The organism is Pseudomonas sp. CAN1, from assembly GCF_030462585.1.
In the GTDB taxonomy this organism is placed as follows: Bacteria; Pseudomonadota; Gammaproteobacteria; order Pseudomonadales; family Pseudomonadaceae; genus Pseudomonas.
Map to the genome: position 1 here is coordinate 57,672 of NZ_JASMRU010000020.1, position 57,187 is coordinate 114,858.

At 66.6% G+C, this 57,187-nt stretch carries 49 protein-coding genes (2 of these 49 only partly in view); 14 read left to right on the forward strand and 35 right to left on the reverse strand.

From position 1 onward, the window contains the following. Positions 1-434, forward strand: partial view of an SDR family NAD(P)-dependent oxidoreductase gene (locus QO207_RS22210; RefSeq protein WP_301534458.1) — the 3' portion only. The gene continues 340 nt to the left of window position 1, outside the view; 434 of the gene's 774 nt are visible here — the last part of the coding sequence; the start codon falls outside the window, past its left edge; its stop codon occupies positions 432-434. Between the two features lie 237 nt (positions 435-671). Here QO207_RS22210 and QO207_RS22215 read toward each other — a convergent pair whose 3' ends face one another. The 20 genes from QO207_RS22215 to QO207_RS22310 all read right to left on the reverse strand — a co-directional run bounded on the left by QO207_RS22215 (position 672) and on the right by QO207_RS22310 (position 29,344). Next, positions 672-1,925, reverse strand: a complete 1,254-nt coding sequence (locus tag QO207_RS22215) for an RNA polymerase sigma factor (RefSeq protein WP_301534459.1) — start codon at positions 1,923-1,925, stop codon at positions 672-674. 237 nt (positions 1,926-2,162) lie between these two features. Beyond that, complete coding sequence (locus QO207_RS22220) at positions 2,163-2,603, reverse strand: nuclear transport factor 2 family protein (RefSeq protein ID WP_301534460.1); 441 nt, start codon at positions 2,601-2,603, stop codon at positions 2,163-2,165. A 27-nt stretch (positions 2,604-2,630) separates the two neighbouring features. Continuing rightward, entirely contained in the window at positions 2,631-3,413 is a 783-nt protein-coding gene (locus QO207_RS22225; protein ID WP_301534461.1) for a DUF899 domain-containing protein, read from the reverse strand. Then, positions 3,410-3,562, reverse strand: coding sequence for a hypothetical protein (locus QO207_RS22230; RefSeq protein WP_167523265.1), 153 nt, complete (start codon positions 3,560-3,562; stop codon positions 3,410-3,412). Before QO207_RS22230 ends, QO207_RS22225 begins: the two co-directional genes overlap by 4 nt. Before the next feature lie 29 nt (positions 3,563-3,591). Continuing rightward, the gene (locus tag QO207_RS22235) at positions 3,592-4,122 is read right to left on the reverse strand and encodes an SRPBCC family protein (RefSeq protein ID WP_301534462.1); all 531 of its coding nucleotides are present in this window, start codon (positions 4,120-4,122) and stop codon (positions 3,592-3,594) included. Between the two features lie 87 nt (positions 4,123-4,209). Continuing rightward, entirely contained in the window at positions 4,210-4,578 is a 369-nt protein-coding gene (locus tag QO207_RS22240) for a YciI family protein (protein WP_301534463.1), read from the reverse strand. A 206-nt stretch (positions 4,579-4,784) separates the two neighbouring features. Further along, a complete protein-coding gene (locus QO207_RS22245; protein WP_301534464.1) occupies positions 4,785-5,798 on the reverse strand; it encodes a fimbrial protein in 1,014 nt (337 codons plus the stop codon). Positions 5,799-5,813: 15 nt separating this feature from the next. After that, a complete protein-coding gene (locus tag QO207_RS22250) occupies positions 5,814-8,396 on the reverse strand; it encodes a fimbria/pilus outer membrane usher protein (RefSeq protein WP_301534465.1) in 2,583 nt (860 codons plus the stop codon). 55 nt (positions 8,397-8,451) lie between these two features. Then, a complete protein-coding gene (locus QO207_RS22255) occupies positions 8,452-9,198 on the reverse strand; it encodes a molecular chaperone (protein WP_301534466.1) in 747 nt (248 codons plus the stop codon). Between the two features lie 48 nt (positions 9,199-9,246). Next, positions 9,247-9,792 carry a fimbrial protein gene (locus QO207_RS22260; protein WP_301534467.1) on the reverse strand — a complete coding sequence of 182 codons (546 nt, stop codon included), beginning with the start codon at positions 9,790-9,792 and terminating at the stop codon, positions 9,247-9,249. A 617-nt stretch (positions 9,793-10,409) separates the two neighbouring features. Next, the gene (locus QO207_RS22265) at positions 10,410-11,060 is read right to left on the reverse strand and encodes a response regulator (RefSeq protein WP_301534468.1); all 651 of its coding nucleotides are present in this window, start codon (positions 11,058-11,060) and stop codon (positions 10,410-10,412) included. A gap of 93 nt (positions 11,061-11,153) precedes the next feature. Continuing rightward, complete coding sequence (locus tag QO207_RS22270) at positions 11,154-14,390, reverse strand: hybrid sensor histidine kinase/response regulator (RefSeq protein ID WP_301534469.1); 3,237 nt, start codon at positions 14,388-14,390, stop codon at positions 11,154-11,156. 123 nt (positions 14,391-14,513) lie between these two features. Next, positions 14,514-15,710 (reverse strand): EAL domain-containing protein, encoded by a 1,197-nt coding sequence (locus tag QO207_RS22275; RefSeq protein ID WP_301534470.1) that lies wholly within the window; start codon positions 15,708-15,710, stop codon positions 14,514-14,516. Continuing rightward, the gene (locus QO207_RS22280) at positions 15,689-18,532 is read right to left on the reverse strand and encodes an ATP-binding protein (RefSeq protein ID WP_301534471.1); all 2,844 of its coding nucleotides are present in this window, start codon (positions 18,530-18,532) and stop codon (positions 15,689-15,691) included. The genes QO207_RS22275 and QO207_RS22280 overlap by 22 nt, the downstream gene beginning before the upstream one ends. A gap of 98 nt (positions 18,533-18,630) precedes the next feature. After that, a complete protein-coding gene (locus QO207_RS22285; protein WP_301534472.1) occupies positions 18,631-18,933 on the reverse strand; it encodes a type II toxin-antitoxin system RelE/ParE family toxin in 303 nt (100 codons plus the stop codon). Continuing rightward, on the reverse strand, positions 18,914-19,171 hold the full coding sequence (locus QO207_RS22290) for a type II toxin-antitoxin system Phd/YefM family antitoxin (protein WP_301534473.1): 258 nt from the start codon (positions 19,169-19,171) through the stop codon (positions 18,914-18,916). The genes QO207_RS22285 and QO207_RS22290 overlap by 20 nt, the downstream gene beginning before the upstream one ends. 73 nt (positions 19,172-19,244) lie before the next feature. Continuing rightward, positions 19,245-21,272: an exodeoxyribonuclease V subunit alpha gene (gene recD, locus QO207_RS22295; RefSeq protein WP_301534474.1), complete on the reverse strand. Its 2,028-nt coding sequence runs from the start codon at positions 21,270-21,272 to the stop codon at positions 19,245-19,247. Further along, positions 21,269-24,943: an exodeoxyribonuclease V subunit beta gene (recB, locus tag QO207_RS22300; RefSeq protein WP_301534475.1), complete on the reverse strand. Its 3,675-nt coding sequence runs from the start codon at positions 24,941-24,943 to the stop codon at positions 21,269-21,271. The genes recD and recB overlap by 4 nt, the downstream gene beginning before the upstream one ends. Then, on the reverse strand, positions 24,940-28,407 hold the full coding sequence (gene recC, locus QO207_RS22305; RefSeq protein ID WP_301534476.1) for an exodeoxyribonuclease V subunit gamma: 3,468 nt from the start codon (positions 28,405-28,407) through the stop codon (positions 24,940-24,942). Before recC ends, recB begins: the two co-directional genes overlap by 4 nt. 100 nt (positions 28,408-28,507) lie before the next feature. Next, positions 28,508-29,344, reverse strand: coding sequence for a DUF535 family protein (locus tag QO207_RS22310; RefSeq protein WP_301534477.1), 837 nt, complete (start codon positions 29,342-29,344; stop codon positions 28,508-28,510). 230 nt (positions 29,345-29,574) lie between these two features. Between QO207_RS22310 and ppk2 the strand changes: the two genes are divergently transcribed. Beyond that, entirely contained in the window at positions 29,575-30,393 is an 819-nt protein-coding gene (gene ppk2 / locus QO207_RS22315) for a polyphosphate kinase 2 (RefSeq protein WP_301534478.1), read from the forward strand. Positions 30,394-30,518: 125 nt separating this feature from the next. Here ppk2 and QO207_RS22320 read toward each other — a convergent pair whose 3' ends face one another. After that, positions 30,519-31,409: a LysR substrate-binding domain-containing protein gene (locus QO207_RS22320; RefSeq protein WP_301534479.1), complete on the reverse strand. Its 891-nt coding sequence runs from the start codon at positions 31,407-31,409 to the stop codon at positions 30,519-30,521. Between the two features lie 128 nt (positions 31,410-31,537). On the opposite strand from QO207_RS22320, the gene QO207_RS22325 reads away from it, so the two are divergent. Beyond that, positions 31,538-32,155, forward strand: coding sequence for a glutathione S-transferase family protein (locus QO207_RS22325; RefSeq protein ID WP_301534480.1), 618 nt, complete (start codon positions 31,538-31,540; stop codon positions 32,153-32,155). Between the two features lie 93 nt (positions 32,156-32,248). Here QO207_RS22325 and QO207_RS22330 read toward each other — a convergent pair whose 3' ends face one another. Then, positions 32,249-33,451, reverse strand: a complete 1,203-nt coding sequence (locus QO207_RS22330; protein WP_301534481.1) for an MFS transporter — start codon at positions 33,449-33,451, stop codon at positions 32,249-32,251. Between the two features lie 168 nt (positions 33,452-33,619). Between QO207_RS22330 and QO207_RS22335 the strand changes: the two genes are divergently transcribed. After that, on the forward strand, positions 33,620-33,850 hold the full coding sequence (locus QO207_RS22335; RefSeq protein WP_301534482.1) for a DUF2789 domain-containing protein: 231 nt from the start codon (positions 33,620-33,622) through the stop codon (positions 33,848-33,850). A 31-nt stretch (positions 33,851-33,881) separates the two neighbouring features. On the opposite strand, the gene QO207_RS22340 is transcribed toward QO207_RS22335, so the two are convergent. Next, on the reverse strand, positions 33,882-34,157 hold the full coding sequence (locus QO207_RS22340; RefSeq protein WP_253452670.1) for a metal/formaldehyde-sensitive transcriptional repressor: 276 nt from the start codon (positions 34,155-34,157) through the stop codon (positions 33,882-33,884). Between the two features lie 60 nt (positions 34,158-34,217). Here QO207_RS22340 and dmeF point away from each other — a divergent pair, with 60 nt between their 5' ends. From dmeF to QO207_RS22355, 3 genes are all read left to right on the forward strand, one after another. After that, positions 34,218-35,171, forward strand: a complete 954-nt coding sequence (gene dmeF / locus QO207_RS22345; RefSeq protein WP_301534483.1) for a CDF family Co(II)/Ni(II) efflux transporter DmeF — start codon at positions 34,218-34,220, stop codon at positions 35,169-35,171. Between the two features lie 81 nt (positions 35,172-35,252). Further along, on the forward strand, positions 35,253-36,182 hold the full coding sequence (locus tag QO207_RS22350; RefSeq protein ID WP_301534484.1) for a pseudouridine synthase: 930 nt from the start codon (positions 35,253-35,255) through the stop codon (positions 36,180-36,182). A 78-nt stretch (positions 36,183-36,260) separates the two neighbouring features. Beyond that, positions 36,261-36,395: a hypothetical protein gene (locus QO207_RS22355; protein ID WP_017519380.1), complete on the forward strand. Its 135-nt coding sequence runs from the start codon at positions 36,261-36,263 to the stop codon at positions 36,393-36,395. Positions 36,396-36,690: 295 nt separating this feature from the next. Here the strand turns inward: QO207_RS22355 and QO207_RS22360 are convergent, their stop codons facing one another. Next, positions 36,691-36,999: a PsiF family protein gene (locus QO207_RS22360; RefSeq protein WP_301534485.1), complete on the reverse strand. Its 309-nt coding sequence runs from the start codon at positions 36,997-36,999 to the stop codon at positions 36,691-36,693. A gap of 224 nt (positions 37,000-37,223) precedes the next feature. On the opposite strand from QO207_RS22360, the gene QO207_RS22365 reads away from it, so the two are divergent. The 3 genes from QO207_RS22365 to QO207_RS22375 all read left to right on the forward strand — a co-directional run bounded on the left by QO207_RS22365 (position 37,224) and on the right by QO207_RS22375 (position 40,477). Then, on the forward strand, positions 37,224-38,300 hold the full coding sequence (locus tag QO207_RS22365; RefSeq protein WP_301534486.1) for a sigma-54-dependent Fis family transcriptional regulator: 1,077 nt from the start codon (positions 37,224-37,226) through the stop codon (positions 38,298-38,300). A 204-nt stretch (positions 38,301-38,504) separates the two neighbouring features. After that, positions 38,505-38,720 carry a hypothetical protein gene (locus tag QO207_RS22370; RefSeq protein WP_301534487.1) on the forward strand — a complete coding sequence of 72 codons (216 nt, stop codon included), beginning with the start codon at positions 38,505-38,507 and terminating at the stop codon, positions 38,718-38,720. A 284-nt stretch (positions 38,721-39,004) separates the two neighbouring features. After that, positions 39,005-40,477, forward strand: a complete 1,473-nt coding sequence (locus QO207_RS22375) for an inorganic phosphate transporter (RefSeq protein WP_301534488.1) — start codon at positions 39,005-39,007, stop codon at positions 40,475-40,477. Positions 40,478-40,541: 64 nt separating this feature from the next. On the opposite strand, the gene QO207_RS22380 is transcribed toward QO207_RS22375, so the two are convergent. Continuing rightward, positions 40,542-43,331, reverse strand: coding sequence for a PAS domain-containing sensor histidine kinase (locus QO207_RS22380; protein ID WP_301534489.1), 2,790 nt, complete (start codon positions 43,329-43,331; stop codon positions 40,542-40,544). A gap of 8 nt (positions 43,332-43,339) precedes the next feature. Further along, positions 43,340-43,807 (reverse strand): TadE/TadG family type IV pilus assembly protein, encoded by a 468-nt coding sequence (locus QO207_RS22385; RefSeq protein ID WP_301534490.1) that lies wholly within the window; start codon positions 43,805-43,807, stop codon positions 43,340-43,342. A gap of 179 nt (positions 43,808-43,986) precedes the next feature. Here QO207_RS22385 and QO207_RS22390 point away from each other — a divergent pair, with 179 nt between their 5' ends. After that, on the forward strand, positions 43,987-44,466 hold the full coding sequence (locus QO207_RS22390) for a prepilin peptidase (protein WP_301534491.1): 480 nt from the start codon (positions 43,987-43,989) through the stop codon (positions 44,464-44,466). A gap of 150 nt (positions 44,467-44,616) precedes the next feature. Continuing rightward, the gene (locus QO207_RS22395; RefSeq protein WP_301534492.1) at positions 44,617-45,441 is read left to right on the forward strand and encodes a response regulator transcription factor; all 825 of its coding nucleotides are present in this window, start codon (positions 44,617-44,619) and stop codon (positions 45,439-45,441) included. Positions 45,442-45,460: 19 nt separating this feature from the next. Here QO207_RS22395 and QO207_RS22400 read toward each other — a convergent pair whose 3' ends face one another. From QO207_RS22400 to cpaB, 9 genes are all read right to left on the reverse strand, one after another. Beyond that, entirely contained in the window at positions 45,461-47,227 is a 1,767-nt protein-coding gene (locus QO207_RS22400) for a pilus assembly protein TadG-related protein (protein WP_301534493.1), read from the reverse strand. Positions 47,228-47,245: 18 nt separating this feature from the next. Then, a complete protein-coding gene (locus tag QO207_RS22405; protein ID WP_301534494.1) occupies positions 47,246-47,524 on the reverse strand; it encodes a DUF3613 domain-containing protein in 279 nt (92 codons plus the stop codon). A 19-nt stretch (positions 47,525-47,543) separates the two neighbouring features. Beyond that, the gene (locus QO207_RS22410; protein WP_301534495.1) at positions 47,544-48,341 is read right to left on the reverse strand and encodes a hypothetical protein; all 798 of its coding nucleotides are present in this window, start codon (positions 48,339-48,341) and stop codon (positions 47,544-47,546) included. Continuing rightward, positions 48,338-49,246, reverse strand: a complete 909-nt coding sequence (locus tag QO207_RS22415) for a type II secretion system F family protein (RefSeq protein WP_301534496.1) — start codon at positions 49,244-49,246, stop codon at positions 48,338-48,340. The genes QO207_RS22410 and QO207_RS22415 overlap by 4 nt, the downstream gene beginning before the upstream one ends. A gap of 10 nt (positions 49,247-49,256) precedes the next feature. Next, the gene (locus QO207_RS22420; RefSeq protein ID WP_301534497.1) at positions 49,257-50,144 is read right to left on the reverse strand and encodes a type II secretion system F family protein; all 888 of its coding nucleotides are present in this window, start codon (positions 50,142-50,144) and stop codon (positions 49,257-49,259) included. Then, complete coding sequence (gene tadA, locus QO207_RS22425) at positions 50,141-51,388, reverse strand: type 4b pilus Flp biogenesis ATPase TadA (RefSeq protein ID WP_301534498.1); 1,248 nt, start codon at positions 51,386-51,388, stop codon at positions 50,141-50,143. The genes QO207_RS22420 and tadA overlap by 4 nt, the downstream gene beginning before the upstream one ends. Beyond that, positions 51,385-52,569, reverse strand: a complete 1,185-nt coding sequence (gene tadZ, locus QO207_RS22430; protein WP_301534499.1) for a type 4b pilus Flp biogenesis protein TadZ — start codon at positions 52,567-52,569, stop codon at positions 51,385-51,387. The genes tadA and tadZ overlap by 4 nt, the downstream gene beginning before the upstream one ends. Before the next feature lie 65 nt (positions 52,570-52,634). Then, on the reverse strand, positions 52,635-53,867 hold the full coding sequence (locus QO207_RS22435; protein ID WP_301534500.1) for a type II and III secretion system protein family protein: 1,233 nt from the start codon (positions 53,865-53,867) through the stop codon (positions 52,635-52,637). Positions 53,868-53,882: 15 nt separating this feature from the next. Next, positions 53,883-54,803, reverse strand: coding sequence for a Flp pilus assembly protein CpaB (gene cpaB / locus QO207_RS22440; RefSeq protein WP_301534501.1), 921 nt, complete (start codon positions 54,801-54,803; stop codon positions 53,883-53,885). A 360-nt stretch (positions 54,804-55,163) separates the two neighbouring features. Here cpaB and QO207_RS22445 point away from each other — a divergent pair, with 360 nt between their 5' ends. Both QO207_RS22445 and QO207_RS22450 read left to right on the forward strand, forming a co-directional pair. Beyond that, the gene (locus QO207_RS22445; protein WP_301534502.1) at positions 55,164-55,361 is read left to right on the forward strand and encodes a Flp family type IVb pilin; all 198 of its coding nucleotides are present in this window, start codon (positions 55,164-55,166) and stop codon (positions 55,359-55,361) included. 158 nt (positions 55,362-55,519) lie between these two features. Beyond that, positions 55,520-57,187, forward strand: the 5' portion of a protein-coding gene (locus QO207_RS22450) for a methyl-accepting chemotaxis protein (RefSeq protein WP_301534503.1). Its footprint extends 228 nt past the window's final position; 1,668 of the gene's 1,896 nt are visible here — the first part of the coding sequence; it begins with the start codon at positions 55,520-55,522; its stop codon lies beyond the right edge, outside the window.

A 57,187-nucleotide genomic window follows, 5' to 3' on the forward strand; every position in this document is an offset into this window, starting at 1 on the left:
TGCTTTCCACCAACCTCGACGGCGTCTGGCGCGTTGCCCAGTGCGCGGCGCAGCGGCTGGCCAAGGCCCGGCTCGGTGGCAGCATCGTCAACATCGCCTCGATCCTCGGCCTACGCGTGGGCGGCGGTTACAGCCATTACTGCGCGGCGAAGGCCGGCGTGGTGCAGCTGAGCAAGTCCCTGGCGCTGGAACTGGCGCGCTTCAATGTGCGAGTCAACGCCATCGCGCCGGGCTACTTCAAGACCGAAATGAACGACGCCTACTTCGACAGTGACAAGGGCCAGGCGTACATCCGCGACACCGTGCCGATGCGTCGCCTGGGCCAACTGACGGAACTGGAAGGCCCGTTCCTGCTGCTGGCCAGCGATGCCGGCGCCTTCATGACCGGCGCGGTGCTCGCGGTGGACGGCGGGCACCTGGTGAGCAGCCTCTAGAACGAACCGGCCAGGCCTCCACCCAGCGCGCCAAGCAGAACCAACGCCCAGGGCGGCAGGCGGCCGCTGAGCAGCGGCTGGAAGGCCTGCGCCGCCGGCCCGCCAAAGGAAGCCGGGCCCAAGCGCAGGAAGATCAGGAAGGCAGCCCAGAGAGAATCGCGCGACCTCGGTTCGGTCCTGGGCGGTTATCAGAGGAAGCGGATCGAACAGCCCGGCAGCTCGATGTTGCCGGGTAACTTACTCCCCCAGCTCACGAAGCCGCTGTTCGAGGAAGCGCCGTTCCGGCTCCAGCTTTGCCAGTTCCAGGGCACGTTCATAGGCTTCGCGGGCGTCCTCGCGCAGCCCCAGGCGGCGGCAGAAGTCGGCGCGGGCGGCGTGGGCGAGGTGGTAGTCGCTCAGCTCGCCGCGGGCGAGGATGGCGTCCACCTGGGCGAGCCCTGCTTCCGGGCCGTCGCGCATGGCCAGGGCCACGGCGCGGTTGAGCTCGATCACCGGCGAGGGCTGCATGGCCAGCAGCAGGTCGTAGAGGCCGACGATCTCCGCCCAGTCGGTGCTGGCCATGTCGGCAGCCGCGGCATGCACGGCGGAGATCGCCGCCTGCAGGGTGTAGGGACCGACGCGGCGGGTGGCGAGTGCGGCAGTGATCAGTTGCTGGCCCTCGTCGATCAGCGCGCGGTTCCAGCGCGAGCGGTCCTGGTTTTCCAGCAGCACCAGTTCGCCGTCTTCGGCGGTGCGCGCCTCGCGCCGAGACTCGTGCAGCAGCATCAGCGCCAGCAGGCCCATCACTTCGGATTCGGGTAGCAGTTCGAGCAGTTGCCGGCCCAGGCGGATGGCTTCGGCGGACAGGTCGGTGCGGGTCAGCGAGTCGCCGGCCGAAGCCGAATAGCCCTCGTTGAACACCAGGTAGATGACCCGCAGCACGCTGGCCAGGCGCTCGGGCAGCTCGGCGGCTTCGGGCACCTGGTAGGGAATCTGCGCGTCGCGGATCTTCGCCTTGGCGCGGACGATGCGCTGGGCGATGGTCGAGGGCGTGGCCAGGTAGGCGCGGGCGATCTCCTCGGTCTTCAGGTCGCAGACTTCGCGCAGGGTCAGCGGTACCTGCGAGTCTGCCGGCAACGCCGGGTGACAGCAGGTGAAGATCAGTCGCAGGCGGTCGTCCTCGACGCTTTCGTCGGCCAACTCCTCCACCGATTGCGCGTCGATCTCCAGCTGCTCGGCGATCTGCGTCAGCGAGGCATCGAAGCGCGAACGCCGGCGCAGGCCGTCGATGGCCTTGAAGCGCCCGGCGGAGACCAGCCAGGCGCGCGGGCTGGTCGGCACGCCGTCGCGCCGCCACTGGTCCACGGCGGCGGCAAAGGCTTCGTGCAGGGCTTCCTCGGCCAGGTCGAAATCGCCCAGCAGGCGGATCAGCGTGGCCAGCACACGGCGCGATTCGCGGCGGTAGATGGCGTCCACCACGTCACGCAGGGGCTGGTCGGCGTACTCGTGCATGGGGCCGGTGATCCTTGGCGAGGAATGGGTCTGCCTATCCTGCACGGATTCGCGCCGGGGTGGGAGGTGGTCGGACGGATGCGACGGGGGATCGTTGCGGGGTATTTCATTGGGCAGGGCCCTTGTAGGAGCGAGCTTGCTCGCGAACCTCGCCGGGTCCCATGGCATCAGGCGGTTCGCGAGCAAGCTCGCTCCTACAAGTCGAGGCCCCGGCCAGGTTTCGTGCAGAGGTCGAGGTTAGGGCTTGGCATCGAACAGAAGCTGCCCCGTCGCCGGATCGAAGGGAATCGAGAAGTGCTCGTGGGCGATCTTCCACTGCTCCGCCTCACGGCGCAGGCCGACGCTGACGCGCACCCAGGAAGCATTGTGCTGGCCCTGGTCGTCGGTGCCGCCGCAGTAGGCGAGGTAATGCCCGAAGGCGGTCTCGCCGCCGCCCTCGAAGCTCAGCTCGTGCATCTCGAAGGTGGGCTCCTTGCACATCTGCGTGCAGTCACGCCAGTGGCTGGCGTAGGCCTCGACGCCCTTGAACTGCAGTTGCTTCACCGCATCGAAGGCGAGGATGTCACGGGTGTAGTGGCGGGTGATGCCATCCACGTCGGAGGCGCGCACGGACTTCAGCCAGCTTTCCAGCAGCGCGTGCAGTTCGCTGTGGGTGGCGTTGTTCTGGGCAGCAGTCATCGGGATTTTCTCCTTGAGAGGGTCGGATCAGGAGCCGCAGCAGCTGTGCGGCTTGGCGGCGTCGTGGTAGTCGTCGTGGAAGCGCGTCCAGTTCATGCCCTTGCCCTGGTAATCGGGCATGCCGCCCCAGCCTTCGCCGCGCCCCAGAGGAGTGAGGTCCAGCAGATGGTAGGTGAACAGCGGCGCCTCCAACCCGCGACCGTAGGTCGAGTAGCTGTGGAAGATCTGGTCGCCGTCGCGCAGGAATACGCTCATGCCCGGCTGCTCGCCGCGCACGTGGTAGTCCTGGCCAAGGCGTTCCAGCTCTGCCTGGTCACGATAGTTGTATTCCACCGGGGCAACAGTCTCGTCGACGCTGACGTGGAAGTCGTAGTTGAAGTCGCTGCCGAACGACGAGTACCAGGGGAACTGCCAGCCCATGCGCGCGCGGAATGGCGCGATCTCCTCCAGCGGCGCGCGGGACACCATGGCAAAGCTGGTGCCGCGCGCATGCAGGTGCTCCAGCCGGCCGAGGTTGTCGATCAGGTAGGAGCAGCCCTCGCAGCCCAGCCCGGTGTCGCGGTGGAACATGAAGTGGTAGACGATCAACTGCGGCCGGCCCTCGAACAGATCGAGCAGGCGCAGCGGGCCGTGCGGGCCTTCGAAGCGGTAGTCCTTGTCGATGCGCACCACCGGCAGCTCGCGGCGTTGGGCGTTGAGTGCGTCGCGGGCCTTGGTGGCGGCCTTCTCCTGTTCCAGCAGGCGGATGCGTGCCTGCCGCCAGGCGGCCTGGGAGACCACTCGAGGAAAGTCCTGGTTAGCCAGTTTCATGTCGCACGCTCCTGGGGGCGTTCCCGTTGCTCGTTGGGCCGGGCGCGGCGCTTGCCGCGCAGGCGGGTGACGGCGAAGGCACTGACGCCGCCGGCGGAAAGGACGCTGGTAACCGCCAGCGTCAGGGTCGATACGCACAGAGGGCACATGGCTCACCTCCTTCGGGTTGCAGGTTGCATCAGCCCTTTTCGGCGAGTGCCTTGAGGTTGGCCAGGCCCGCCTCGAAGTCCTTGCCGACCATGCTGTCCACGTCGATGAACAGGTGCATGATCTTCGCCACGAAGGGCACCGGGCCGAACATCGCCCAGGTCACCTCGGTGCCGCCGTCGCGCGGCACCAGGGTGAACTCGGCGGTGTTGCTGGCCTTGAACGGCTTGAGGAAGTCCAGGGCGATGGTCACCCGGCTGCCGGGGTCGCTTTCGAGGATTTCCATGTGCCCGGCCCCGGCCTTGCCGTTGCCTTCCCAGGCGTACTGCGCGCCGCGGCCCTTCTCGGCACCGGAGAAGGTGCGCTGCATGGCTGGGTCGAGCTTCTCGAAGGGCGACCATTGCGGCCACAGGTGGAAGTCCTCGATGTAGCCCTGGACCTTCTCCGGCGGCGCCTGGATGCGCAGCGTGCGCTCCACGCGGAAGGTGCCCGGGCGGTTCGCCGCCAGCACCAGAACGATCACTACGGCCACTACCACCACCAAGCCAATCCACTTCAGCATCACATCCTCCTGACGTTGCTCTCTCTTGAAAAAAGAGCTCTTGAAATAAAGAGCTCTTGAAATAAAGAGCTCTTGAAGACTCGGGCCTCAGCGCCCGGCGAAGTAACGGTCCCAGTCGCGCACCGGGCGGACTTCCACGGCACCCAGGCGGCCACTGGGAATCCGCTGGGCGATCTGCAAGGCCTCGTTGAGGTCGCGGGCGTCGATCAGCACGAAGCCGCCCAGGTACTCACGGGTCTCGGCGAAGGGCCCGTCGGTGATCGACAGGCCCGCCGGGCCATGACGCAGGGTGGTGGCGGTTTCCACCGTCTCCAGCGCCTCGGACGCCAACACCCGGCCGGCGCGGCGCTGGTGCTCGTCGTTGGCGAAGCACTCGTCCATCAGGCGCCGGTATTCGGCCCCGGTCAGGCTCGACAGACGCTGGTCATCCACATAGATCAGACAGAGGTACTTCATGGCCTTCTCCCCACGCAGTGCGCTTGCAGTTACCTCATAGTCGAAGCGGCTGCGGGGAAATCGACAGGACGGGGCGAAATTTTTCGCAGAGTGCGGAGAGAGTGCGGAGAAAGACTGCTCCAGCGTATGGCCGGAGCGTCTGGCAAGCGGCTGTCAGCCGCTCGTCGGGGAGGTAGCGGCAGCAGGGGCCATTGCGGCCCCGCGGCTCATTCGTAGGTCAGCGTGAAGGTCGCCGTGGTGGAGACCAGCCCCGCGGTCATCGCTGCCGGTGTGGCGGCGGTGCGGTAATAACGCGCGGTCAGCGGGATGCTCACCGCCTGGTTGCCGCTGGTGGTGGTGGTGTGGAGGAACTTGCTCGCCAGTGGCAGGCGCGTGACGCTGCTCAGGTCGCCCATGAACAGGGTGACGCCGACGCCGGTCGCCATGCCGGTTCCGCTGGCGTTGGCGAGCACGTTGGAGGCCCCGGAGGCCAGCGTGCCATCGACCTGGTAGTTGACCTTCACCCCGCTGTCGCACAGCAGGTTGATCTTGAACGCCTTGGCCTTGTCGTTGCGCTGCGGGATGGGCGAGTCCTCGAAATCGCTTGTGTAGATGGTCGGCAGCTGCACATCGATGTTGCGGCTATCGGCATTCACCTCGCAGCCCAGGCCCGACACCTGCGAGGAGCCGGTGATCATCAGCGTGCTGATGCCCAGGTCCGCATAGGAGACGTACGACAGGCCGGGAAGGCTCACCGCGCCCGCGCTGGCATCGATGTCGTCAGTCTTCACCAGGATCACCCGCCAGTTGGTGGCCAGTGCGTAGCGCACGGGCTGGACATCCCAGTTCAGGCTGGGTAGCGGAGTGATCAGGGTGCGGTTCGGGTTGCAGTTGGCGGTGGTCTGGTTGCACCAGAACACCGACACACCGATACCCGGCACGTTGGTCTTGAACACCGAGGAGAAGCCGTTGCTGCTGTGCCCCGGCACGGCCTCGCCAATGCTGGCGGCGAGGCCGCCCTTGACGTTGCCCGTGGCGGTGCAATTGACCGTGGCACCGGTGAAGTTCTTCCAGCCGCTGTCCCACAGGACCGAGCCATTGCTGGCGTTGCGCGGGATGCTCACGCTCGCCGGCAAGGCGATGGTGCCCATCACGCTGGCGCTGCCGGCCTGGAAGGTGCAGATCGCCGCCAGCGCCGAGGGCGCGCAGAACAGGGCGAGGAGAAGGATCAGGATTCGCATGGGAGCCTCTTGGGATCAGCGCGCAGCGACCTGGGTCGGCGCAGGCGGCCGGGTGCACGCAGCCTCGGCCTTGATGAACGGGGATTCGCGCTTGCCCTCCAGCGACGGCAGGCTGTAGCGCACACGGCACTGGCGGTCGACACTGTCGCCCCAGCGCACGGTGAGTTCGCCCTGGGTTTCGGCGGCACGGAAGAACACCCGGCTGCCCTGCCCCACCAGCGTCAGGCTGTTGCCCTTGGCATCGAGCACTTCCGCACCGACGGGCAGTGCCTCGCCCTTCTCGTCGCGCAGGGTCAGCAGCACCGGCTCGCCGGTCGTCGTCGGGTACTTGAGCATCACCACCGCGCCATAACGCGGCGCGACGTTCTGCGAGGTCAGCTGCAGCTCGACGTCCTCGGCGATGCCCTTGGGGTCGAGCGCCACTTCGTTCTGCCGGTACGGCATCAGGCTCGACACCACGCCATAGCCGCGGCCATCGACTTCGGCGCCGCTGCTGTTGAACAGGCGTGCGCCCTCGGCACCCTTGGCCTCCACGATGGCGCGAGTTTCGCCCTGGGACTGGCTGAAGGTGATGCCGCCCGGATGCGCCACGACGCTGCCTGACAGCCCCAGGCCGACCTGGCGGAAGCCGTCGCCTTCGCTGTAGCTGCCCGAGACGTTGGTGCTGGCCGCGCGGTACTGGGCATTGGCGCCGCCGGCGCTGCTGGTGTCGCCATCGATACGCGAGCGCGAGCCATAGACGCCGTAGTTGAACTGGTTCTCTTCACCTGCCGCGCCGGAGAGGCTGAGCTGGCTGTTGACGTCGCCCTTGTCCGACCAGGTCGTCGAGCTGCTCAGGTACGGCGCATGGCTGGAGCGGCCCAGCGGCAGCGACAGGCTGAGCATGTACTGGGTATCGGTATCGCCACGGTCCATCTGCGTGCGCGCCGCGGACAGGCTCAGGCTGCCCCAGCGGTAGCTGTTGGAATAGCCGGCCTGGTAGCTGGTGTCGCTGGACTTGCCGGTCTGCCAGTAGTTCTGCGACGAGCCGCTGAAGAACAGGCTGCCGTAGCCATCGGCCAGCGGCTGGTTGACGTTGAGCTGCAGGCGGTTGCGCTGGCGATACGGAGCGTTGGCACTGGAATCCTGCGCCTGGGCGTAGTCGCCGAAGCTCAGGTAGCCGTCGCTGGAGAAGCGATAGGCCGCCACCACGAAGTTGGTGCGGGTGGATTCCAGCAGCTTGCTGTAGCTCAACCGATAGCTCTGGCCGCTGGCCGAGCTGCCCAGGCCGTCGCGCGCCTCCAGGCCCGAGGCACTGGAATGCGTGCCGTCGAGGGCGAAGGCGCCCACCGGAGTGCTCAGCGCCAGGCCGCCCTGCACCGCCAGGTACTGGTCGGCGATGATGCCGCCGGTGTAGGCGGTCCATTGGTTGGAGATGCCGCGTTGGTAAGTGCCCTGGACGAAGTTCGGCTCATCGGCGAGGCGATCGTCGCGGTACTTGCCGGCGGTGACGCTGTAGCGTGAAGTGCCGGGGCGCAGCAGCTGCGCCACCGAGGCGAAGGGCACGGTGAAGCTGCGGGCACGGCCGTCGGCTTCGGTCACCGTCACTTCCAGATCGCCGGAGTAGCCGGTGTTGTAGAGGTCGTCGATGACGAACGGCCCCGGCGCCACGGTGGTTTCGTAGAGCAGGTTGCCGCCCTGGCGCACGCTGACCCGCGCGTTGCTTTCCGCGGTGCCACGGATGGCCGGGGCGAAGCCGCGCTGGGAGTCCGGCAGCATGCGGTCGTCGGAAGCGAGCTGGACACCGGTGTAGGGCACGCTGTCGAACAGCTCCGACGGGGTGTAATACTCGCCCAGGGTCAGCTGCGACTTGAGGCCGGTGAGGTCGCGCTGGGCGTAGCTGCTCACCGAGTCGTACTTGCTGGTGCTCGGGCCGCTGCCGCTGCTGCGGCTGTAGCTGCCGTTGTGGCGCAGGCGCCAGTCGCCCAGGTTCACGCCGCCGCTGAGGCCCACGTAGTACTGGGTGCTGTCCTGCCCGCCATTGTCGTTACGGAAGGCGTTGGCGTTGTAGTCGATGAACGCCGCGTTGACGCCGCGATCCCAGTCGCGCGGATCGACATAGCCGCGCGCGGTGCGGTTGAGGTACGCCTGGGGCACGCTGAGGTCCAGGCGTAGGCCGGCCAGGTCGAGGTCGGCACGGGCGTCGGGTACCTGGCGGGCGATATCGATGCAGTCTTCGTCCAGCGCTGCCGGCGACAGGCGCGCAATGTCCAGTCCGAGGCTGGCCAGCTGGTTGCGCTGGAAGCAGTAACTCGGTGCCTGCCCGGCGTTGTCCTTGACGCGGACATCCTGGCGGCCGATCCAGTTCTGGTTGACGTAGACGTCCAGCCGGTAGCTGCCCGGAGTCACCGGGTTGCCGCGCTCGAAGCGCGAGATATCCACCTGGCGGCCAGCGCCGCCCTGGATGAAGTCGGGGTTGAACGACGCCTGCAGCGCATCGGTCTGCGCGGCCTGGCTCACACCGCCGGCCAGGGTGGCACCCACGGTGCCGGCCAGCAGAAGGCGAAAGGCATGCGGCGGCCCACCAGCACTGGGCCGGGGCGAACGGATCGAAGTCATGGAGAGTCCTGGAGCGGTGGGGGATCGGGCGCGCGTCCTGCGCGCCTTGGGCGGGTCAGCGCAGGTTGACGGTCTGTTCCGGAGCGGCGCCGAAGTCGCTCATCCAGCGAAAGCGCACCTGGCCATCGCTGCCGCCGCTGTAGCCGGGCAGCGGAAAATCACGCTGGGCGAACGGCGCGATCATCCCGCCGCCGGTGTCGGTGCTGCGCGCGCCGTGCTCGACGGCCAGCGAACTGAACGACAGGTGATAGGGGCTCGGGTTCTCGCCGCGCAGCACGTAGCCTGCGCCCTGGCGCTCGACCTTCCACTTCACCTGGCCGATGGCCGTGGGCAGGTCGCCGGGCAGGCCGCTGGGGCGGTAGAACAGTTTCAGCCGCGAGCGCACGGCAATCTGCATCAGGTTGCCGTCGGCGTTCTGCGGCAGCGGGGGAATTTCCAGGGCGTTGAACCAGAACAGGCTTTCGCGATCCTGCGGCAGCGTCTCGCCGGTGAAGGCCAGGCGTACGCTCTGCCCCTTCTGCGGGTCGAGGCGGAAGATCGGCGGGGTCGCCAGGAACGGCGCATCGGCGTCCTGGGGCTTGCTCTGGGCATCACCGCGGTCGACCCAGATCTGCATCAGGACCGGGGCGTCGCCCTTGTTGGTGAGCTTTACGGTGACTTCGCGTTCCTTCGCGGGGTAGACGATTCGCGTCCCGTCGATCAGCACGCCAGCCTGGACGGCGGATGCAGCGGTGGACAGGGCGAAGGCGCCGAGCAGCACGGCAAACAGCTTGTGCAGCCTGGGAGTGGGAACGGCCAGCATCACAATTACCTCATCGTGGCCCGGAGCTTGCGCCCCGGGCCTGGTGGATCACTCGTAGGTCAGCTGGTAGTTCGCCATGGCGGCGACATCACCGGCGCCAGCGCTGCCGGCCTGGGAGTAGTACTGGGCGTAGTACTGCAGGGTGACCGGGTTGCTGCCGCTGACGGTCACGGCACGGGCCTGCTGGCTGGTGGCGTCGTCGGTGTTGACGTTGATGACGGCCTGGTTCTGGTCGAGCAGCTGCACCTGCACGTTGCTGGCGCCACCGGAGACGGAGTTCTTCAGGTTGCCGTAGGTGTCGACGTTGCTGTCCGGAACGAAGGCCGCGGAGACCTTCACGCCATCGGCGCAACCGGTCACCTGCATGGTGAAACCGGTACGGCCGGCGGTGGCCTGTGCGGCAGCCAGGCTGTCCTTGTCGACGGTCGGCAGGCGCACGTCGATGTTGGTGGCGGAGGAGTCGAGCACGCAGCTGGTTTCGGTGACCTTGCCGGTGATGTTGATCACGCCGGTCTGCGGGGCAGCGGCGAAGGCGTGAGAGGAGATGGCGGCGCCTGCCAGGCAGATCACAGCGGCATGCAGTTTGGCTTTCATCGGTAGTACTCCAGAGTTCGAGGTTCGTGGGGCTCGCGGTCTTGCGACCAATCCCTTGCCCATCGCCGAAGGGCCGACGCCAACAGGGCGGCGGTGGTGGATTCAGCGGGGCGAACTTTGACCTGGATCACACAAAGGCTGAATGAGACAAATCCTAAAGCGGAGCGCGGTTAAGGGGCTGGATGTCGCAGGCGGCGGGCGATGCGTGGATGTCGCACCCTCTGAGCCGCGGGGCGCATGGTTCGAAATGAGGGGGCCGCCGGGTGCCATTCGGCGGATAACGCTGTGGCGTTATCCGCCCTACCCGAGCCTGTCAGGGGGCGCGCCGCAGGATGGCGTGGAGCGCAGCGATACCCATCGATACGCGGGCACCGATAGCATGGGTATCGCAAGCTCCAGCCATCCTTCCCAGAGGCTTCCCTGCCACTGCAGCAGGGGGCGGTTCGCGAGCAAGCTCGCTCCTACAGCCCAGCCCAGGCACCGGAGCGCTTTTCGTAGGAGCGGACCTTGTCCGCGATCCGGCCGCCAGGCCGGGGCCTTGCCTCGCCCATTGTCCCGGCTGCGCCGGGATTTCGCGGAGAAGCTCCGCTCCTACAGGGGAGACCTCGGCCGAAGCGTTACTGGAACAGGTTCGCCTTCACGCAGAACGTCAGCAGCGCCTGATCGGTGTCCACGTCCAGCTTGCGCATGGCAGAGATTTTCTGCGCACTGACGGTCTTCACGCTGCGATTGAGCTGCAAGGCGATATCCCGCACGCTCAGCCCCGAGACGAAGTGGCGCAGCACCTCGTATTCCTTCACCGACAGGCTGGAAATACGCCCTTCCACGTCGTCGCGGCTGGCCAGCACGCTGTTTCCCGACTGCATGCCGGGGCCGCGGTAGATGCGGTCCTGGGACAGCGCCTTGAGCGCCACCAGGATCTCGTTGAGGTCGCCGTTCTTCAGGATCACCCCCGACACGCCCAGGTCGTAGAGGCTGGAGAGGATCAGCGGATTGGACAGCATGGTAAGGATCAGGATGCGCGTGTCGGGAAAGTTGCGCAGCAAGTACTCGATCAGCTTGATGCCGTCGCCGTAGGTCTGGTCGCCGGGCATGTTGTAGTCGGTGATGACGATGGCCGGGCGCTGCTCGCGATACAGCGCGACCAGTTCGCTGGAGTTGTGCGCCTCGCCGACTACCTCGAAGCGCTCGTCCCTTTCGATCATTTCACGGACGCCCATCAGCACGATGGGGTGATCGTCCGCTACTACCACTCTGACTTTTTCCATGAGTTCTTCTTGAGTCCCAACAATTGCCATCGTTGGCCGGCCCGGTGGGCACGGCCATCCCCTGTAGCGTAGCTGCTGATCGTCCGGCGGCGCTCAGAGGCCGGCCAGGGCGCCTTCGATGCGTTCCAGCAGGGCATGCACCGCGCCGCTCAGCTCAGGCCCGGCCGGCTGTGCGATCAGGGCCTCCTCCACCGCGCCGCAAGCGTCGCTCAGGCCGTGGGCCTGGACGACCGCGAGGGCGCCGCGCAGGCGATGCACCTGCTGGCGAACGGTGGCCAGGTCGTTCTCGGCGAGGGCGTCGCGCACTCCCTGCATGTCCTGCTGCATGGTGCGCACGAACAGCTCACGCATCTTCTCCGAGACCACTATGCGCTCCTCGGCCTGAACCTGGCTTGGTTCATCGGCCTGTGGCGCGAGGCTATCCAGGTGCCCGCAGACCTTGCGCAGGCCGTCGTGCAGGGTGCGCAGGCTCATCGGCTTGACCAGCCAGGCATTCATGCCGACCGCCATGCAGCGCTCGCCTTCCTCGCGCAGGGCATTGGCGGTGACACCGATGATCGGCAGCCAGCTGTCGTGCCGACGCAGTTCGCCGACCAGTTCGTAGCCGTTCATTACCGGCATGTTCACATCGGTGAGCAGCGCGTCGAAGGCGCCTGGTGCCCAGCGTTGCAGCGCCTCGCGGCCGTTGCCGGTAAGGGTGACGCGACAGCCGAGCTCCTCCAGCTGTTCCTTGAGCAGGGCCTGGTTGATCGGGTTGTCCTCGGCCACCAGCACCCGCAGGCCGAGCTTGCCCAGGCGCGCGACCTGCGCCGGCTGACGGCTGTCGCCGCTGTCGCCGCGCTGCGCCAGGCGCAAGGCCTGGGCGATGCCATCCAGGTGGTACAGGCTGACTTGCCAACCGTTGGGCGCCACCTGCGGTTGCAGCCCGGACTTGGCCAGGGCGCAGACGCGCGGGCCGTTCCACAACGGCTCGGCGCCGCCCGCATCGAGCAGGTCGAGCAGTACCGCACCGGCCGGCGCCTGGGGCGGCAGTTCATCCTGTACCAGGGCCTCGCCGCCCCAGCTTTCGACCCAGGCCGCCAGGCTCTGCGCCAGCTCGCGCACCGGCGCGCGGACATACACAGGGTCGTGACGCAGCGCGGTGCCAGGAGTCTCGCCGCGGGCCTTCTCCAGCACCGGCAACGCCAGGGTGAAGGTGAAGCTGCTGCCCAGGCCGGTCTCGCTGACCACCCGCAGCTGGCCACCCATCAGCTCGCTCAGGCGTGCACAGATCGACAGCCCCAGGCCGGTGCCACTGATCGTGTGCTCATGGCCATGGGCCTGGTAGAAGGGTTCGAACAGGCGCGCCTGCTGCGCGTCGGACATGCCGATCCCGGTATCGGTGACCTGCCATTGCAGGGCCATTTCCCCCGCCTCGCTGGCCACCACGCGCAGGCGCAGCACCACGCGGCCGATATCGGTGAACTTCAGGGCGTTGCTCAGCAAATTGTTGAGAATCTGCCGGATGCGCACCGCATCGCCACGCACCAGGGCCGGCACGTCGGCATCGATGCAGGCGTAGAGCTGCAGCTCCTTGCCCTCGGCCACCCCGGCATAACCGGCCACGGCGTTCTCGGCCAGCTCCAGCGGGTCGAACTCGCTCACCTCCAGGGCCATCTGCCCGGCCTCGATCTTCGACACGTCGAGGATGTCGCTGATCAATTGCAGCAAGGTCGATGAGGAGCGCTGGATGGTGTCCAGGTAGTCACGCTGGTGCTGGGTCAGCTCGGTCAGGCCGAGCAGTTCCAGGGTGCCCAGCACACCATACAGCGGCGTGCGGATTTCATGGCTCATGGTGGCAAGGAACACCGACTTGGCCTCGCTGGCGGCGTCCGCCGAGAGCTTGGCCTCGGCCAGCATCTGCTGTGCCTGGCGGTGCGCGCTGATGTCGTTGAAGGCACAGAGCACCACGTTCTCACCGTGGTAGCGGGTGGGAGCGAAACTGGCGTGCAGGGCGCGCCCTTCCACCTCGAACACCAGTTCGCCGCTGAACTGGTCCAGGCGCTTGCCCAGATCCCAGTCGCGGCTGATACGGGTGATCGCCTCGGCATCGCCCAGCCATTGCTCGGCCAGGCGGTTCTGCATCACCACCTGGTGGCTGCCATGGCGCAGTACGCATAGCGCCACTGGCGCGGTCTGGATCACCGCGCGGCTGAAGGCGTCGCTCTCGACGATCTCCAGGTGCGCCTGTCGTGCCGGCAGGATCACCCGCCGCGAGTACCAGCGGATCGCCAGCCAACCGCCGGCCAGGCTGCCGAGGATCAGTGCCAGGCCACCGAGGAACTGCCATTTGGCGTAGCGGAAGAAACTTGCGTAGCTCAGGCGATAGAGCGCGGTCCAGCCACCGGCGAACTCGCTGCGCACCTTGAACACCAGGCCGTCGCTGCTGATGTTCAGACCGTCTGCGAAGTCCTTCGAGGCACCCAGCGTATCGATCAGTACGTTGCCCCGTGGCGAGATCAATTCCAGCTCGTCGAACACCGGGCGTTCGAGCACCTGTTCCAGGTCATTGATGCGCTCCAGGTCCAGCAGCGATACGGCGATCACCCGGCGGTCGAGGTCGGACTCCCACCACAACGCATCGGGCAGGTCGAGGCTGATGTAGGCCAGCAGCTGGCGACCGCTGTTGCCGGTGAAGTGCTGCGCCTGCGCCCAGTGCACCTGCGCGTCGCTACGCTGCGGCGCACGCGCCTCCAGGGCCTGGCGTACTTCCTCGACCACCGGCAGGTAGCTGCGCCGGGTCAGCGGACGCTGTTCGCGGAAGTTGCCGATCGCCGGGACCGCCAGGCTGGTGCTGCCGTGCAGGTCGAGGACCATGACCTGCGGCGACGGGTAGGACGAGGTGCTCCAGTAGCTGCTGTAGAAGTTGGCCAGCATCACTCCGAAGGAAAAGGTGCCGGGCCGTTTCTGCTGGTCGATGGAGCGCACCTGCTGGGCCAGGGTGAAGGGCAAGGCGAAGGAGAACTCGCGGCCTTCGTGGATCTCCATGCCGCCCTCGCGCATCACCAGGCGCCGCTGCAGGGGAATCACATTGAGGTCCTGGCGCTGGGTGGATTCGTCGCTCTGCAGGGCGATGCGATTGAGGAACGCCTCGTGCTCGTGGATATCGCCCACCAGCCGGCTGAAGTGGAAGTGCACCTTGTCGCGCTCCTCCTGCACCAGCCGGCCCAGCGCCCACCAGCAGGCGCCCACCAGCATCAGGGCGAGGGCAACCGCGCACAGCAGCACGACGTTCAGGCGCAGCGAGGTGCTGGCCAGTTTGCGGATCGAGCCGTTTTCAGCTTCCTTCATGCAGGACTTCCGGAGTCGCGAAACAAGCGCGCTGCAGAGCGCCGGATACCAGCGAACTGTAGATGCGAGGCGCAGATTAGGCGACTGGTACGCCTGCTGAAAATTCATGCTGGCTGCGACAGGTCAATGGGCCATGGCGGTGCGCTCCTGGCGCAACAGGCCGGCGAATACCGCCGGCGGAACCGCCTCGGAAAACAGGAAGCCCTGGGCGCAGTCGCAGCGCAGGCGGCGCAGCAGCGCCAGCTCGTCCGGGTGCTCGACGCCTTCGGCGACCACCTCCAGGCCCAGTTGCCGGCCGAGCTTGACGATGCTCTCCAGTGCGGCAGCCAGGCCGTCATCGTCAACACAGCCGTGCACCAGCGCGCGGTCGATCTTCAGCTCGGTGAAAGGCGTGGACACCAGGTTGTACAGCGAGCTGTAGCCCTGGCCAAAATCGTCCTGGGCCAGGCCAAAGCCCTTCATGCGCAGACGGCAGGTGCCGGCGTAGTAGTTCGCCGGGGTCGCCGTGCGACTGCATTCGAGCAGCTCGAAGACGATGTGCGCCGGCACGCCGCCACGGGCGGCGACAAAGTCGGCCAGGCGGTCCGGCAGCTCGGCATCATCCAGCAGGTGGGTCGGCAGGTTCACCGCCACCGCCAGGCGAAAGCCCATCCGCGCCCACTCGGCCTGGGCCTGCAGGGCCTGGTCGAGCACCGTCCACAGCAGCCGGTCGTCCAGCCCGGCGGCGCTCAGGGCGTCCATGAAACAACCGGGGAACAGCACCCCATGCGCCGGATGCTCCCAGCGCACCAGCGCCTCGGCGGCAACGATGCGGCCGTCGATCAGCGAGGTCTTGGGCTGGAACCAGGCGCGCAGCTGCCCCTGTTCCAGGGCCTGCTCCAGCTCGGCGCCACTGGGCGGGGTGATGCGCGGCAGCCGGCACCTTTCGGAGTGTTCCAGGCGCGTGACCAGTTTCTCCAGCAGACGGCGAATGGCCGGCGCGCGGGCCGGCTTGGCGATCTGTTCGAGCACCGTGATGCCATGGGCGCGCGCCACCATGGTGGCGCTGCCCATCAGGCTGCGCTGGGCCGAGGTCATGATCGCCAGTAGCGGCGGTTCGGGCAGTTCGGCCAAGCGCTGGATCAGCTGCACGCCATCCAGGCCGGGCATCAGCAGGTCGCTGATGACCAGGTCGAAGCGCTCGCGGGCCAGCCATTGCAGGGCGTCGGCACCATCCTCTGCGGCGCGCAGGTGCTGTACACCCTGTTCGCGGAACAGGTTGAGCAGGTACTCGCGCTGGAACGGCTGGTCCTCGACGATCAGGATTCGCTGGTTTCGCATGGCAGCACCTCCGCAGGCAGGCTGGTCAGGCAGTGGCGCAAGGTGCGCAGGTCCACCGGCTTGTGCAGGCAGAGGTTCATGCCGGCGGCGATACAGCGGTCGCTTTCCTCCGGCATGGCGTTGGCGGTGGCGCCGATGATCGGCCCGCGGTAGCCGCGCTGGCGCAGCGCACGGGCCAGCTCGTAGCCATTGAGGTGCGGCATGTTCACGTCGGTGAGCACCACGTGGAAGGCCTCGGGCTGCCAGCGCGCCAGGGCCTGGCGGCCATCGGCAGCGAGCTCGACCTGGCAGCCGAGGGTCTCCAGCTGGTCGCGCAGGATCAGCTGGTTGATCGGGTTGTCCTCCACCACCAGCACCCGCAGGCCCAGGCCGATGTCCGGCAGAGTCTCGGCCAGCCGCGCAGCCTCGTTGCCGGAGCCTTGCGCTGCCGCCAGGGCGCGGCGCAGGCCGTCGAGGTTGTAGCGGCCGACGTGCCAGTCGCAGCCTTCCTGGCGCGGCAGGTCGCCCCCCAGGTCGGTCACCAGCACCCGGCAGCCCTTCCAGGCCGGCAGCGGACGGCGATCGCCGGGGTTGAAGCGCAGGTCCACCAGCACGCCGCTGTCAGCGTCATCGAATACCTGGTCGGCGCTGGCCACCTGCGCCTGCGCGCCCCAGCGACTGATCCAGCCGCAGAGGCTATCGGACAGCTCGCGGGTCGGCGCGTGGACCCAGACCAGGCTGTCCGCCAAAGGCTCATCCAGCGGCGGCGGCGCATCGAGGCACTGCAACGGCAGGCTGACGGAGAAGCTGCTGCCCAGCCCGACCTCGCTGACCACTCGCAGCTGGCCGTGCATCAATTCGGTGAGGCGCTGGCAGATCGACAGGCCCAGCCCGGTGCCGCCGGCCAGGCGCACATGGCCGGTGACCTGGTAGAAGGCGTCGAACAGGTGGCCCTGCTGATCGGCCGGAATGCCGATGCCGGTGTCGGTCACCTGCCAGTGCAGCGTGGCCTCGCCATTCTCTCCGAACTGGGCGCGCACCCGCAGGACGATGCGCCCGCTGTCGGTGAACTTCACCGCGTTGCTCAGCAGGTTGTTGAGGATCTGCTGGATGCGCGTGGCGTCGCCGAGCATCCGCGCCGGCAGCGCCGGGTCGCAGCAGGCGTAGAGCTGCAGGCCCTTGGCGCGGGCGGTGGCGGCGTAGGACTGGGCGGTATCCAGGGTCAGGTCCAGCGGCGAGAACGCCGCCGGCTCCAGGCCCAGCTGGCCGACCTCGATCTTCGAGACGTCGAGCACGTCGCTGATCAGTTGCAGCAACGTCGAGGAGGAGCGCTGGATCGCCCGCAGGTAGCCCGACTGCTGGTGATCCAGGGCGGTGCGCCCGAGCAGTTCGAGGGTGCCGAGCACGCCATAGAGCGGTGTGCGAATCTCGTGGCTCATGGTCGCCAGGAACAGCGTCTTGGCTTCGTTGGCGGCATCCGAATGTTGCTTGGCCTCGGCCAGCGCCGCCTCGGTCTGCTTGCGCGCGCTGATGTCGCTGAAGGCGCAGCAGAGCACTTCCTCGCCCTTGTAGCGGGTCGGTGTGTAGCTCAGGTAGAGGTGACGCCCGGTATGGGTGTCCACCTCTTCGGAGCCGCCCTCCTCGCCACTGCTGAAGCCGCGCTCCAGCCAGCCGTGGCTCCAGTAGCGACGCTCCTCGCCGCTGCCCAGCCATTGCTGGGCGAGGCGGTTTTCCAGCACCACTTCGGCATCGCTGCGGCGCAGCAGGCAGAGCGCCACCGGGGCAGTCTGGATCACCGCGCGGGAGAAGCTCTCGTTCTCCACCAGCGCGTCCAGGCGATGCTGCGCCGGGCCGATCAGGCGGTGGTTGATCCGCCGGCAGGTGGCCCACACCAGCACGCAGCCGAGCAGCAGCAAAGCCAGCGAGAACAGCAGCTTCGGCCACATCGGCAGCAGCAGGTCGTAGAGGTTGAAGTAGTAGATCAGCGACCAGTCGGAACTGCCCAGGTGCTTGAGCAGCGCCAGGTGGCTGGGCAGCAGGCCGGGGCCGCTGAAGGCGAAGTGATCGCCCTCCCACAGGTCGACGAACTGCAGGCCGAGCTGCGGCGTCACCGCGCTGCCGAGGATCGCCCGGTGCTCACGATCCAGCAGCAGGAAGCGCCCGGCATCGGGTACGCCGAAGGCAGCGGCGAGGTCGGCGCCGAACAGCTCCAGGCCCAGCCAGCCGTTGTCCTGCTCGCCGGTCACACGGGTGAACAGGTACTGCCGCGACTGCGGGTCGGTCGGGTCGGCCAGCCAGCGCACGCCGCGCTCCTCCTTCTGCGTACCGCGCCGCCCCAGTGCCTCCAGCACCGAGGGCGGCACCACGGCGTTCAGCGCTGGCGCGCCATACAGCCGGGTGACCGAGCGATCCGGGCCGGGCGAGACGTAGATCAGGTTCAGCCGGCGCGACTCCATCTCCGACAGGTCGCGCCCGGACAGCGCCAGGCTCCAGTGCGACCCCGGCTCGCCGAGGTTGACGAACACCTGCTCATGGGGCGGCACCGGCACGTTCAACTGACGCCACTGCACCAGCGGCTCGCGAGCCTTCCAGGTCACGCCACGGCTGATGTGCTCCAGCAGCGACTCGCGCTGGCCGACATAGCTCTGGGCGTCGTACATGGCAGCATTCATCTGCCGGCGCAGTTGCGACACCTCGCTGTTGAAGCTGGCAGCAAGGAACAGGCTGAGGGTGAAGAACACGCACGCGATCACCACCCAGGCCAGCAGACGCAGGAGTTTGCGGGCGGCCTTCGGGGTGGAAAAGGACGAATCCTGGCGGCGCAGGAACTGCTTCAATTTCATGCCCGCCAGCCTGGGGAAAAGCTGACCGGCGGGACATAAGACAAATCTAAAAAGCGTGGAAGTGCGGGGCTCGTCGCGCAGCGCCTGGGAAAAAGGGGTCAGCGCTTCTGGGCAGCCGTGTAGACCTCGCCACGCTCACGCTTGCCCACCGCGATGACCAGTACCACCACCTTGTCATCGAAGACTTCGTAGACCAGGCGATAACCGGCCGCAGCGAGCTTGATCTTGTAGCGACTGGCCGCACCCTGCAGGCGTGCCGAGGGGACGTGGGGATTACGCAAGCGTTCGTCGAGCTTGCGGATGAACTGCTCCTTCACCGGCCCCTTGAGCTTCTTCCACTCCTTGAGCGCGGACTGATTGAAGGCCAGACGGTAGATCGAGTCAGAGCTGGCGGAGGTCATCGAGAGTGACTTCCACTATTGGCTCATCCTTGCGCTGCTCGGCGATTCTGCCCAGTTGCAGGTCATCCAGCAGCTCCATCATGCGCTCGTACTCATCCGCCGGAACGGCATAGAACACCGGTTCGTTGCGATTGAGGATAGCCACCGCATGGCCCATGCCGGCAGCGACAGTGCCCATGGGGTCTTTCTTCAGTTCAGTGATGGAAGCGGTGACATCCGCCAGCATGGAATGGGGCACAGGACTCTCCCAGAGCAAGAAGACACTCGATTAAGTGCTTTTAAAGACACTTAATCAAGTGCGCTTCGTCACATCAGGAAAGCTCCAGCAACCCGCTTGCCCGCTGCACCCGGCGCTCCGTCGCCGCCTCCAGCACCTGCCAGCCGCGCCCGGCGCTGGCCAGGGTGAACCACTTCCGTGCGCGGGTGATGCCGGTGTAGACGAGCTCGCGGGTGAGGATGGGGTTGAGGCTGTCGGGCAGCAGCAGGGCAGCGTGGGTAAATTCCGAGCCCTGGGATTTGTGCACGGTCATGGCGAACACCGTCTCCACCGCCTGCAGGCGGCTGGGCAGGATCCAGCGGATGGCGTCGGTGCCATCCCCTGCCGGGAAGGCCACGCGGGCGACCCAGCGCACCGAGCCGTCGTCGGCCGGCTGCGGCAGCGCCAGGGTGATGCCGATGTCGCCGTTCATCAGGCCCAGGCCATAGTCGTTGCGGGTGACCAGCACCGGGCGCCCGGCGAACCAGCCGTTTGCCGAGGGAATCAATCCTTCGCGTTGCAGCAGGTCGCCGATCAGCACGTTCAACCCTTCGACGCCCCAGGGCCCGCGACGCAGTGCGCAGAGCAGCTGGAACTGGCCGTGGGCTTCCAGCACCTTTCTCGCCCAGGTATCCAGTGCGGCCTGATCGGCGTTGTCCGCCGGGCGCGAACCGCTGACCACGCGCAGGTAATGGGCGTAACCGACCGGGCCGAACAGGTCGCCGCCGCGTCCGCCGTCGATCACCAGGTCGCGCAGGCTGCGGGTTTCCTGGGCATCCACGGCGATGCGGGCGAGGTCTTCGTGCTGCGCCTTCCACACCTGGCGCAGCGCCGGGATATCACCGGCGTTAACCGCCTCGGCCAACTGGCCGATGCCGCTATCGGCACTGAATCGATGGCTGTGCCGGAGCATGGCCACGGCCTGGTCGAGTTCGCTGCCGGAGGTATCCAGCAGCGTGGCGTCAATCGATTCGCCAGTCACCGCCTCCAGCCAGTCGCGGGTGGCCGGGCGGTAATGACCTTCGCGGGCGCGGCTGCACAGCTCGCCGAGCACCGCGCCGGCTTCCACCGAGGCCAGCTGGTCCTTGTCACCGAGCAGGATCAGCCGCGCGCGCGGCGGCAGTGCGGCGAGCAGCGAGGCCATCATTTCCAGGTCGACCATTGAGGCCTCGTCCACCACCAGCAGCTCCAGCGCCAGCGGATTGCCGGCGTGGTGGCGGAACTGGCGGCTATCCGGCCGGCTGCCGAGCAGGCGGTGCAGAGTGGTGACCTCGGTGGGGATTTCCCTGCGCACGGCTTCGCCATCGGGCAGGCCGGTGAGGTCGAGGCGCTGCACGGCGCCAGCGATGGATTCGTTCAGGCGTGCGGCGGCCTTGCCGGTGGGCGCGGCGAGGCGGATGCGCAGCGGGCGCCCGCCCTCCCCCAGCGCCAGGCTTTGCAGCAAGGCGAGCAGCTTGACCACGGTGGTGGTCTTGCCGGTGCCGGGGCCGCCGGTGACGATGCCGAAGGCGTTGCCGGCAACCAGCGCACAGGCGAGTTTCTGCCAGTCGGCCGGCGCACCGGCTTTTTTCGGGAACAGCGCATCCAGCGCCTGGCGCAGCTGGGCCGCAGGCAGCGCGGCGCGTAGCGCGTCGCCCTGTTGCAGGCGCTGGTCGATGCCGGCGCGCACTTCGCGTTCGTACTGCCAGTAGCGGCGCAGATACAGACGACGGCCGGACAGCACCAGCGGCGTCTCACCGGGGCCATCGCCGACCAGGCGCGGATCGTTCAGCACAGCACGCCACGCGTCCAGATCAAAACCCTCCAGCAGCACGCTGGGCAGCTCCGGTACGTCCTTGGCCGAGTCGCCCTCGGGCGGCAGCGACAGTGCAAAACGGCTGTCCGCTAGCGTCGCTTCCAGGTCGAGGCAGACGTGCCCGCGGCCGAGCTGGTGGCTGGCCAGAGCGGCGGCAAGGATCAGCAGCGGGTTGGCGTCCGGCGCGCGCTCGACGAGGAAGATCGCGAAGGCGCGGTCCAGCTCACGCAGCCAGCCGCGCTCGGCCCAGCGACCGATCAGTTCAAGCATTTGCGCGGTGCTCTTCATGCCGGCACCTCCGCGCGGAACAGGCGGTCCAGCTCGTCCATCAGCACCTTCGGCGGACGCTCCAGGTACATGCCCTGGGTTGCCGAGGAGCTGCCGCGCAGGAACAGGTACATCGCGCCTCCGATGTGGCGGTCGTAGTCATAGTCGGGCAGGCGCGCCTGCAGCAGCCGGTGCAGGGCGAACAGGTAGAGCGCGTACTGCAGGTCGTAGCGGTGCTCCAGCAGCGCCTCGCGCAATGCCGCGTCGGTGTAGGCCTCGTCGTCGGCGCCGAGCCAGTTGGATTTGTAGTCGGCCACGTAGTAACGGCCCTCGTGCTCGAACACCAGGTCGATGAAGCCCTTGAGCATGCCGTTGAGCAGGTTGCCCTGCAGCGTCGGCCGCGCCACGCCGCCAAGGGTATGGCGGATCACGGCGGCGTCCAGACGCTGGGTATCGACGTGGCGGGTGGAGAACCAGAACTCCATTTCCTTCTGGAAGGTGGTCAGCCCGGCGAGGCTGACCGGCGCCGCATCGGGCACACGGAACGCCGTACGCAGGTACTGGCCGAGCCAACCGGTGAGCGGATCGATCCACTCTTCCCAGCCGCGCACGGTGCAGCGCCGGGCGATCTGGTCGCGCAGCGGCTCTTCGTCGGGGTTGAAGCCTTCGTCGGCAGCCCACTCCAGCAGCCCGTGGAGGAAGCTGCCGGGGTTCGCGCCACGCGGGAAGGCGTGCAGGCTGAAGGGTGCCGGCACGGCTTCCAGCTCGCGGTGCTCTTCCAGGCTGCTTTCACGCAGCAGGTCTTCGCCGGCGCTGATGGGTTCGTCGGCGGCCGGCGCGGGGGCGATTTCGCTGTCGTCTTCGGTAGCCAGCGATGCCAGCGCGGAGTAGCTGGCGATCCACCATTTCTCCGCCACCCGGCGGCGCGGTTCGCGGGCCGCGCCCAGCTCGCCGACCTGGACGCCGACGAAGACTTCCGTACCGACTTCCGGCGCCGGCTCCAGGGCGATTTCCGTGTGGCCGGCCTGCAAGTCGCCCAGCCGCGCAGTCACGTCCTCGACGCTCAGCGTGTTGCCGCCGCCGAGCAGGTAGCCCATGGCGCCCTTGTGCAGTTCGGGGCTCTTGCTGTTGCTCATCACCAGCGGCGCCATGCCCAGCCACACAGCGTGGCGCGCGCGGGTCAGGGCCACGTAGAGCAGGCGCATGTCCTCGCTCAGGCGCTCGTCGTTGGCCAGCTGGAAGGCGGCCTTGGCCAGCTCCTTGTCGCGGGACAGCTCGACCACCCGCGCATCGCCGGACTGGAAGCTCGGCGGCGTGCCGCTCTTGCCGTCCAGCTCGCGCCAGGTGCAGATGAAGGGCAGCAGCACCAGCGGGTACTCCAGGCCCTTGGACTTGTGGATGGTCACCACCTTGATCAGGTCGGCGTCGCTTTCCAGGCGGAGGATTTCCTCGCTGGACGGGCTCTCCAGCTGCTCGGCAAGCACCCGCAGCAGGGCGTGTTCGCCGTCCAGCTCCACGGCTTCGCGCTGCAGCCACTCGGCCAGGTGCAGCAGGTTGGTCAGGCTGCGTTCGCCGTCGGTTTCGCGCAGCAGGCGCGCCGGCAAGGCGAAGTCGGCGAGCAGGCGGCGCAGCATCGGCAGCACGCCCTGCTGTTGCCAGAGCACGCGGTAGTCGCGGAAGCGCAGCACCATGTCTTCCCAGAAGCGCTCGTCCTGGTTCAGCCGCTCCAGGGTCGCCCAGTCCAGCGCCAGGCTGCGAGTCGCCAGGGCGATACGCAGCGCACCGTCGTCGCCGGGGTCGGCGCAGGCGCGCAGCCAGTGCAGCAGGTCGACGGCTTCGGGGCTGTCGAACACCGAGTCGCGGTCGGACAGGTAGACGCTGGCCAGCCGGCGTTTCGCCAATTCGCCACGCACGGCTTCGGCTTCGCTGCGACCGCGCACGAGGATGGCAATATCCGCCGGGCGCAGTGCGCGCCACTGGCCATCGGCCTCGCGGAAGCCGCTCTGGGCGGAGCTGAGCCAGCGCTGGATGGCACTGGCGCTACTCGCCGCCATCGCCTCGCGGTACTCACCGGAGCGGCAGACTTCGCCGTCCTTCTCCAGCTGCCAGAAGGTCATGGCCGGCGCTTCGCTGCCTTCCAGCAGCAGCGTTTCGTCACGGCCACGCGCTTCGACGTTGAGGAACGGCACCGGATTTTCCTGCCCCTCCACCGCGAAGCGGAAGGCACCGCGCGGATGGCCTTCGGCAAACAGGAAGCAGCGGTTGGCCGCCTTCACCATCGCCAGCGTGGAGCGGTAGTTGGTGCCCAGCGTGTAGTGCCGCCCGGCCGTCGCGGCGCGGGCGCGCAGATAGGTGTGAATGTCGGCGCCACGGAAGGCGTAGATCGCCTGCTTGGGGTCGCCGATCATGAACAGACCGAGGTTCCTCGGGTTCTCCGAGATGCGATAGACACGCTCGAAGATGCGGTACTGCAGCGGGTCGGTGTCCTGGAATTCGTCGATCAGCGCGATGGGGAACTGCTCGCGGATGCGCTCGGCCAGACGCTCGCCGCCGCTACCGGCCAGGGCCCGGTCGAGGCGCACCAACAGGTCGTCGAAGCCCAGCTCGGCACGCTTCTGCTTTTCCACTTCGAGGTTGTGCCGCACTTCGCCCAGGGCATGCAGCAGCAGTTGCGGGGCAATCTCCGGGCGCCCCTCGGCGCGCTCGACCCAGGCGTCGATGGCCAGCAGCGCAGGATGCTCCGGCACCACCGCCTTGGCTTTCACCTTGATCCGCGTCTGACCGAACTTGGCGAGGTTGTCCGGCGCGTCGGCACCTTCGCTCCAGGCATCCAGCGCTTCGATCCAGCCGGCGAACACCGCATCGTCATCCTTGCCGCGGTAGCTGTTGCCGTTGAGGTCGCCGCGCAGGTTGCGCAGCAGTTCGGCGACACCCTCGCGATCCGCCGCCCAGGCTTCACAGGCGCGGGTTTCAGCGGCGGCGAGTTCGTCGTAGAACTCGCCGGTAGCTTCGAGCAGATCGGCCAGCGAGTCGGGCGCCGTCAGCGGCTGATCGGCGTAGCGGAAGCCGGCCTCCTGGGCCGCCAGCAGCGGTTGCAGGGCGCGGGCCAGCGCCTCGGGGCCGGCGTAGCWATGGCGCACGGCGTTGGCCGCCGCCACGCCCAGCGGGTAGAAGTTGCGCCGCCAGTAGTCACGCACGGCTTCGGCGAGCAGTTCGCTCTGGTCGGCGGCGAGGTCCTGGGTGAACAGGCTGCCGCTGTCGAAGGCGTGCTCGCGCAGCATGCGGTAGCACCAGCTGTGGATGGTGGAGACGGCGGCCTCGTCCATCCATTCGGCGGCCAGCCGCAGCAGGCGCGCACAGCCGGGCCAGCGCTCGGCGGCGTAGCTGTCGCGCAGTTTCACCAGCAGGCCGTCGTGTTTCTGTTCAGGCTCGGCGAAGCAGCGCGCGGCTTCGCCAAGACGCGCCCGGATACGCTCGCGTAGCTCCTGGGTCGCGGCTTCGGTGAAGGTCACCACGAGGATTTCCGGCGGGCTCAGCGGCCGGCCGAAAGCAGCCTGCTCGCCACCGTGGTCGAGGACCAGGCGCACGTAGAGCAGGGCGATGGTGAAGGTCTTGCCGGTGCCGGCGCTGGCCTCGATCAGCCGGCTGCCGTGCAGCGGGAAGTCGAGAGGATTGAGCTCGACGGCGCTCATTGTTCCGCCTCCTTGCGCTGCAGAATCGCGAACAGCGGCCCGTACAGCTTCTCCGCCCAAGCCGCGAACTCTTCGCTGGCATTGAGCGTGGCGAAGTCCGGATAGACTCGCGCCAGCGCCGCCGAAGACGACGCCTCGCCGCTCAGGTTGAAGCCGCCGTCGTAGCGCTTGGCAGCCTCGCGGGCCGCGCGGTCTTCGTCATCAGCTGCGGCCAGCCAGGCGAACGCCGCCTTGCAGGCGACCGGCAGCGGACGGCTCATGCCCTGGAACCAGGCATCCATCAGCGCATCCAGTTCGGCGCGGGCATCCTGCGCCGGCAGCGGCGGGAACTCCAGAGTGCCGGTCAGACCGACCAGCACACTGGTCACCGGTTCGCCGCACAGTTGCAGCGCCAGGTGACGCGCCCACGGGCGCACCAGCCCATGCCATTTGTAGCCCTTGCCTTCGTGCAGCTTGCCACTGACCAGTTGCAGGCTGGCGAGCTGGCCCTCGGCGTTGCGGCGCAGGCCGCCGAGCCAGTCGGCCAATTGGATTCCAGCGTGTTCGTGGTTGAGTTCGCGCTGTTCGTCTTCCACCTGCGACCAGTGCTCCAGCTGCTCGCGGTAGCGCGCCAGCAGGTCGTGCAATGGCGCCACCAGCGCCTGGGCGGAGAAGTCGCCGAAGGCCGCCAGCGGCAGCCGGCCTTCGCGGCGCAGGCGTTCGACCTGGGTGGTCAGTTGCCCGGCCAATTGCTCGTCCTGCCAGTGCTGTTCAACCCATGGGCGCAGGCGCTCGCAGAGTTCGAACTGCAATTGCCAGACGTCCAGGCCGTTCAGCTCGAAGGGCTCTTCGTCCTGGCCGGTCAGTTGTTCCTCGCCGAAGCGCACTTTCAGGCGTTGCAGGAAGAAGGCACCGACCGGGTTGGCGAGGAAGTCCGAGAGCACGCGCAGGCCGATGGGCGCGTCGAGTACCGGCGGTGACAGCGGCGCATCGTTGGTCTCGCCTTCGTGCTCGCGGTGCACGTCGCGCCACTCGCGGGCGTAGGTGTAGAGGCCGTCGATGCCCTGCACCGAGGGCGCGTCGAAATAGGCGCGGCTGAAGGGTTGCAGCGGGTGTTCCAGGGTCAGGCCGTGCAGCAGGTCGCTGCCGTTGGCGCCGTGCCAGCCGGCAGCGAGATGGTCGCGCAGCTGGCCGACCAGCACCGACGGTGGGCGCTCGCTGTTGTCGCGGATACTCCGCCCGACCCAGCTGACGTAGAGCTGGCGGCGCGCCGAGAGCAGCGCTTCGAGCAGCAGGTAGCGGTCGTCCTCACGGCGCGAACGGTCGCCGGGGCGGTAGTCGTTGCGCATCAGGTCGAAGTCCAGCGGCGATTGCGGGCGCGGGTAGTCGCCGTCGTTCATGCCCAGCAGGCAGACCAGCTGGAAGGGAATCGCGCGCATCGGCATCAGCGTGCAGAAGCTCACCGCGCCGGCGAGGAAGCGCTGGTTCAGGCCACCGGCATCCAGGCCGCTGAGCCAGGCCTCGCGTACCACCGAGAGCGGCAGTGGGTCGGTGAAGCCGGCATGGCCGCAGGTTTCCAGCCAGCCATCGAGCAGGTCCTGCAATTGCTGGCGCAGCAGTTCGTCGTGGTCGTCGGTGACCTTGAAGAAGTCTTCCAGCAGGTTGCGCAGGCACTGCACCCAGGTGGCCGGGTCGGCTTCCTCGGCGAGCAGCTCGCAGGCCTTCTCCAGCGCGCCCAGCAGCCCAGCCAGCGGACCGAGAGCGGCGGCGTCGAGCCCGCCGATTTCCGCGTAGGGCTGGATGCCCTGGAAGGCGTCGCCCTCGCCCACCGCAAAGCCCAGCAGCATGCGCCGCAGGCCGAAGCGCCAGCTGTTGGCTTCGGCGGCGGCGGGCAGGCCGAGGCGTTCGCGCTGCTGACCGTCGAGGCCCCAGCGGACGCCGGCACCGTCGATCCAGCGGCGCAACAGCGGCAGGTCGGCATCGGCCAGGCCGAAGCGCGCGCGCACGGCGGCAACGTCCAGCAGGTCGAGAATCTCGCTCACCGCGAAACGGCTGTCGGGCAGCCGCAGCAGGTGCTCCAGCGCCACCAGCAGCGGCTCGCGGCCGCGCTGCCCCTGGTCGGCCAGGGTGTAGGGGATGAAGCGTTTATCGTCGCGGGCAATCTGGCCGAACACCGCCTCGATGTGCGGCGCGTAGGGGTTGATGTCCGGGACCATGACAATCACGTCGCGCGGGCGCAGCGTGGGGTCGGCGTCGAAGCGCGCCAGCAGTTGGTCGTGGAGGATTTCCACTTCACGCTGGGCGCTGTGGGCGACGTGGAAGCGCACCGAGTCATCGGCCTGCGGGTCGACCGCCGGCCAGTGCTCGCGGGTTTCGTTGATCGGCCGCAGTTCGAGGATGTCGTCCTGCAGCTGGCCGAGCAGGCTGCCCGGCTCCACTTCGCTGAACAGGTCGATGCGCCCGTTGCTCACCGCGCCCAGGCGCGCACGGTAGCTTTCCGGGTCGTCGTACTGGTCGAGCAGGTTGATGTAGTCGCGGCCCTGCTTGCCCCAGGCGGCGAGTAGCGGCTGGGCGTACTGGTGTTGCTGGTCGTCGCTGAGCAGCTCCGGGGTGCCGGCGCGGCGGCGCTGGCGGCGGTATTCGTGGCGCAGCAGGTCCTTGTCGGCAACGATGTCGGCCCAGTGATGGCGGCAGGGGTTATGAACGCAGAGCAGCACCTGGGCGTGGCGCGCCAGCACGGCAAGCGCCTCTACCGTCTGCGCGGGCATGGCGGAGATGCCGAACACCACCACGCGACGCGGCAGGTTCGGCAGCAGGCTCCCGGCGTTCTTCAGCTTCTCGATGAAGCGCCCGTGCACACCGGCACGGCTGGTGGCCAGGCCTTCGGCGCCGACATCGTCGAGCAGCGCGCGCCACAGGGCGGCCTGCCAGCGGTTGTCGGCGTCCAGCTCGCGCAGCGTGCCGTTGGCCAGGCGCAGTTGGTCGACGTTGCGGCTCCAGTCTTCCAGCCAGTCGGCGCGGTAGACCTGGTACTGGTCGAACAGGTCGGCCAGGCGCTCGGCCAGCTGGTGGCGCTTGCGCAGGTCGGCGTCGTCGGCGAGGAAGCGTTGCAGGGTGGCGAACTCGTCGCGCGCAAGCAGGGTCGGCAGCAGGCGCATCAGGCGCCAGGTCAGCGGGGCCTTGTCGAGCACCGAAACTTCGGGGATTTCATCGCGGCCCAGCGCGCCCCGGTAGGCACGCCAGAGGAATTGCGCGGGCAGCTGCACGTCGAGCGCGGCGGTGACGCCGCAGCCGCCCTCCTCCACGTCGCGCCCCAGCGCCAGCTTCAGCCACTGGGCGATGCCGTTGCTCTGCACCAGGATGACTTCGTTCTCCAGCGGCGCCAGCGGGTGCAGGCTCATCCACTGCACCAGCAGGTCGCGCAGCGCTTCCGGATGGTTGCCGTGGATCACCATCAGGCCGGGGGTCAGTCGCTGCTCGCTCATCGTGTCTCCTGGTGCGGAGCGGGCAACGAAAGATGCCCGCCGGGGATGACGGGCATTTCACCAAAAAAGCGCCGCGACGGGGCAGTTTTTTACAGCGACTTCAGCGGTTGGAAGCGGCGGCCCACGCCTGCTTCCACGAAGCCTGGATGGCCTGGGTGGTGGCCTCACGCAGGGCTTCGCGGCGGCGGAACTCACTGCGCCGCTGGCTTTTCACTTCCGCGATGTCGCGTACCGGCTCGCGTTCCGGCAGGCGGTACCAGTGGCGGTCATGGCGCTGGCCCTGGCATTCCAGCCAGAAACCATCATAGCTGGACTTGAGCTTGTGCGAGCAGATGTGCGAGGCATCGCTGATGCCCAGCAGGAGTTTGCTTCCCATGGGCTCGCACAAGGCATAAAGCGCGCTCAGCAACAGGCCCTTGGGGCGCAGGCCGTGCATTTCCTTGCCCAGCCACTTGACCTTGTCATCGTCGCCGAGATGCGGCCCCTGCAACCCGCCGATCAGTACCTGCTCCCGCTCGCCCAGGGTAAAGCTCAGGGAATACAGGCGCTCACCCTGATCATCGCGCAGGTACAGGCCCAACTCGCCTTCCTTGAAGAAGTCCGACGGTTCCAGGGAAAGCCACAGGGTCTCACCACCCTTGAGCTGCACCGGGCTGAGCGGCACCGCCTGTTGGGACAGCAGTCGCTGCGTCCAGGCCGGCGGCAGGCACTGCAGCTGCGCGTAGTGGCCGACCAGCGCGGCCAAGCGGCGGCCAATGCCCCAGGAGTGGCACAGGTAGCGCCGATGGTGGCGCTCGGACGGTGCCGGGGACCCCTTGTACTCTCGCGCCAGGACGGGATAACGCTGAACGTGCTGCGACCATTGCCAGTGCAGGTGCGGCGAGACGATGGCGGCCAGGCTGCGCTGGCACCCCTTGCGAAGGGCATTGAGGCTCATGGGAATTCCATTTCGTCAAGGACGGGAGCCAACCTCCTGCCCACGGATCGATGCAGTGTGTCGGTGCGCGCCCCGCGGAATAATCAGCATCCCCCCACATCGACCTGGGAACTTTTCTGATCAGGCGACGGCTTGCTCCGACAACAACTCCACTGCATTCGAACCTGCTCGAATCCTGGCGCCCGCTATGCTCTGAACGAGTACCCCAATGCCCCAGAATGGAGAACGAAATGGGCAAGAAGAGCAAAGCGAAGAAACCGGCCGCCGAACAGACCGGGAAGATGAAGAGCAAGGAGTACGAAGAGCAGCTGCGCAAGCTCTCGGTGGAGCTGGTCAAGCTGCAGGAATGGGTGGTGCACAAGGGCCTGAAGGTCTGCATCATCTTCGAGGGTCGCGATGGCGCCGGCAAAGGCGGCACCATCAAGGCGCTGACCGAGCGCGTCAGCCCGCGGGTGTTCCGCGTCGTGGCGCTGCCGGCGCCGACCGAGCGGGAGAAATCCCAGCTCTATGCCCAGCGCTACATCAAACATCTGCCGTCGGCCGGCGAGATCGTGATCTTCGACCGCAGCTGGTACAACCGCGCCGGCGTCGAGCGGGTGATGGGCTTCTGCACCGAGGAGCAGGCCGACAAGTTCCTCGCCGTCACCCCGCTGTTCGAGCGCATGCTCACCGAGTCGGGGATCATCGTGCTCAAGTACTGGCTGGAGGTCAGCCCGGAAGAACAGGCGCGCCGCCTGGAAGACCGCATCACCGATGGCCGCAAGATCTGGAAGCTGTCGCCGATGGACGTGAAGTCCTACACCCGCTGGGACGAATACACCCGCGCCCGCGACCTGATGTTCGCTGCCACCGACTCACCCTGGGCGCCGTGGTTCGTGGCGCGCTCGGAGGACAAGAAGCGCGTGCGCCTGAACGTCATCAGCCACATCCTCAAGCACGTGCCCTACAAGGAAGTGCCGCGCGAGGAAGTGAAGCTGCCCAAGCGCGGCCGGATCGGCAAATACAAGAGCCCCGACTATCCGTTCCACTACATCGACGAGACTTTCTAACTCGACAAGACCTTCTGACGCCGGGCTCGATCCGTCGTCATCCTGGTCACCGTGTTCGCGAGCAAGCTCGCTCCTGCGAAGAGCGTTTCGGCTTCCAGCAGGAGCGAGTTTGTTCGCGAACCGCCTCAGGCAATTTCCCGCAGATACTCCTCGACCTCGACCGAAAGCCAACCGGCAAACGCCGCCACCTTCGCCTGCGTCGCTTCGCGCTCGGGCCATACCAACCAGTAGGGAAAGCCGTAGGGCACGCGCAGGTCGCTCAGCGCCACCAGCTCGCCGCTTGCCAGCGCGCCGGCCACCAGGCTTCGACGTTCAAGGCCGACACCCTGGCCCATGCGCACCGCCTCGATGCTCAGGTTGGAATCGTTCACCACGAACTCCGCCGGCTCCTGCGGCACCGCCACGCCGGCGGCCTGACACCAGTCCAGCCAGGATTCGAAGCCGGTGATGCGCGGGCAGCGGAGGATTTCCTCCGGCGTCCGTGGCAGGCGGCCGCCATTGAAGCCTGGCGCGGCCACGACCACCACTTCGTCCTCGAACAGATGCTGCTGCGCCAGCCCTTCCCAATGACCCTGGCCGATGCGCACCGCGACATCCGCCAGGCCCTGGCGCAGGTCCATCACCTCCAGGCTGGCCAGCAGGCGCAGGCGGTACTGTGGATAAGTCGCGCGGAAGTCCGGCAGACGCGGCAACAGCCACTTCTGGCCGAACGACGGCGTGACCGCCACCACCAGTTCGTCCTCGCCCGGGCGTGCCTTGGCCAGGCGGGTTGCCTCGGCGATATCGCGCAGGGCGCCACGAATCTGCAGCGCGTAGAGGCGCCCCTCCTCGCTCAGGCGCAAGCCCCGGCCCTCGCGCTGCAGCAAGGTGACGCCCAGCAGGCTTTCCAGCTGGCGCACCTGCTGGCTGATGGCCGAGTGGGTGACGTGCAGTTCGCTGGCGGCCAGGGTCACGCTGCCGAGCCGGGCAACGGCCTCGAAACTGCGCAGGGCGGAGAGCGGTGGCAGTGCGCTCATGTAAGTTTTCCTAACCGAATCGGTCACTAATCGTCGCTATTTCCCGGCAGCCAAAGCCGCTAGATTCATGGCCACCGCGCGGACAACCGCGTCAGCCACGATGCAATTTCCACTAACAGGATGTGCCCATGCAACAGAAGCTTCCGCACCTGATCGGCATGCTCGACTCGCCCTACGTACGGCGCGTCGCCATCACCCTGCGCCTGCTCGGTATCGAATTCAGCCACCAGTCGCTGTCGGTATTCCGCACCTACGAGGAATTCCGCGGCATCAATCCGGTGGTGAAAGCACCGACCCTGGTGCTGGGCGACGGCCAGGTACTGATGGATTCCACGCTGATCATCGACTGCTTCGAGCATCTGGCCGGGCGCAGCCTGATGCCCGCCGAGCCGGCTGCACGGGTGCGTGCCACACGTCTGCTGGGCCTGGCTCTGGCGGTCATGGAGAAGGCGGTGCAGCGTTACTACGAGCAGCAGCGGCCGCAGGACAAACAGCTCGCCAGCTGGCAGGAGCGGGTCGACCAGCAGTTGCACGCCGCCCTGGCGCAACTGGAAAGCGAGCTGCGCGAGATGTCGCTGGACGCCGGCGCGCCGCTGGACCAGGCCGGCCTGAGCATCGCGGTGGCCTGGACCTTCGTGCAGCTGCTGCMCGCCGAAGACATCCCGGCAGACAGCTACCCGGCAGTGCGTGACTGGGCGGAACAGGCCGAGGCGCTGGACGCCTTCAGGGCCTTCCCGCCGATGTGATGCCTTGAGGTAGGAGCGGACTCCGTCCGCGATAGGCCTCAGGCGCGCCGGGAATCGATCGCGGACGGAGTCCGCTCCTACGCTCCCTGAGGCTCAATCTCTGGGCAGTTCCTCGTGCTGCTGGTGGGTAAAGCGCAGCAAACCGAAGCAGATGACGAATCCGCACGCCGCCAGCCCTGCCGCGACGAGGAAGATCGAAGAATAGCCATGACGCGCGGCGATCAGACCCATCAGCGGGCCGGCGATGCCCATGGCCAGGTCGAAGAACAGCGCGTACGCGCCCAGCCCGGCGCTGCGGCTGCTGGCCGGGATGCGCAGCACCGCTTCGACGCCCAGCGACGGGTAGACCAGCGACAGCCCGCAACCGGTGAGCGCCGCGCCCAGCAGGGCGAAGCCCGGCCCCGGCGCCTGCCACAGCAGCAGCAAGCCGAACACTTCCACGCCCAGGCAGGTCACCGCCACGGCAAAGCCGCCGAAGCGGTTGACCATGCCCGAGAACACCAACCGCGCGCCGATGAAGCAGACCCCGAAGGCGGTCAGGCACCAGGCCGGATTGGTCCAGCCCTGGCTGCCGTAATAGAGGGTGATGAAGGTAGCCAGGGTGCCGAAGCCGATGGAGCCGAGCATCACGCACAGGCCATAGGGCAGCACCCGGCCGAGCACTGCGTGGAAGGCCATGCGCGTGCCGGAGATGGTCGGCACTTCCGCGCGGCCGCGGGCGGCCAGCCAGCCCAGCAGGGTCAGCACCAGGATGCTCACGCCCAGGCTCCAGAGGCCGATGGATGCCGACATCATCACCCCCAGCGGCGCACCGATGGCGATGCCGCCGTAGCTGACGATGCCGTTCCAGGAAATCACCTTGGCGGTGTTCTGCGTGCCGACAAGGGCAATGCCCCAGCTCGCCGTGCCGATCCCCAGCAGCCCCTGGGCCAGGCCGAACAGCAGGCGGCTGGCGAGCAGCAGGATCAGGCTCAGCCAGGGCACCGACTCCAGGCTGGTGGAGGCCAGCACCAGCACACCGCCACTGCCCAGCACACCCAGGCCCTGGAGCACGGCGCGCTTGGCGCCGTAGGTGTCGGTCAGGTAGCCCGCCAGCGGCCGCGAGACCAGGGTGGCAATGTACTGCAGGCCGATCACTCCACCGGCGACCACGGTGGAATAGCCCAGGCCTTCATGGACGAAGCCGGGCAGCACCGGCAGCAGCAGGCCGATGCTCAGGAACAGGACGAAGGTGAAGAATACGGTGGCGAGAATGCGCAGGGTGACGGAGGCAGTTCGCTGCTCGGACGAGCTCATGGACGGGCCTGACGGTGGGTGGCGGCACGGGGCGGGATCGATTGAAAGCAGGCTATCGATTTCCGTTCGACTTGCCAATCCGAACCTTGCCCGCTGGTTGGGGCTCCTATAGTTGTTGCATTGCCGCGCGCCGTGGCGGCGCGCTCCACCTCGACCCAGGAGATCGTCATGGACACCAGCCAGCACAGCCTGAGCGCCCTGTTCAAGCAACTCGGCCTGCCCGACGGGCGCAAGGACATCGATGCGTTCATCGGCAGCCACCGCCTTGCCGAGGGCCAGAAGCTGCCGGAGGCGCCGTTCTGGAACAAGGCCCAGGCGCAGTTCCTGCGCGAGGCGCTGCAGCAGGATTCGGACTGGACCGAGGAAGCCGACGAGCTGGCGGTGCGGCTGTCGAACTGATCCGGCGCGCTCCTGCTTCAGATACGCACGCTTATTTCAGATAAGAGCGCAGCACGCCCATGACCTGCTCCAGGTCCTCGTGGCGCTGCGCTGGCGTGCGGTCCTCGGCGCCCAGGTGGTCGCGCAGGTGGCCTTCGAGCACTTCGGCCATCAGGCCGTTCACCGCGCCGCGGATGGCGGCGATCTGCTGCAGGATCGCCGCGCATTCGCTGCCCGCCTCCAGCGCCCGTTCCAGCGCCTCGCTCTGGCCCTTGATGCGCCGCACCCGGGTCAGCAGCTTCTTCTGGTCCTTGATGGTATGTCCCACGTCAAAACTCCAAAGGTATACTGGGGTATAGTATCCAGACTGATCCTACGGACCATCATCATGCAGCACGCCACCCACCCGCAAGACGGCCACCACGACCACCAGTTCCACGAAGGCAATCCCCTGGCCGAACGCAACACCCTGCGCGCCGCGCTGCTGACCGTCGTGATGATGGTGGTGGAGATCACCGGCGGCTGGATCTTCAACTCCATGGCGCTGCTCGCCGACGGCTGGCACATGAGCTCCCACGCCCTGGCGCTGGGGCTGGCGTTCTTCGCCTACGTGGCGGCGCGGCGCTTCAAGGGCGATGCGCGCTTCGCCTTCGGCACCTTCAAGATCGAAGTGCTGGCCAGCTACACCAGCGCCATCCTGCTGCTGGGCGTGGCGGCGCTGATGCTGTTCGAGTCCGTGGCGCGGCTGCTCTCTCCTTCGCCGATCCATTACCAGCAGGCGATCGCCATCGCCGTGGTCGGCCTGCTGGTGAACCTGGCCTGCGCCTGGCTGCTGCGCGGCGAACATCACCATCATGACCACGGCCATGGCCACGATCATCACCACGGGCATGACCATCATCACGACCATGGCCACGACCTGAACCTGCGCGCCGCCTACCTGCACGTGCTCGCGGACGCCGCCACCTCGGTGGCCGCGATCATCGCGCTGATCGGCGGTCTGCTATGGGGCGCCGCCTGGCTCGACCCGCTGATGGGCATTGTCGGCGCCGTGCTGGTGGCGATCTGGTCGGTCGGCCTGCTCAAGCAGAGCAGCCGGGTGCTGCTGGATGCGGAGATGAACGACCCGGTGGTGGAGGAAATCCGCGAAGTGGTCGCCGAGCTGCCGGCCCCCGCACGCATCACCGACCTGCACCTGTGGCGCGTGGGCAAGTCGCGCTATGCCTGCATCCTCAGCCTGGCCAGCGATGGCGGCCTGACACCCGAACTGGTGCGCCGGCGCCTGCAGGCCCACGAGGAGCTCGCGCACATCACCGTGGAGATCAACCCCACCACGGCCTGATGCCGGAGGTCGCGCCGGCTTTGACGCACAGCCGGCGCTGCGGCCTAATGCGCAGCCTGTCGAACCCGGTCGCCTGCCCGCATGTCCAGCTCCCGCTTCTCCACCGCCCAGCAACGCGCCAGCATCCTGCACCTGCCCGCCGGCCCCTGGACCACGGTGCTCGATTGCCTGTGCGCGCGCTTCCCGGCGATCAGCCGCGACACCTGGCTGGACCGCATGGCGCGCGGCAAGGTGCTGGACAATGACGGCCAGCCCATTGGCCCCGAGCATCCCTATCGCGAAGCGCTGCGCATCCATTACTTCCGCGAGGTGCCGCAGGAGGCGCCGATCCCCTTCCAGGAAAGCATCCTGTATGCCGACGAACACCTGGTGGTGGCCGACAAGCCACACTTCCTACCGGTGACGCCCGCCGGCCAGTACGTCGAGGAAACCCTCCTCGCCCGCCTCACCAAACGCCTGGACAACCCGCAGCTGGTGCCGCTGCACCGCATCGACCGGTTAACCGCCGGGCTGGTGCTGTTCTCCGCCAACCCGAGTAACCGCGATGCCTACCAGGCGCTGTTCCGCGAGCGGCGCATCGACAAGCTGTACGAGGCCATCGCGCCGGCCCTGCCGCATCGGCAATTCCCGCTGGTGCATCGCTCGCGAATGGTCGAAGGCGATCCGTTCATCCGCATGCAGGAAGTCGACGGCGAGCCCAACAGCGAAACACATATAGAAGTGCTGGAGCAGCGAGGCGAGCTCTGGCGCTACGGGCTGCACCCGGTCAGCGGCAAGCGCCACCAATTGCGTGTGCATATGTCGGGGCTGGGCGCAGCGCTGTGCTTCGATCCGCTCTACCCCACCCTGCCGCCCAGGGACCAGCGCCCGCCGGAGGATTTCGCCAAGCCGCTGAAGCTGCTGGCGCGCCGCCTGGAATTCCACGACCCGATCACCGGTGCAGCGCGCCGCTTCGAAAGCCAGCTGGAACTGACCTGGCCTTCCATCAATTTCATCGATGGTCACCCTTAAGACGATCCATTTCCGTCGATAGTGGCCCGGGTGTTTTCATAGCTCCATCCCAAGGAGATAAAGCATCAGGAGCCGAACATGAGCTACAGCGCCAAGTCCTTTTCCGCCCTCGTCAATGCGCTGCGCGCCGATGGCATTACCCGTCCCGAACAGATGGCCCGCCAGCCCTTCCGCAATGCCCAGGGCTTCTGGTCCGCGGTGGCAAAGAAATGAACCTCGTGCGGCGACTCCCGCCTGCTCTGCGCATGGATGCGGTGATCGTCCTTTATGCCCTGGCCACGGCCTGGCTGGTGTTCTCCGGGTTGTGAGACGAGGCTGAAAGCCCTCGCCGGCCACGCCCAAGGAGGGTTCGACAGGTTCGCGAGCAAGCTCGCTCCTACACTCGGACTTCACCTCAGCGAGCTCTTTATAGGTGCGAGTTGGCTGGCCCCGTGACCTGATGCAAATGAAAAAGGGCAGCCACGGCTGCCCTTTTTCGTATCCCGCGCGGCCCTGCCGCGCTCCATCGTCACTTCTTCAGACAGGTGCTCATGAACGCCTTGCGTTCATCGCCCTTGAGGGCCTTGGTGGTAGCGTCGGCGTTGCAGGATTTCATCTTCGCCTGCTGCGCGGTCATGGCCTTGCTGTCGCCGCCGCCAGCCTTAAGGCAGGTACTCATGTAAGCCTTGCGTTCATCGCCCTTGAGCGCCTTGGTGGTGGCGTCGGCGTTGCAGGTCTTCATCTTCTCCTGCTGCGCGGTCTGCGCGGCGGTGGCGGCGAAGCCCTGTACCGAGAACAGCAGGGCCAGTGCCAGCAGCGGAATCCTAACGATGGTCATGGAGTGGTCTCCCAGGATGGAATTGCCACTCTGAGCGTAGCTCGCAGCCCAGTGTTCGCGAGGGCTTCACTGCAACGCGGGACGATTTCCGGTGCCGACCGTGAGCGTCATCGCGACGGGGAAAATATAAAAAGTTATATATAAATTCTAATTGATAATTTTTTGAAATAACAAAAATACCGCAGTATGGCGCTGCCACCCATTCGGTACGCCAGGAACCTGCCATGTCGCTGTTGACCCTTCCCAATGCCCGCGAGCAAACCAAGTCGGTCCGCGCCACGGTGCTGGTGTTCAAGGACCCGCGCTCGCAGGAACTGCTCAATCGCATCGAGCGTCTGGCGCCCAGCGAAGCCAATGCCTTGATCATCGGCGAGACCGGTACCGGCAAGGAGCTGGTGGCGCGCCACATCCACAAGCTCAGCCGGCGCAGCACCGCGCCCTTCGTCGCGGTGAACTGCGGTGCCTTCTCCGAGACCCTGGTGGAAAGCGAGCTGTTCGGCCACGAGAAAGGCGCCTACACCGGCGCCACCAGCAGCAAGGCCGGCTGGTTCGAAGCGGCCAATGGCGGCACGTTGTTCCTCGACGAGATCGGCGACCTGCCGCTGAACATGCAGGTCAAGCTGCTGCGCGTGCTGCAGGAGCGTGAAGTCGTGCGTCTGGGCTCACGCACGCCGGTGCCGATCAATGTACGGGTGGTCGCCGCAACCAACGTCAACCTGGCCGATGCCGTGGTCGCCGGGCACTTCCGCGAGGACCTGTTCTACCGCCTGCACGTCGCCACCATCCGCCTGCCGCCACTGCGCGAGCGCCCCGGCGACATCCTGCCGCTGGCCGAATTCTTCCTCGAAGAGCACTGCCAGCGCCTGGGCTACAACCGCGCCTCCCTGAGCCCCGAGGCCGAGCGCAAGCTGCTGGGCCACAGCTGGCCGGGCAATATCCGCGAGCTGGAGAATGCCATCCACCACGCCCTGCTGGTCTGCCGCAACCAGCAGGTGCAGCCGGGCGACCTGCAGCTGGCCGAGCTGCCGGCAGTGCCGCGCCACGACTCCCTGCGCCACGAGGCTTTCCCCCACGCCCTCGCCCCGCGCGTCGAGGCCACCCTGGAGCAGGCGCTGCTGGAGCTGTTCGAAAGCAACAAGCCCGACCTCTACGAGCACATCGAGGAAGTGCTGTTCCGCACCGCCTACCACTTCTGCCACGGCAACCAGTTGCAGACCGGCCGTCTGCTGGGCATCAGCCGCAACATCGTCCGCGCGCGCCTGGAGAAGATCGGCGAACTGAACCTGCCGCGCACCGGCTGAGCTGCTGCCAGCCGCGCCGTTGCTGGGCTGGCGCCGTCCGTCGGCAGTGCTTCAGCGGTTCCCCCCCGCGAAAGGTTATAATCCGCGCCGTTTTCCGGCTGCCCCGGCGTTGCGAGTCCCAGCGTCTACACTGCCAGGGTGACGTCCTCGCAGGGCGTCGCATGCCAACGAACAGCCCATTGCCTCAAGTCATCAGGACAGATCGTGACCAAAGACGAACTGCGCGCGGAACTGGAGCGCCAGGAGCAACGCTACAAGGATGAACAGGGCGGCGAAGTGACCCTTTACGCCGCACAGTCCGAACCCGAGAAGAAGCCCTGGCGCAAGCGACCCAGCGTGCAGGACAAGGCCTTCGACCGGGAACTGGCGAGAATCGAAGAAGAACGACTGAAAAAGGATCAGGAAGCCCCTTCCCTATAAACGCAGGTACCGCACCGGCTGCAAGACCGCCCCGAAATCCATGTGGGAAGTCATGACGGCACGGGCAGGCAAAGCTCCGTGGGGGAGCCTGCCAGAGCACCTGCATACACTCATCCGACGGGCCGGCAGCCCGGCGTGGAAGCATTGCAATCTTTTTCCACCCTGCCTGAAAGCGCCGTGCGACGTGGCGTCGCGCATTTTGGAGAAACCGATTCAGGCTGAATACGGTGCTCCTGGCTTCTGGCATAATCGCCGCCCCGTCTCCGACCGGTCATAGAATCTTCATGTTCGATCTCTTCAGCGGACTCGATCTCTGGGTGGGTGTCAGCCTGGTGCTGGCACTCGCGTTCGTCCTCGCGTTCGAGTTCATCAACGGCTTCCACGACACCGCCAACGCGGTGGCCACGGTCATCTACACCAAGGCCATGTCCCCGTACCGCGCGGTGATCCTTTCCGGCATCTTCAACTTCCTCGGCGTATTGCTTGGCGGCGTTGGCGTTGCCTATGCGATCGTCCACCTGCTGCCGGTGGAGCTGCTGATCAATGTGAACACCGGCCACGGTCTGGCCATGGTGTTCTCCCTGCTCGCCGCGGCGATCACCTGGAACCTGGGCACCTGGTACTTCGGCATCCCCGCCTCCAGCTCGCATACTCTGATCGGTTCGATCCTCGGCGTGGGCCTGGCCAATGCGCTGATCAACGACGTGCCGCTGGCCGACGGGATCAACTGGGGCAAGGCCATCGACATCGGCCTGTCGCTGATCTTCTCGCCGCTGGCCGGCTTCATCATCGCCGGCGCCCTGCTGATCGGCCTGAAGTGGCTGTACCCGCTGTCGAAGATGCACAAGACCCCGGAGACCCGCCGCGACGTCGACGAGAAGAAGCACCCGCCGTTCTGGAACCGCCTGGTACTGGTGATCTCGGCCATGACCGTGAGCTTCGTGCACGGCTCCAACGACGGCCAGAAAGGCATCGGCCTGATCATGCTGGTACTGATCGGCATCGTCCCGGCCAAGTTCGTCCTCGACCTGAACAGCACCACCTACCAGATCGAGCGCACCCGCGACGCCGCCATCCACCTGCAGCAGTTCTACAACCGCCACTCCGACTCGCTCGGCGAAATGCTCGCCCTGGGCAAGTCCAATGACGCGGACATGCCGGACCTGTACCGCTGCGAGCCGAAGCAGACCGAAGCGACCCTCAAGGGCCTGCTCAAGGACCTGCACGGCGTCTCCAGCTACAACGACCTGAACGACGACGAGCGCGTGCAGGTACGCCGCTACCTGCTGTGCCTGGACGACACCGCGAAGAAGGTCGGCAAGCTCTCCGAACTGCCGTCCCGCGAGAAGGCGGACCTGGAAAAGCTGCGCAAGGACCTGACCAGCACCACCGAATACGCGCCGTTCTGGGTGATCATCGCCGTGGCCCTGGCCCTGGGCATCGGCACCATGGTCGGCTGGAAGCGCGTGGTGCTCACCGTCGGCGAGAAGATCGGCAAGCAGGGCATGACCTATGCCCAGGGCATCGCCGCGCAGCTCACCGCGACCGCCGCCATCGGCATGGCCAACATCTACAGCTTGCCGGTGTCCACGACGCACGTCCTGTCCTCGGGCGTGGCCGGCACCATGGTGGCCAACCGCAGCGGCCTGCAGGGCGGCACGGTGCGCAACATCATCATGGCCTGGATCCTCACCCTGCCGGTGTCGATCGCGCTGGCTGCCGGGCTGTTCTGGCTGTCCTCGCGCTTCGTCGGCTGACCGCCAGCCCGCACCACGAAAAACGCCTGCATTCGCAGGCGTTTTTCTTTTCCGCTACCCGTATTCAGTCTTCTTCGACCAGGACCACCTGGCGCGGCAGGCGGATGACGAAGCGCGCGCCGCCCTTGAAGTTATCCACAGACAGGCTGCCGCCCATGTTGCGGATCAGGTCGTGGCTCACCGACAGGCCCAGCCCGGTGCCCTTGCCGATAGGCTTGGTGGTGAAGAACGGCTCGAAGATGCGCTCCATCAGCTCGCGGTCGATGCCGCCGGCGTTGTCGCGCACGTGCAGCTCCACCCATTCCGATTCGATGCAGTCCTCCTGCGACACACCGACCCAGCGGGCCCCTTCGTTGTCCCTTCCGAGCAGCGCATCGCGGGCATTGGCCAACAGGTTGATCAGTACCTGCTCCAGTTGGTCGGCGTAGCCGCGCACCACCACGCGCTGCAACGGCACGGCGGTTTCCAGGGTGATGCCCTGTTGGGTCAGGCTCTCGCCGAGCAGGGCCAGGGCGCCCTCGCAGGCGTCGTACGGATCGAAGGGCGACGGCTCCAGTTCCGACTTGCGACTGAACACGCCCATGTGGCTGATGACCCGCGACAGCCGGTCGATCTGCGCATCGGCGCGGTCGAGTTTTTCCTTCAGGTAGTCCGGCTCGCCGAGCTTCTGCCGCGCGTTGTACAGCGACATGCGCATGACGTGCAGCGGCTGCTTCATCTCGTGGGCCATGCCGCTGACCATCTCGCCCAGGCTGGCCATCTTGGCGCCCTGGGCCAGTTGCTGCTGGGCGTGGCGCACGGCGGTGTTGTCGCGGCCCACCGCCTGGATTTCCAGCAGGCGACCATCGGCGTCGAGCACGGCACGGTCCGACCAGATCAGCCAGAGATTGCGCTGGCCGGGCAGGCAGAAGCGCAGCTCCCAGGAATCGTCCACCGCGCTCCTGGCGCCGCCCACCAGGCGGGCGCGAAGGGCGCTGCAATCCTGCTCCGACAGCCACTCGTCGAGGCGCCGGCCGAGTAGCGCTTCCACTGGTTCGCCGAGCACCTGGGCGAAGGTGTGGTTGATGAAGGTCAGCTGCAGGCTGGGGTCATAGCGGCAGATCAGCGCCGGCGAGTCCTCCACCAGCACCCGGTAGCGCTCCTCGCTCTCGGCGATCTGCATGGCCGCCAGGCGTTGTTCGGTGACATCCAGCCAGAGGCCCACGGCCTCCTGCGGGATGCCCTGGATATCGCGCAGCAGCTTGGCCTCGTCATACAGCCAGTGCCATTCGCCGGCGCTGTCGCGCAGACGGTACTCGGTGCGCACCCGGCCCTCGCGCAGCAGCTCGCGGCCGCGGTCGAGGAAGGCTTCCAGGTCCTCGGGATGCACCCTTTCAGCCAGCGCCTGCCAGCTCTGCCCCTGCAGGTCGAGGCCGAGCAGGTTGCCGGCGCTCTCGCTGTAGAACTCGGGAATCAGCCGGCCCTCCTCCACCCGCTGCACGTAGATCACCACCGGCGCGCTGTCGATCAGGTTGCGCAGCCGTGCGTGGGCGGCCAGGGCCTGCTCCTCCTGCAACTTGCCTTCGCTGATGTCGAGCAGCACACCATCCATCAGGCGGTCGCCGGCGCGCGCCTGCATGCGCCCCTGCAAGCGCAGCCAACGGCGCGTGTGTTGCGCACCGGCCGGGCGCAGCCGCATGTCCTGTACCAGCCGCCCGCCCGGTTGCAGGTTGCGCAGGCGCAGGCCCAGCTCGTCAGCATCCGCCGGGTGCAATTGCGCCAGCAGATCGGCCAGCGCCAGCTGCGTCTGCCCGGCGGGTAGGCCCAGGCTGGTGGCCACTGCCGGCGACAGCTCGAAAATTTCCTCATCGACCCGCAACCGCCACCAGCCGCCGCCGACCATGTCCTGCAACAGGCTCAGGCGCCGACTGCTGTCGCGCAGGCTGTAGAGTTCGGCGCGTTCGTGCACCAGGTTGGCGAGGATCTCCGCCAGGTATTGCCAGTCGCTCGGCGACGGCCCTGGCCACGACGGCGCGTGCTCCGAGGGCTCGGCGAGCAGGCCGGCCAATCGTCCGCCGCGCACGGGGGCGGGAACCAGGTAAAGACGGTCGCAGCACAGCGCCTGGAGCAGCTCCGAGCGCCCTTCGTCGACGCCCAGCAGGCAGGTGCCGCTGGCCCCGCGCAACTCGCCATCAGGCAGTACCAGCCCCTCGCGCAGCAGGCTGTCGAAGCTCGGCGGAACATGGCAGGCGAAGACCCGCAGCTGTTGATCCGGCCCCTCCAGCAGCAGCGCCATGCTGCGCATGTGGAAGTTGCTGCAGAAGGCTTCCAGCACCTCGCCTACGGCCTCGCCGAGGCGCCGTTGCGAGCTGTGCCGCAGGCGCCCGAGCAACAGCTTGCTGAGGTTCAGGCATTGCAGCTTGTGCTGCTGGCTGTCGGCCTGCCAGTTCAGGTCGGAGATATCGGTGCCCAGCAGCAGGCAGTGCTCGTCGGCCTGCAACACCGCCTGGAAGCGGCAGACCAGCGGCAGGTCGCCGCTGCTGCGCAGCACAAGGTCGAGCCGCTCGCCACCGCGCAGAGTGGTCAGTGGTGTGCCGCCAGGGGCGCGTCGGTCCAGATAGTCCGTCAGTTGCGGCAGCTCGCCGGCCCCGGTCATCGGCACCAGCAGGCGGTGCGCCAGGCTGCCACCGCGGGCAATTACGCGGTCGCGGCTGTCCAGTTCCAGCCACAGGTCCGCGTGCGCGGTGATATCCACCGTCGCCACCTCCGCCGGCGCCACATCCGGCCGCCTGCGTGCCGCCAGCGGCCGGCTGGGGCTGGAAACCTGGGGAGGAGCGTCCTGGGTGCTGGACAGGGAGCGGAGGAAATCGAACATCGCGCGCCTCAGAGCAGGACGCTGGCCTGGCCGCTCAGCACGGCCGGCAGACGGGGTACGGTACCGATCACCGGCAGCGTCAGCAGCGGCACTATGGGTGATGCCGCATAGGGATAGTTCACGCAGACACGGACACGGGTATAGGTACGATTGTTCACCGTCTCGCTGACCGGCGCGTCCATGAACTGCCCGTTGTAGCAGCCGACGCGCCAGGCGGCCGGCATCCAGCTCAGGCGGTCGTTCACCGCAGCATTCACGGCGTTGTTCAGGGCGGCCGTGTAATTGCCGGACGTGGGATTGACCGACACGGCGACCCGCGCCCCGCTCGCCGCCGCATCATTGAACGCCTGCAGCATCAGCAACGGCACGCAATAACCCAGAAGCCCGTAGAGCACTGCGAAGAAGAGTACGAATACCGCGGCAAATTCGATCGCGACCGCCCCCCGCTGCCGGCGTGGGCTGCAGACTCCGTTCATGCGCAGCACTCCTCGAACTAATTCGAAACTTCAATTGACTTGAGGGTTATCGACCCCGCCAGGCAATTCCCCAGCAACTTCTGTCGGGGCCTGCACTTTATGTTCAATACTAGTTGCTGCTGACAAACCGGCAGACAGGCAGAAAGCATTAATACTTACCCCGGAATATGGATATTCACATGCCGTTTGAACTGTTCCTGCTCGCCTGGTGCGCCCTGTGCGGCTACCAGGACCTCCGCGGACTGCGCGTCAGCAACTGGCTGACCCTCGGCGGTGCGGCTCTTGCGGGCGCCTTCCTGCTGCTCGCCGGCCACAGCGTCATCGGCCAGCCGCCAGCGGCCGCGCTGGCTGCAGCGCTGCTGGGGCTGCTGCTCAGCGTGCCGGGCTACTGGCTGGGCAAGCTGGGCGCAGCCGACGTCAAGCTGCTGTTCGCCCTCGGGTTGGCCAGCGACCCGCAGACGCTGCTCTATACCCTCGCCCTGGGCTGCCTGGTCTGCCTTGCCCTGATGCTCGCCAGCAAACTTTTGATTGATTCGGACAAACTACCGGCTAATTGCAATTCGCAATTAGCCAAACTGAGACCGTCAAATTTCAAGTCATTTCCGTTCATCTTTGCACTATTCGCCGGTCTTCTGACGTATATGTCATTCATCCAGTAAATGACAGCGGCTATTGGCATGATCCAGACTTACCGACTATATGCTTAGGGTTAATACCACCCGTCGCAGGGAGTTCCAGCCGGCTTCGTTAATTGAATGATCGGCCGATAAAAACAATGGATAGGATCAATTCCCAAGGAGCGTGCAGTCATGGATAAAACGGCCAATCGTCGTTTCAGCGTCCTGGTCATCGACGACGAGCCCCAGGTCACCGCCGAGCTTGCCGAACTGCTGGAGAACAGCGGCTACCGCTGCCTGGTGAGCGACAGCAAGGACAGTGCCCTGCAGAAGTTCCGCGATGATACCTCGGTCGGCCTGGTCGTCTGCGATCTCGGCCTTGGGCGCGACAACGGCATCCGCGTGGTCGAGGCCCTCAAGGAAGTCGCCGGCTCCGGGCGCTTCTTCGAAACCATCATCCTCACCGGCCAGCAGGGCAGCCAGGAAGTCATCGAGGCCATGCGCGTCGGCGTCGCCGATTACTACCAGAAGCCGGTAGCGCCGATGGAGCTGCTCAAAGGCCTGGAGCGCCTGGAAGCGCGCCTGCACGAGCGCATCCGCAGCCAGCTCAGCCTCAGCCACGTGAACCAGCGCCTGGAATACCTGGCCGAATCGCTCAACTCGATCTCGAGGGATATCCACAAGATCAAGTACGAAGTCCATGGCGGCGGCCAGCCCAGCAGCGCGCTGAAGCCCGAGCAGCCCGAGACGCCGAGCAGCGCACCGAGCAATGCCGAGCAGATGGCCCCGGTGGTGAGCAACCCGCTGTTCAACAAGCTCTCGCCGCGCCAGCAGGCCGTGGCCCGCCTGGTGAGCAAGGGGCTGACCAACTACCAGATCGCCTACGACCTGGGCATCACCGAAAACACCGTGAAGCTCTACGTGTCCCAGGTGCTGCGGCTGATGCACATGCACAACCGCACCCAGCTCGCCCTCGCCCTCTCCCCCGCTGCTGCGCAGAGCAGCGCCGTGCACTGAGCCGCAACTGCGACGACCTTCAGATCAGCAGCTCGGCGCCGCCGGTCTGGAGGTCGATCAGGCGCACGTCGAGAATGCCGGTCTGGATGCCGAGCAGCGACAACAGTGGATCAATCAGTTGCTGCCCCAGCGCGCTGATCAGGGCACCCAGGGCTGCAGTCAGGTTCAATCCAAGGTCCAGGATCGAATTGGCCAGGCTGCTCAAGGTACACAGTAGCCAGCTCAGAAGCGACGCACAGTTGCCACCGGGAGTGAGCTTGATCTCCAGAGAATTTCCCAGACTGGTCAGCCCGGCTCCCAACGAAGAGCCCAGCGGGCTGCTGACTCGCTGCGCCGCAGAGGGAATGCCCTGCGGCGGGGTAACATTGAAGGCCACGGACTGCTCCCCCGGCACTGCCAGATCAACGCTCGAAGTTCCGGTGATGCCATTGGCGCCGGAATTCTTGTTGGTGATAGTGACTCCGAGCAGATTGCCACCAGCGCCGCCGAGCAACCCAACTTTGGCGTTCAGTCCGACACTCGCCACCCCCGGCCTGGCCTTGAGGTTGACCGTAACCGGCTGCCCGGCACCGCCGCACTGAATGCTGTCCAATGCCGCGTAGCCAGGCGCAACCGCAACCGACAGTTTCAGGTCCAGCGTCACCAGGTTCAGGTTGAGCAGATTGGATACGGCACCGACGTCCAGTTGCACCTGGGCATTACGGGCAATTGTTCGCCAGTTACCGGAGGCATCCTTGCCGGGGTAGCCGATGGCGATGGTGGGTGGCGAAATCACCGTCAGCTTTACCGTAGGCGTCGTCCCAAGAACATTCTTGCCTGCCAGGTTGACGTTGACCGCATGGTTCATGTTGGCCAACTGGGCTGTCGCCATCAGCAGATCGAACAAGTTTACGGTGGCGTTGAGCGCCTCGTCGGCCACTTCGCCCGGAGCCACCACTTTTATGATCTGCCCCAGCGTGAGCTGCGCACCCGGCACGTTGATACCGGCCAATGCAGTGCGCAATAGCGCCACATTGACGCCTGCCAACTGCGAAGCATCCGCCGCATTGATCATCGCCTGGATCAACTGAACCGCGCTGACATTGGCGTTGAGCAGGCTGTCCAGATCACCCAGCTTGAGATTCACCCCCGCTGCCTGCAGTTGCTGACTGAGGGCGAGCAGCGAGATGTTCGCCCCGGCGATGCCCTGGTAGGTCACCGCATCCAGGTTCAGCGTGGTGCCGAGCAGGCCGCCGAGCAGGGCATTGAGCAACGGTGAATTGCTGGAATTGAGGCTGAGCACGCCGCTGCCGGCAGAAATGCCCGCCATGGCCGTACGCCGGGCGGTGGCCTGGGCGCTCAGGGTCAGGCGCGTCGGCAGGTTGCTGAACAGGCTGGCGACGTTGAGTACCAGGCTGGTGGGGACGTTGTGGGTCACCTGGACCCGCACCGAGTCCGCCATATCGCCGCCGGGGCTGAAAGTCCTGCGCGTTTGCGCCGCGCCATAGCCGCCATCGAGACTGACGGTACCCAGCACTCCGCTCAGCGTTTCCCCGGCAACTGGCACGAAATTGTTGCGCGCCGCGCTGGCCGTGACGTAGCCCTGGACGGTCGCCGCATCCTGGGCGCCGCACATGCCGCTGAGCGTCGCCGCCTCCAGCGCCGCCATGTCGGCCACGCGCTGCAGTTTGCGCTGCTCGTTGTACAGGCGCCCGGTATCGATCACCAGGGCCAGGCAGACCAACGCCATCAGCAGCGTGATCGCCGCCATGACGCCGATTGCGCCCCGCTGCCGCTCGCGTCCCATGGCACGCTCCCGCAAGGCTTACTTGCTGCCGGTGTTGAAGTCCTTGTCGTCGAGCAGATACTCGGGAATCTCGTGGGTATAGCTCTTCAGGTATCGCTGGTAGGCGCGATCACGCTCGGCGGGGGTCGCGCTCTGCAGGTTGGTCGAGGCGGCCCGCCCGCTGGATTGCAGCTCCAGCCAGGTCAGCACCTCCTGCTGGTCACGGGCAGTCGTGCCCGGTGGTGTATTGCTCCGCTCGACAGCCGAAGCCAGCAGCGGCGTGGCGAATACCGCGACGGCCAGAATCCATGCCTTCATCGCCCTTCTCCTGCCCGCTTCAGCGGGCCTTGACCAGCAGTTTGGCGTCCCGCGCAGCGGCAGGCGTCTTGTCATCCAGCAGCGGCCGCGCCGGTTGTACCGGCTCGTCCACGTAGCCCACGCTTTCCACTTCCACCGCCGGCGCTCCCGGAGTGCTGGTGGGGCTGGACGGGCGCAGCGAATCCGCCTGGTCCTTGGCGGCACGCACCTGGTCGGCGGACAGCCCGACACTCTGGATCAGCCGGTTGGCCTCGCTGCTCTCGCCTTGCATGAACATCAGGCTGAGCAGATTGGTGGCTGGCAGCTTGTCGTGCTCGTCCAGCTCCATGGCGGTGATGAATTCGAAGCGCGCCTTTTCCAGCTCGCCGCGGCTGAGCAGGACGTAGCCCAGGTCATTGCGCAAGGCACTGTCGGTTGGCTGCAGCCGCGCGGCCTCGCGCAGCTCGCGCTCGGCAGTCACGGTATTACCGCCGCGCATGGCGATCTGTCCCAGGCCGTGGTGGGCCTCGGCGGCCTTGCAGGTGCTCAGCAGCCCCTGGTAGATCGCCTGTGCCCGCGGGTCGCCAATGCGGCGCAGCGCCAGCGCCTTGCTCTCCTGCACTTCGAGGGAATTCGGCGGCAGGGTTTCCAGGTTGGCCAGGGCGGCGTGGGCGCGGCCGTTGTCGAGCATCTCCCGCGCCAGATTGAGCTGCAGCTCGACCGACTGGCCCAGGTGCTCGCTGCAGCTCTGGCCGACACTCGGCCCACCCAGCGTTTCGAGGTTGGCGCAGCCGCCGAGCGCAAGGCTCAGCACACCGATGGCAATCGCGTTTCTCATCCCATGCTCCCCAGTGCCTTGGTGATCGCGAGGAAACCCGGCCCGGCGAGGATGATCAGCAGTGCCGGAAACAGCAGCAGCATCATCACCAGGCTCATCTTCGCCGACAGCTTGCTGACCTTTTCCTGCAAGGACGTCAGCCGCCGGTCTTCGAACAATTGCTTGAGGGTGAGCAGCGAAGCCCGCGCGCTGCCGCCCTGGCGCACCATCTGGCGCAGCACGTTGCAGCAGTCGGTCAGCTCGGCCACGCGCAGGCGCTTGCTGAGCTTCTCCAGTTCCTCGGCCAGGTCCAGGCCGCTGTCGGCGTGGGCAAGCACGCCGTCGAGCTCGGTGGCCAGCACCGGCACGATGCTCCGCCCCTCGCGGCAGACCACGCGCAGGCTCTGCTCCACGGTGAGACCGGAATCGAAGAGGATGCGGATCAGCTGGATGAACAGGATCACTTCACTCGCCAGCCGATCGCGGCGCTTGCCGGCGAAATGAGCGAGGACACGCTTGGGCAGCAGGAAGCCGATGCCACCGGCGAAGGCCAGCGGCAGCAGTGGCGAAGTGTCGGCGTGGCCGGGCATCGCCAGGACGATGAGCACCCCGGCCATGAACAGCAGCGGGCACAGCACGACCGCCAGCAGGTACAGGCTGCGCGGGGTGTTACCGCCCCAGCCGGCCTGTTGCAGCAATAGGCGAACTTCTTCGTCACGCAGCTGCACCCGTTGGCCCAGCCCGCTGCCGCCCACACGGTCGAGCATGTCGGCCATGCGCCGCCCGCCCGAGCGTGGCAACTGCGTACTGCCCAGGCGCTGTTCGATCAGCCGCTGCTCGCGGTCGGCGGCACGGCTTTGCGAGAGCACCAGGATGATCGCTGCGAGGGCGAGGATCACGGCGAGAATCAGGTAGGTGACAGGCATGGCGGCGGCCTCACACGCTTTTCAGCATGCGCCAGAGCGTGTAGCACCCCAGCACCTGCAATCCGAGGGACGTCAGCAGCAACAGACGGCCGCCATGGTCGAGCCACATGTTCATCAGGTAGCCCGGATTGGTGAACAGAATGTAGGCACCCAGGCCGACCGGCAGCACCGCCAGGACCAGTGCGCTCAGACGCGTCTCGCCGGTCATAGCGCGCAGCTGGCGGCTCAGTTTTTCCCGCTCGTGGATGACCTTGATGATGTTTTCCAGCAGATCGGTGGTGTTGCCGCCGTAGCGATGGTTCACCGCCACTCCAAGGGAGAACACGTGCAGCTCTTCCACGTCGTAGAGCTCCGCTACTTCCTGCAACGCCTCGGGCAGGCTGATGCCGAGCTGAACGTGGTTGTTCACCAGCGAGAAGATTTCCCGCAGCGGGTCTTCCGAGGCACTGACGCCCTGGGTAATCGCATCGCCCAGGGTGCGCCCCGAGTGCAGGCTGCGGACCACCTGGTCGAGGAAGTTGGGCATCTGCCGGATCATCTTCTGCAGGCGCCTGCGATAGAGCACGTTGAGCAGCAGATGGAAGCCCAGCACCACCAGCAGCAGGCCGCCGAATGCGCCTAGCGGGCCGAACAGCCGATAGCCCAGCAGCCCCAGCAAAAGTGCCGCGATGGCCAGGCCGAACCACCAGCGGCGGTTGTCGGTGATGCCCGCGCGACGCATGCGCCGTGCCAGCCAGTGACTGCTGCGGACCCGCGCAGCGCTCACCGCCGGGTCCTCGCCACTCAGGCGGCGCATCACCAGCTCGTTGTGTCGGGCGCGCCAGCTCATCGCGCTCATCAGCACGCCCAGCGCCGCCAGCACGACGCTGGCCAGTGTCAGCAGCGCCGCGCCGCTCACATCAGCACCTGGCGGAACTTCAGCCCGCTGGGCTGCGCGGTGCGGACGAACTGCCCGCTGCCGCGCCGGTCGAGGCTGAACAGGGAGTTGGTGACGTACACGCCGTCGCGCACTTCCAGCACTTCGAGAATCTCGCTGATGCAGCGGCGGCCGTTGGACAGGCGAGTGATCTGCACGATGATGTCCAGCGCCGAGCAGAGCATCTGCCGCAGCGTCTGCTCGGCCACCTTCTGCCCGGTCAGGCCGACCAGCATCTCCAGGCGCAGCAGCGAATCCATCGCCGAGTTGGCGTGCACCGTACTCATCGAACCGTCGTGGCCGGTGTTCATCGCCTGCAGCACGTCGAGCACTTCGACACCGCGGATCTCGCCGAGGATGATGCGGTCCGGACGCATCCGCAAAGCGTTGCGGATCAGGTCGCGGGCAGTCACCTCGCCATAGCCCTCGGCGTTCGGCGGGCGGGTTTCCAGGCGCACCACGTGGTCGTGGCCCAGTTGCAGCTCGGCGGTGTCCTCGATGGTGACGATGCGCTCGCGCTCGTCGATGAAGCTGCTCATCACGTTGAGCAGCGTGGTCTTGCCAGTGCCGGTGCCGCCGCTGATGAGGATGTTGCAGCGGCTCGCCACGGCCTGGCGGAGGAACGCCAGCATGGTTTCGTCGACGCTCTGGTAGGCCAGCAGGTCGGCGCTCTTGAGCAGCTCCTTGCTGAACTTGCGGATCGACAGGCAGGGGCCGTCCAGCGCCACCGGCGGAATGATCGCGTTGACCCGGCTGCCATCGGGCAGGCGCGCGTCGACCATCGGGCTGGACTCGTCCAGCCGCCGCCCCAGGGGCGCGAGGATGCGCTGGATGACGCGCTGCACGTGGTGGTCGTCGATGAAGCGCAGGTCGCTCTGGTACAGCCGGCCCTCATGCTCGATGAACACCCGGTCGGGGCCGTTCACCAGGATTTCCGAAATGCCGGGATCTCGCAGGAGGATTTCCAGCGGGCCGAAGCCGGTCAGCTCGTCCACCACCTCCTCGGCGAGGCGATCCAGCTCGTAGCGCGAGATCGCCAGCTGGCGGCGCGCGGCGTATTCGCAGACCTTCTCGGAGACGTACTGCGCCACCGCCGGGCGCGCACCCTCCAGCAGGTTCATGCCGTCTTCGTCGATCTCGTCGATGATGTAGCGGTGCAGGCGCATCTTCAGCGTCTGCAGGTCCTGGTCATGACGGCCATGCCCGCCGCCGTAGTGCTGGCTCATGGGCGCGCGGCCTTGGCTCGGCCAATCCAGGCGAACAGCCCGCGCTTCTCGGCCACACCCGCGCCCAGCGCTTCGGCGAGGTCACGCAGTTTCACCGTCAACGGGTCGCGCGGCGCCAGGTCGAACAAACTCTGGCCGACGTTCTTGGCGCGCAGGCGAGCTTCCGGCGAGGCCGGCAGAACGCCAAACAGCTCCAGGCCGAACATCTTGCCAAGCGCCGGCGCATCCGGCGGTACCGACGGCCAGTAGCGTTCGATCAGCAATTCGACCCTCGGCAGCGAAGGCGTGCGCTCGCGCAGGCGGCGCAGGCGCTCAAGGCCCTTCTTGCAGGACGGCACGCTCTGGTCCACCAGCCACAGCACGCGGCTGGCCTGAATCAGCAGTTGGCCACTGAGCTCGCCTTCGGCAAGCCCGGTGAGGTTGATCAGGATATGGCTGAAGGCGCTGCGCAGGTTGCCCAGCAGCAGGTACAGCTCGGCGGTGGTGATGCGCTCCAGCACGCCGGGTTCGTCCGACAGGCTGAGCACGCGCAGGCCGGACTCGTGGCGGGTGAAGGCGCTGTCGATCAACGTCTGGTCGAGGCGACGCAGGTTGCGCATGGCATCGGCGAAGGTGAAGGACGGCTCCATGCCGAGGATGGCCAGCGCCTCGCCGGTGGGCTGGCCGATGTCCACCAGCAGCACGCGATGCTCGGGCTGGCGTTGCAGCGCCAGCGCCAGGTGCAACGCGACGAAGGCGCCGTCGGCATCCGGACGGGCGCTGACCAGGCTGATCAGCTCGCCCTGCTGGGTGGCGCTCACCGGCACCGTCGGCAGGCGCCCTCCCAGTCGACGGATCAAGCCGCTCAGCTCGCTCGCGCGGGCGCCGTAGGTGACGAAGTCCCGCGCGCCGGCCCGCATCGCCGCGAGCACCAACTGGTTATCCAGGCCGTCGCCGATGGCCACCACCGAGAGCAGCGGGCGGGCCGATACCAGCCCTTCGATCAGCGAGCTCTGCGCCACCACGTTGGCCTTGTTCAGGCTGGTGAACAGCACGCTGGAGCCGGTGACATCCAGCAGCGCCAGCAGCTCTTCCAGGGTCCCGCTGCTGGCGAGCACCACCTGGCCGCAGCCGGACAGGCTGCTCTGCAGCCACTCCTGCTCCCCGGGGTGCTGGACCAGTGCCACAAAGGTCTGACTCATGCCCGTGCTCCCTTCCTTTGCCTTGCGCCCCGCTCTCTGGCGGGATATCGCTTCGTAGGTATCCATCAGCGTGACATCCCGCTACTGGCCTTGCGTTTGTCGAACCGGCCGTCTTCCAGGAAGTAGAACTCGGCAAAGCCGGGGTCGTAGTTGCGCAGCCCCTCGCCGGGCAGGGTCGGCAGCGCGGCGGTGGCGGCCAGCGGCTGGACCAGGTGCGGGGTGACGATCATCAGCAGCTCACGGTCGTCCTTGTCCAGGTTCGAGGAGCGGAACAGCGCGCCGATGACCGGGATGCTGCCCAGGAAGGGGAACTTGTCGATGTTGCTGATGGTGTTGCTGCTGATCAGGCCGCTGATCACGAAGCTCTCGCCATCGGCCAGCATCACGCTGGTGTCGGTGCGCCGCACGTTGAGCGCGGGGACGGTGATATCGGCGGTACGGATACCGTTGGAGAAGTCCAGCTCGCTGACCTCCGGCGCCACCTTCAGGGCGATGCGGCGGTCGGTCATCACCGTTGGCGTCAGGGTCAGGCGTACGCCGAACTCCTTGTACTCGATGGTGATGTTGTTGTTATCGCCATTGGGCACCGGGATCGGGAACTCGCCACCGGCCAGGAAGGAAGCACTCTGCCCGCTGGTAGCCACCAGGCTCGGCCGCGCCAGGGTGTAGGCGAAGCCGCTGCCTTCCAGAGCGTTGATGAAGCCCAGCCACTTGCTGCTGCCGCCGCCCCAGATGATGTTGAAGCCGCTCTGGTTGGTACCGAAGTTGCCGCCCAGACCACCATCGGTGCCCACTTCGAGGTTGCCCAGGCTGCCCGGCGAGCCGAGCACGAAGGTGTTGGAGCCGCGCCGCACCAGCGAAGTGCTGGCCTGTTTGAGCTTGCTGCGGCTGACCTCGACGAAACGGATATCGGTCTGCACCTGATTGGGCAGCCCGCCGGAAGCGCCAACGGCCACACCGGCGACGTCGCCAACAGCCCGCGAGCCAACGCGCACCACGGTGCGCAGCGGCTGGTCGCTGCAACTGGTCCAGATCAGCAGGCTGGTGAGGCCCTCGGCCTTGCCGGTGACCAGGAAGTCCTTCTTGTCCAGCACCTGCACGTCGGCAATGTTCGGATCGCCGATGGCCAGCCGCTTGATCGGCACCGGCAGCTGCTGGTCGCGCTGGGCGCCCTGCTCGACATCGAGGTTCAGCTGCTGGTTGGCGAACCCCGCGCAGGCACTCGGTACGGCCTGCGCCGTAGAGTGCACGACACAGGCCAGCAGGGTGATCAGGGGAAGGATGAAGCGCTTGGACATCGATGCACTCCTTGCTCAATGGGCTTCACGGGAAACTTCGGTACCGCGGTAGACCACCACCCCGGAGCTCACCGCAGGCGCGGACACCTGGCGCACGGCCGGCGCGGCGTTCGGGCGCGGCTTGCCGATCAGCTGTTCGAGGGTAATCGGCTGGCTGCTGGGGGGGCCCAGCGAGGCCTGCAGGTAACCGCCCTCCTCCGCCTTCTCGTAGAGCTTCTCGTCCTTGCTGCGCACCGCCAGGCGCAGCGAGCCGGCCTGGGCCGCCAGCATCAGGCGCGCAGCGGCCTCGGCGGGCACCGCCAGCACCGCGGTGCGCGGTGGGCGCGGGGTCTTGTCCTTGGGATCTCCGGCATTGCGTGCCTGGCCGTCGGCGGAAACGGCAATCTGCTCGCCGTAGGTCAGCACCCGAACACCGGGCAGCACCACCTGGGCGCTGATGTTGCGTTCGGTGCCTTGCTGGTCCTGGACGAAGAGCATGACGTCGACGTAGTCGCCGGGAAGCACGAAGCCGCCGCCGCCGATCACCTCGTCCACGGCGATTGCCATGGCCCGCTCGTTCGGCCGGATGGTGCGCGCCAGCGGCCCGCCCGGCTCGACCACGGCAGCGGAAAGAATGCTTCCGGCCGGCACCGCGACCCAGACGCGCTGACCGATCAGGGATTCGGGCTTGGGATAGCTGCCAGCCGGAGCCGTGCGCAGCAGTTCGATACTGAGGTCATCCTTGCTGATCACCGCCAGCGCTGGCAGGTCGCGGGCTGCCATAACCACCGGCGTGCGCTGCAGCTTGTCGGCCTCGCCCAGGGCGGCAGGCGCCATTTCCTGGGGGGCTCCGGCCAAAGGAGCCGCGGGCTTGCCAACCTTGAGACCGAGGTACCCCACCACACCGGCGCACAGCAGCAACAGCCCGGCGAAAACCATCAGCACCTTGCTATTCATGACCAATTCCCTGGGATGGTAGCGGGGGCGGACCAACGGTCCGCAGCCTTGTCGAAAGTCACTTCACCGGGATTGCCGGCAGACGTCCTTCAGACCTTTATTGTTGTTTCGGCAAGCACTGGAATATCGATAAGAATCATTTCTCATAATCAGCCTTCGCTTGTTCCAAGGCTGAATCTAGTAGCTGCGTTAATAGCGTCAAATGTCCGGATTGAATTTCCGCTCGATAATTACTTATATGTCGGCAGCATTATAACTTTGGTATTAGCGCTATTTGCACAATTGCATTCGGCCATACGACGCCTAGCCTGACGATGAAGTCGGGGCGCCGCCCCGGTGGTATCGGCAAGGAGCACCGTGATGAATCTGAACCTCAAAGACGTCGGCCTGAAGTTCTACTGCAGGGCCAAAGCGCTGGTAACCGAACAGGAAGGTGCAACCGCCATCGAATATGCGGTTATTGCCGGATTGATCGCGGTGGTGATTATTGCAGGGGCGCGAGTATTGGGTACCGACCTCAACGCACTGTTCAACAGCATTGCCGGCCAAATACCGTAACAGCAGGCGGAAATGTAACTTCCGCAATACATGAATACTTCCGCCCAGCCACGGTTTACTGTGGCTGGGCGGATTTCTATGCTGAAGTCTTAAAGTAATCCCACCTGCCGCCGATATATCCTGCCGACCCCTTGTTCCACCTGCAGGATGCTTTTGAAATGCTTCGCTCGCTGTCCTTCTCCCGGAAGATTCTTCTGGCGGCCTCCCTCGTGGTGACGTTCGCCTTCGCCTGTTTCATCCTCTTCAACGATTTCCGCCAGCGCCAGGCGATCCACGCCGATACCGAAGGCTACCTGACCGAGGTCGGCAGCCTCACCGCCAGCAACATCCAGAGCTGGCTGGAAGGCCGTATCCAGCTGGTGGAGGCCGAGGCCGCGCAGCTGGCCGATGGCGAGCCGACGCCCGAGCGCATCCAGCATGTGCTGGAACAACAGGTATTCCAGAAGAACTTCGAGTCGGTCTACCTGGGTGAAGCCGCCAGCGGCGTGTTCACCATGCGCCCCTACGCGCCGATGCCCGACGGCTACGACCCGCGCACCCGCGGCTGGTACAAGGACGCCGTGGCCGCCGGCCGCCTGATCGTCACCGAGCCCTTCCTCGATGCCGGCACCAACGAACAGATCCTCGCGATGTCGATGCCGGTGATGCGCAACGGCCAACTGGTCGGCGTGGCCGCTGGCGACATGAAGCTGGAGACCATCACTGCGATCATCAACTCGCTGAAGTTCGACGGCGACGGCTATGCCTTCCTGGTCAGTGACGCCGGCAAGATCCTCCTGCACCCGGACAGCAGCCTGGTGTTCAAGAGCCTCGGCGAGGTCTACCAGCAGGGCGCGCCCAGAGTGCAGCCGGGCGTGCAGGAAGTCAGCATCAACGGCAAGGACCAACTGGTGTCGATGACCCCGGTGAAAGGCCTGCCGGGTGTCACCTGGTACGTTGCGCTGGTGCTCGACAAGGAATCCGCCTACTCGATGCTCAGCGACTTCCGCAACACCGCGATCATCGCCACGGTGATCGCCATCGTCGCCATCCTGTTCCTGCTCGGCATGCTGATCCGCGTGCTGATGGCGCCGCTGACCGACATGGGCCGCGCCATGCAGGACATCGCCCAGGGCGACGGCGACCTGACCCAGCGCCTGAAAGTCGCCAGCAACGACGAGTTCGGCGTGCTGGCCAATGCCTTCAACCGCTTCGTCGAACGTATCCACGAATCGATCCGCGAGGTGGCTTCCACCGCGCGCAGCCTGCATGACGTGTCGCAGCTGGTGGTGAATGCCTCCAACTCGTCGATGAGCAATTCCGACGAGCAATCCAACCGCACCAACAGCGTCGCTGCGGCAATCAACGAACTGGGCGCCGCTGCCCAGGAAATCGCTCGCAACGCCGCTGACGCCTCGCACCACGCCACCGATGCTTCGCACCAGGCCGGCGATGGCCGCCAGGTAGTCGAGCAGACCATCAGCGCGATGAACCTGCTGTCCGACAAGATCAGCTCCGCCTGCGCCAACATCGAGGCGCTGAACAGCCGCACGGTGAACATCGGGCAGATCCTGGAAGTGATCAAGGGCATCTCCGAGCAGACCAACCTGCTGGCGCTGAACGCCGCCATCGAGGCCGCCCGCGCCGGTGAAGCCGGCCGCGGCTTCGCCGTGGTGGCGGACGAGGTGCGCAACCTGGCGCATCGCGCCCAGGAATCTGCGCAGGAAATCCAGAAGATGATCGAAGAGCTGCAGATCGGCGCCCGCGAAGCCGTGGACACCATGACCGAGAGCCAGCGCTACAGCCTGGAGAGCGTGGAGATCGCCAACCGCGCCGGCGAGCGCCTG

Bases quoted from the DNA above. Each gene is read 5' to 3' on its own strand.
- QO207_RS22330 (WP_301534481.1), bottom strand. From the start codon at position 33,451: ATGAGCTCGTCCGAGCAGCGAACTGCCTCCGTCACCCTGCGCATTCTC.
- QO207_RS22445 (WP_301534502.1), top strand. From the start codon at position 55,164: ATGAATCTGAACCTCAAAGACGTCGGCCTGAAGTTCTACTGCAGGGCC.
- QO207_RS22320 (WP_301534479.1), bottom strand. From the start codon at position 31,409: ATGAGCGCACTGCCACCGCTCTCCGCCCTGCGCAGTTTCGAGGCCGTT.
- tadZ (WP_301534499.1), bottom strand. From the start codon at position 52,569: ATGAGTCAGACCTTTGTGGCACTGGTCCAGCACCCCGGGGAGCAGGAG.
- recD (WP_301534474.1), bottom strand. From the start codon at position 21,272: ATGAAGAGCACCGCGCAAATGCTTGAACTGATCGGTCGCTGGGCCGAG.
- QO207_RS22405 (WP_301534494.1), bottom strand. From the start codon at position 47,524: ATGAAGGCATGGATTCTGGCCGTCGCGGTATTCGCCACGCCGCTGCTG.
- QO207_RS22335 (WP_301534482.1), top strand. From the start codon at position 33,620: ATGGACACCAGCCAGCACAGCCTGAGCGCCCTGTTCAAGCAACTCGGC.
- QO207_RS22230 (WP_167523265.1), bottom strand. From the start codon at position 3,562: ATGTGCCCTCTGTGCGTATCGACCCTGACGCTGGCGGTTACCAGCGTC.
- QO207_RS22400 (WP_301534493.1), bottom strand. From the start codon at position 47,227: ATGGGACGCGAGCGGCAGCGGGGCGCAATCGGCGTCATGGCGGCGATC.
- QO207_RS22215 (WP_301534459.1), bottom strand. From the start codon at position 1,925: ATGCACGAGTACGCCGACCAGCCCCTGCGTGACGTGGTGGACGCCATC.
- QO207_RS22220 (WP_301534460.1), bottom strand. From the start codon at position 2,603: ATGACTGCTGCCCAGAACAACGCCACCCACAGCGAACTGCACGCGCTG.
- QO207_RS22260 (WP_301534467.1), bottom strand. From the start codon at position 9,792: ATGAAAGCCAAACTGCATGCCGCTGTGATCTGCCTGGCAGGCGCCGCC.
- QO207_RS22390 (WP_301534491.1), top strand. From the start codon at position 43,987: ATGCCGTTTGAACTGTTCCTGCTCGCCTGGTGCGCCCTGTGCGGCTAC.
- QO207_RS22235 (WP_301534462.1), bottom strand. From the start codon at position 4,122: ATGCTGAAGTGGATTGGCTTGGTGGTGGTAGTGGCCGTAGTGATCGTT.
- QO207_RS22255 (WP_301534466.1), bottom strand. From the start codon at position 9,198: ATGCTGGCCGTTCCCACTCCCAGGCTGCACAAGCTGTTTGCCGTGCTG.
- QO207_RS22375 (WP_301534488.1), top strand. From the start codon at position 39,005: ATGTTCGATCTCTTCAGCGGACTCGATCTCTGGGTGGGTGTCAGCCTG.
- QO207_RS22280 (WP_301534471.1), bottom strand. From the start codon at position 18,532: ATGAAATTGAAGCAGTTCCTGCGCCGCCAGGATTCGTCCTTTTCCACC.
- QO207_RS22245 (WP_301534464.1), bottom strand. From the start codon at position 5,798: ATGCGAATCCTGATCCTTCTCCTCGCCCTGTTCTGCGCGCCCTCGGCG.
- cpaB (WP_301534501.1), bottom strand. From the start codon at position 54,803: ATGAATAGCAAGGTGCTGATGGTTTTCGCCGGGCTGTTGCTGCTGTGC.
- QO207_RS22360 (WP_301534485.1), bottom strand. From the start codon at position 36,999: ATGACCATCGTTAGGATTCCGCTGCTGGCACTGGCCCTGCTGTTCTCG.
- QO207_RS22240 (WP_301534463.1), bottom strand. From the start codon at position 4,578: ATGAAGTACCTCTGTCTGATCTATGTGGATGACCAGCGTCTGTCGAGC.
- QO207_RS22410 (WP_301534495.1), bottom strand. From the start codon at position 48,341: ATGAGAAACGCGATTGCCATCGGTGTGCTGAGCCTTGCGCTCGGCGGC.
- QO207_RS22395 (WP_301534492.1), top strand. From the start codon at position 44,617: ATGGATAAAACGGCCAATCGTCGTTTCAGCGTCCTGGTCATCGACGAC.
- QO207_RS22435 (WP_301534500.1), bottom strand. From the start codon at position 53,867: ATGTCCAAGCGCTTCATCCTTCCCCTGATCACCCTGCTGGCCTGTGTC.
- QO207_RS22250 (WP_301534465.1), bottom strand. From the start codon at position 8,396: ATGACTTCGATCCGTTCGCCCCGGCCCAGTGCTGGTGGGCCGCCGCAT.
- dmeF (WP_301534483.1), top strand. From the start codon at position 34,218: ATGCAGCACGCCACCCACCCGCAAGACGGCCACCACGACCACCAGTTC.
- tadA (WP_301534498.1), bottom strand. From the start codon at position 51,388: ATGAGCCAGCACTACGGCGGCGGGCATGGCCGTCATGACCAGGACCTG.
- QO207_RS22415 (WP_301534496.1), bottom strand. From the start codon at position 49,246: ATGCCTGTCACCTACCTGATTCTCGCCGTGATCCTCGCCCTCGCAGCG.
- ppk2 (WP_301534478.1), top strand. From the start codon at position 29,575: ATGGGCAAGAAGAGCAAAGCGAAGAAACCGGCCGCCGAACAGACCGGG.
- QO207_RS22350 (WP_301534484.1), top strand. From the start codon at position 35,253: ATGTCCAGCTCCCGCTTCTCCACCGCCCAGCAACGCGCCAGCATCCTG.
- QO207_RS22265 (WP_301534468.1), bottom strand. From the start codon at position 11,060: ATGGAAAAAGTCAGAGTGGTAGTAGCGGACGATCACCCCATCGTGCTG.
- QO207_RS22385 (WP_301534490.1), bottom strand. From the start codon at position 43,807: ATGAACGGAGTCTGCAGCCCACGCCGGCAGCGGGGGGCGGTCGCGATC.
- QO207_RS22310 (WP_301534477.1), bottom strand. From the start codon at position 29,344: ATGAGCCTCAATGCCCTTCGCAAGGGGTGCCAGCGCAGCCTGGCCGCC.
- recC (WP_301534476.1), bottom strand. From the start codon at position 28,407: ATGAGCGAGCAGCGACTGACCCCCGGCCTGATGGTGATCCACGGCAAC.
- QO207_RS22225 (WP_301534461.1), bottom strand. From the start codon at position 3,413: ATGAAACTGGCTAACCAGGACTTTCCTCGAGTGGTCTCCCAGGCCGCC.
- QO207_RS22270 (WP_301534469.1), bottom strand. From the start codon at position 14,390: ATGAAGGAAGCTGAAAACGGCTCGATCCGCAAACTGGCCAGCACCTCG.
- QO207_RS22380 (WP_301534489.1), bottom strand. From the start codon at position 43,331: ATGTTCGATTTCCTCCGCTCCCTGTCCAGCACCCAGGACGCTCCTCCC.
- QO207_RS22285 (WP_301534472.1), bottom strand. From the start codon at position 18,933: ATGACCTCCGCCAGCTCTGACTCGATCTACCGTCTGGCCTTCAATCAG.
- QO207_RS22355 (WP_017519380.1), top strand. From the start codon at position 36,261: ATGAGCTACAGCGCCAAGTCCTTTTCCGCCCTCGTCAATGCGCTGCGC.
- QO207_RS22365 (WP_301534486.1), top strand. From the start codon at position 37,224: ATGTCGCTGTTGACCCTTCCCAATGCCCGCGAGCAAACCAAGTCGGTC.
- QO207_RS22275 (WP_301534470.1), bottom strand. From the start codon at position 15,710: ATGCGAAACCAGCGAATCCTGATCGTCGAGGACCAGCCGTTCCAGCGC.